This window comes from Methanobrevibacter sp. (genome assembly GCF_045114555.1).
In the GTDB taxonomy this organism is placed as follows: Archaea; Methanobacteriota; Methanobacteria; order Methanobacteriales; family Methanobacteriaceae; genus Methanobrevibacter.
Genome location: NZ_JBGUKT010000018.1, coordinates 230,686 through 273,646, shown reverse-complemented (window position 1 = coordinate 273,646; position 42,961 = coordinate 230,686). Strand labels below are relative to the sequence as shown.

45 protein-coding genes and 1 tRNA gene are annotated in these 42,961 nt (G+C 33.8%); 15 read left to right on the top strand and 31 right to left on the bottom strand.

Going from position 1 to position 42,961, the window contains the following annotated elements; translation table 11 throughout:
- The 3 genes from ACJMLB_RS04710 to ACJMLB_RS04700 form a co-directional block, all read right to left on the bottom strand.
- Positions 1-230, bottom strand: a 230-nt coding sequence (locus ACJMLB_RS04710) for a helix-turn-helix transcriptional regulator (protein ID WP_405324069.1), incomplete at its 3' end; no start/stop codon positions are given.
- Positions 231-479: 249 nt separating this feature from the next.
- Complete coding sequence (locus tag ACJMLB_RS04705) at positions 480-1,277, bottom strand: CPBP family intramembrane glutamic endopeptidase (RefSeq protein WP_405324067.1); 798 nt, start codon at positions 1,275-1,277, stop codon at positions 480-482.
- Positions 1,278-1,371: 94 nt separating this feature from the next.
- Positions 1,372-2,178, bottom strand: coding sequence for a CPBP family intramembrane glutamic endopeptidase (locus tag ACJMLB_RS04700; protein ID WP_405324065.1), 807 nt, complete (start codon positions 2,176-2,178; stop codon positions 1,372-1,374).
- 271 nt (positions 2,179-2,449) lie between these two features.
- On the opposite strand from ACJMLB_RS04700, the gene purB reads away from it, so the two are divergent.
- Both purB and ACJMLB_RS04690 read left to right on the top strand, forming a co-directional pair.
- Positions 2,450-3,799 (top strand): adenylosuccinate lyase, encoded by a 1,350-nt coding sequence (gene purB, locus ACJMLB_RS04695; RefSeq protein WP_292786409.1) that lies wholly within the window; start codon positions 2,450-2,452, stop codon positions 3,797-3,799.
- Positions 3,800-3,962: 163 nt separating this feature from the next.
- Positions 3,963-4,433 (top strand): pyridoxamine 5'-phosphate oxidase family protein, encoded by a 471-nt coding sequence (locus tag ACJMLB_RS04690; RefSeq protein WP_405324063.1) that lies wholly within the window; start codon positions 3,963-3,965, stop codon positions 4,431-4,433.
- A 5-nt stretch (positions 4,434-4,438) separates the two neighbouring features.
- Here ACJMLB_RS04690 and ACJMLB_RS04685 read toward each other — a convergent pair whose 3' ends face one another.
- A complete protein-coding gene (locus ACJMLB_RS04685) occupies positions 4,439-5,152 on the bottom strand; it encodes a ThiF family adenylyltransferase (protein ID WP_405324061.1) in 714 nt (237 codons plus the stop codon).
- 126 nt (positions 5,153-5,278) lie between these two features.
- On the opposite strand from ACJMLB_RS04685, the gene ACJMLB_RS04680 reads away from it, so the two are divergent.
- Positions 5,279-6,028 carry a TatD family hydrolase gene (locus ACJMLB_RS04680; protein WP_405324059.1) on the top strand — a complete coding sequence of 250 codons (750 nt, stop codon included), beginning with the start codon at positions 5,279-5,281 and terminating at the stop codon, positions 6,026-6,028.
- A 35-nt stretch (positions 6,029-6,063) separates the two neighbouring features.
- Here the strand turns inward: ACJMLB_RS04680 and ACJMLB_RS04675 are convergent, their stop codons facing one another.
- Positions 6,064-6,690 carry a sister chromatid cohesion protein PDS5 gene (locus ACJMLB_RS04675; RefSeq protein ID WP_405324057.1) on the bottom strand — a complete coding sequence of 209 codons (627 nt, stop codon included), beginning with the start codon at positions 6,688-6,690 and terminating at the stop codon, positions 6,064-6,066.
- Between the two features lie 247 nt (positions 6,691-6,937).
- On the opposite strand from ACJMLB_RS04675, the gene ACJMLB_RS04670 reads away from it, so the two are divergent.
- The 5 genes from ACJMLB_RS04670 (at position 6,938) to ACJMLB_RS04650 (ending at position 12,400) form a co-directional block, all read left to right on the top strand.
- A complete protein-coding gene (locus tag ACJMLB_RS04670) occupies positions 6,938-8,278 on the top strand; it encodes a GNAT family N-acetyltransferase (RefSeq protein WP_405324055.1) in 1,341 nt (446 codons plus the stop codon).
- A gap of 21 nt (positions 8,279-8,299) precedes the next feature.
- Entirely contained in the window at positions 8,300-9,037 is a 738-nt protein-coding gene (locus ACJMLB_RS04665; protein ID WP_405324054.1) for an NAD(P)H-dependent oxidoreductase, read from the top strand.
- A 95-nt stretch (positions 9,038-9,132) separates the two neighbouring features.
- Positions 9,133-10,242 carry an acyltransferase gene (locus ACJMLB_RS04660; RefSeq protein WP_405324052.1) on the top strand — a complete coding sequence of 370 codons (1,110 nt, stop codon included), beginning with the start codon at positions 9,133-9,135 and terminating at the stop codon, positions 10,240-10,242.
- Positions 10,243-10,304: 62 nt separating this feature from the next.
- On the top strand, positions 10,305-10,988 hold the full coding sequence (gene ung / locus ACJMLB_RS04655) for a uracil-DNA glycosylase (protein ID WP_405324050.1): 684 nt from the start codon (positions 10,305-10,307) through the stop codon (positions 10,986-10,988).
- Positions 10,989-11,035: 47 nt separating this feature from the next.
- Positions 11,036-12,400, top strand: a complete 1,365-nt coding sequence (locus ACJMLB_RS04650) for an MATE family efflux transporter (protein ID WP_405324048.1) — start codon at positions 11,036-11,038, stop codon at positions 12,398-12,400.
- A gap of 131 nt (positions 12,401-12,531) precedes the next feature.
- On the opposite strand, the gene trpA is transcribed toward ACJMLB_RS04650, so the two are convergent.
- The 7 genes from trpA to ACJMLB_RS04615 form a co-directional block, all read right to left on the bottom strand.
- The gene (gene trpA, locus ACJMLB_RS04645; RefSeq protein ID WP_405324046.1) at positions 12,532-13,317 is read right to left on the bottom strand and encodes a tryptophan synthase subunit alpha; all 786 of its coding nucleotides are present in this window, start codon (positions 13,315-13,317) and stop codon (positions 12,532-12,534) included.
- 18 nt (positions 13,318-13,335) lie between these two features.
- Complete coding sequence (trpB, locus tag ACJMLB_RS04640; protein WP_405324044.1) at positions 13,336-14,520, bottom strand: tryptophan synthase subunit beta; 1,185 nt, start codon at positions 14,518-14,520, stop codon at positions 13,336-13,338.
- 46 nt (positions 14,521-14,566) lie between these two features.
- The gene (locus ACJMLB_RS04635) at positions 14,567-15,208 is read right to left on the bottom strand and encodes a phosphoribosylanthranilate isomerase (protein ID WP_405324042.1); all 642 of its coding nucleotides are present in this window, start codon (positions 15,206-15,208) and stop codon (positions 14,567-14,569) included.
- Between the two features lie 14 nt (positions 15,209-15,222).
- Entirely contained in the window at positions 15,223-15,999 is a 777-nt protein-coding gene (trpC, locus tag ACJMLB_RS04630) for an indole-3-glycerol phosphate synthase TrpC (protein ID WP_405324040.1), read from the bottom strand.
- A 29-nt stretch (positions 16,000-16,028) separates the two neighbouring features.
- Positions 16,029-17,036: an anthranilate phosphoribosyltransferase gene (gene trpD / locus ACJMLB_RS04625; protein ID WP_405324038.1), complete on the bottom strand. Its 1,008-nt coding sequence runs from the start codon at positions 17,034-17,036 to the stop codon at positions 16,029-16,031.
- A gap of 97 nt (positions 17,037-17,133) precedes the next feature.
- Positions 17,134-17,703 carry an anthranilate synthase component II gene (locus ACJMLB_RS04620; RefSeq protein WP_405324036.1) on the bottom strand — a complete coding sequence of 190 codons (570 nt, stop codon included), beginning with the start codon at positions 17,701-17,703 and terminating at the stop codon, positions 17,134-17,136.
- The gene (locus ACJMLB_RS04615; RefSeq protein ID WP_405324034.1) at positions 17,700-19,343 is read right to left on the bottom strand and encodes an anthranilate synthase component I family protein; all 1,644 of its coding nucleotides are present in this window, start codon (positions 19,341-19,343) and stop codon (positions 17,700-17,702) included. Before ACJMLB_RS04615 ends, ACJMLB_RS04620 begins: the two co-directional genes overlap by 4 nt.
- Before the next feature lie 314 nt (positions 19,344-19,657).
- Here ACJMLB_RS04615 and ACJMLB_RS04610 point away from each other — a divergent pair, with 314 nt between their 5' ends.
- Positions 19,658-21,136 carry a TrkH family potassium uptake protein gene (locus tag ACJMLB_RS04610; protein ID WP_405324032.1) on the top strand — a complete coding sequence of 493 codons (1,479 nt, stop codon included), beginning with the start codon at positions 19,658-19,660 and terminating at the stop codon, positions 21,134-21,136.
- A 64-nt stretch (positions 21,137-21,200) separates the two neighbouring features.
- Positions 21,201-22,040, top strand: coding sequence for a hypothetical protein (locus ACJMLB_RS04605; protein ID WP_405324030.1), 840 nt, complete (start codon positions 21,201-21,203; stop codon positions 22,038-22,040).
- Positions 22,041-22,133: 93 nt separating this feature from the next.
- Here the strand turns inward: ACJMLB_RS04605 and ACJMLB_RS04600 are convergent, their stop codons facing one another.
- Together ACJMLB_RS04600 and ACJMLB_RS04595 are read right to left on the bottom strand one after the other, a co-directional pair.
- Positions 22,134-24,614 (bottom strand): heavy metal translocating P-type ATPase, encoded by a 2,481-nt coding sequence (locus tag ACJMLB_RS04600; protein WP_405324028.1) that lies wholly within the window; start codon positions 24,612-24,614, stop codon positions 22,134-22,136.
- A gap of 127 nt (positions 24,615-24,741) precedes the next feature.
- Complete coding sequence (locus ACJMLB_RS04595) at positions 24,742-24,954, bottom strand: heavy-metal-associated domain-containing protein (protein ID WP_298536871.1); 213 nt, start codon at positions 24,952-24,954, stop codon at positions 24,742-24,744.
- A gap of 227 nt (positions 24,955-25,181) precedes the next feature.
- Here ACJMLB_RS04595 and ACJMLB_RS04590 point away from each other — a divergent pair, with 227 nt between their 5' ends.
- On the top strand, positions 25,182-25,433 hold the full coding sequence (locus ACJMLB_RS04590) for a hypothetical protein (protein ID WP_295607311.1): 252 nt from the start codon (positions 25,182-25,184) through the stop codon (positions 25,431-25,433).
- An 89-nt stretch (positions 25,434-25,522) separates the two neighbouring features.
- On the opposite strand, the gene ACJMLB_RS04585 is transcribed toward ACJMLB_RS04590, so the two are convergent.
- Together ACJMLB_RS04585 and ACJMLB_RS04580 are read right to left on the bottom strand one after the other, a co-directional pair.
- The gene (locus tag ACJMLB_RS04585) at positions 25,523-26,761 is read right to left on the bottom strand and encodes an amidohydrolase family protein (protein WP_405324025.1); all 1,239 of its coding nucleotides are present in this window, start codon (positions 26,759-26,761) and stop codon (positions 25,523-25,525) included.
- A 107-nt stretch (positions 26,762-26,868) separates the two neighbouring features.
- Entirely contained in the window at positions 26,869-27,258 is a 390-nt protein-coding gene (locus ACJMLB_RS04580; protein ID WP_292778628.1) for a DUF126 domain-containing protein, read from the bottom strand.
- A 261-nt stretch (positions 27,259-27,519) separates the two neighbouring features.
- Here ACJMLB_RS04580 and ACJMLB_RS04575 point away from each other — a divergent pair, with 261 nt between their 5' ends.
- Genes ACJMLB_RS04575 through ACJMLB_RS04560 form a run of 4 tightly spaced genes read left to right on the top strand, consistent with a single transcriptional unit; the run spans position 27,520 to position 30,237 of the window.
- Positions 27,520-28,365, top strand: a complete 846-nt coding sequence (locus tag ACJMLB_RS04575) for a pyridoxamine kinase (RefSeq protein ID WP_295607317.1) — start codon at positions 27,520-27,522, stop codon at positions 28,363-28,365.
- 26 nt (positions 28,366-28,391) lie between these two features.
- Positions 28,392-29,606: a cytosine permease gene (locus ACJMLB_RS04570; RefSeq protein ID WP_405324023.1), complete on the top strand. Its 1,215-nt coding sequence runs from the start codon at positions 28,392-28,394 to the stop codon at positions 29,604-29,606.
- A gap of 50 nt (positions 29,607-29,656) precedes the next feature.
- Positions 29,657-29,917 carry a TMEM175 family protein gene (locus ACJMLB_RS04565; protein WP_405324021.1) on the top strand — a complete coding sequence of 87 codons (261 nt, stop codon included), beginning with the start codon at positions 29,657-29,659 and terminating at the stop codon, positions 29,915-29,917.
- Positions 29,899-30,237 carry a hypothetical protein gene (locus tag ACJMLB_RS04560; protein WP_405324019.1) on the top strand — a complete coding sequence of 113 codons (339 nt, stop codon included), beginning with the start codon at positions 29,899-29,901 and terminating at the stop codon, positions 30,235-30,237. The genes ACJMLB_RS04565 and ACJMLB_RS04560 overlap by 19 nt, the downstream gene beginning before the upstream one ends.
- A gap of 39 nt (positions 30,238-30,276) precedes the next feature.
- On the opposite strand, the gene truD is transcribed toward ACJMLB_RS04560, so the two are convergent.
- The 15 genes from truD to ACJMLB_RS04485 all read right to left on the bottom strand — a co-directional run bounded on the left by truD (position 30,277) and on the right by ACJMLB_RS04485 (position 42,728).
- The gene (gene truD / locus ACJMLB_RS04555; protein WP_405324018.1) at positions 30,277-31,635 is read right to left on the bottom strand and encodes a tRNA pseudouridine(13) synthase TruD; all 1,359 of its coding nucleotides are present in this window, start codon (positions 31,633-31,635) and stop codon (positions 30,277-30,279) included.
- Positions 31,636-31,724: 89 nt separating this feature from the next.
- A tRNA-Arg gene (locus tag ACJMLB_RS04550) sits at positions 31,725-31,798 on the bottom strand.
- Between the two features lie 140 nt (positions 31,799-31,938).
- The gene (locus ACJMLB_RS04545; protein ID WP_405324016.1) at positions 31,939-32,394 is read right to left on the bottom strand and encodes a hypothetical protein; all 456 of its coding nucleotides are present in this window, start codon (positions 32,392-32,394) and stop codon (positions 31,939-31,941) included.
- Positions 32,395-32,544: 150 nt separating this feature from the next.
- Positions 32,545-33,234, bottom strand: a complete 690-nt coding sequence (locus tag ACJMLB_RS04540; RefSeq protein WP_405324014.1) for a class I SAM-dependent methyltransferase — start codon at positions 33,232-33,234, stop codon at positions 32,545-32,547.
- Between the two features lie 251 nt (positions 33,235-33,485).
- On the bottom strand, positions 33,486-33,875 hold the full coding sequence (locus ACJMLB_RS04535; protein ID WP_405324012.1) for a hypothetical protein: 390 nt from the start codon (positions 33,873-33,875) through the stop codon (positions 33,486-33,488).
- Between the two features lie 85 nt (positions 33,876-33,960).
- Positions 33,961-34,371: a pyridoxamine 5'-phosphate oxidase family protein gene (locus ACJMLB_RS04530; protein ID WP_405324010.1), complete on the bottom strand. Its 411-nt coding sequence runs from the start codon at positions 34,369-34,371 to the stop codon at positions 33,961-33,963.
- A 91-nt stretch (positions 34,372-34,462) separates the two neighbouring features.
- Positions 34,463-35,836 (bottom strand): AIR synthase-related protein, encoded by a 1,374-nt coding sequence (locus tag ACJMLB_RS04525; RefSeq protein ID WP_295607340.1) that lies wholly within the window; start codon positions 35,834-35,836, stop codon positions 34,463-34,465.
- A 54-nt stretch (positions 35,837-35,890) separates the two neighbouring features.
- Positions 35,891-36,148 carry a 4Fe-4S dicluster domain-containing protein gene (locus ACJMLB_RS04520; RefSeq protein ID WP_295607343.1) on the bottom strand — a complete coding sequence of 86 codons (258 nt, stop codon included), beginning with the start codon at positions 36,146-36,148 and terminating at the stop codon, positions 35,891-35,893.
- A gap of 218 nt (positions 36,149-36,366) precedes the next feature.
- Positions 36,367-37,365 (bottom strand): GGGtGRT protein, encoded by a 999-nt coding sequence (locus tag ACJMLB_RS04515; protein ID WP_295607346.1) that lies wholly within the window; start codon positions 37,363-37,365, stop codon positions 36,367-36,369.
- A gap of 11 nt (positions 37,366-37,376) precedes the next feature.
- A complete protein-coding gene (locus ACJMLB_RS04510) occupies positions 37,377-38,069 on the bottom strand; it encodes an iron-sulfur cluster assembly scaffold protein (protein WP_405324007.1) in 693 nt (230 codons plus the stop codon).
- 207 nt (positions 38,070-38,276) lie between these two features.
- Entirely contained in the window at positions 38,277-38,897 is a 621-nt protein-coding gene (locus tag ACJMLB_RS04505; RefSeq protein WP_405324005.1) for a cytochrome c biogenesis CcdA family protein, read from the bottom strand.
- Between the two features lie 24 nt (positions 38,898-38,921).
- On the bottom strand, positions 38,922-39,536 hold the full coding sequence (locus tag ACJMLB_RS04500) for a thioredoxin family protein (RefSeq protein ID WP_405324003.1): 615 nt from the start codon (positions 39,534-39,536) through the stop codon (positions 38,922-38,924).
- 158 nt (positions 39,537-39,694) lie between these two features.
- Complete coding sequence (gene hisH, locus ACJMLB_RS04495) at positions 39,695-40,288, bottom strand: imidazole glycerol phosphate synthase subunit HisH (protein ID WP_405324001.1); 594 nt, start codon at positions 40,286-40,288, stop codon at positions 39,695-39,697.
- A gap of 136 nt (positions 40,289-40,424) precedes the next feature.
- Positions 40,425-41,528 (bottom strand): Ni-sirohydrochlorin a,c-diamide reductive cyclase catalytic subunit, encoded by a 1,104-nt coding sequence (gene cfbD, locus ACJMLB_RS04490; RefSeq protein WP_405324084.1) that lies wholly within the window; start codon positions 41,526-41,528, stop codon positions 40,425-40,427.
- A gap of 12 nt (positions 41,529-41,540) precedes the next feature.
- Positions 41,541-42,728 carry a redox-regulated ATPase YchF gene (locus ACJMLB_RS04485; protein WP_405289579.1) on the bottom strand — a complete coding sequence of 396 codons (1,188 nt, stop codon included), beginning with the start codon at positions 42,726-42,728 and terminating at the stop codon, positions 41,541-41,543.
- Positions 42,729-42,961: the final 233 nt, after the last annotated feature.

The following is a 42,961-nucleotide window of genomic DNA, read 5'->3' as shown; positions in this document are numbered from 1 at the left end:
TCATCATCACTAAATTTAAAAATATCCTCTATGCTTAAATAGGAATCCTTATCTTCACCATAAGTGGCTTCATTCAAGATTCTTGTTATTTTATATGCTAAAAGCAAAGAGGGATTATACCGTCCGTTTTCTAAGGCATTGATTGTTTGACGAGTAACTCCAACAGACTCAGCTAAATCCTGTTGACTCAACTTAATCTCCTGCCTTAAATATCTTATAATTGTTTTCATATGATCACTTAAACAATATCTGATTAATATAGAAATATAAACATGTAACAAATACATTCCAAATGTAATAAATAAATTCCAAATGTAAAAATTATTTTACATTCCTATATGTAAAAATTATATTACATCCTATATAAATGTTTCTAAAAAATAGCTTAAAAAAATAGCTTAAATTAAAGATTTTAAAAAAAGTTAAAGAATAAAATTGAAAGTTAAAAAAAGATAAAAGATAAAAAACATTGAAAAGCCCTAAGCCCTTAATCGCTTAGTCTCTTCAAAGATGTAAACCAATATTAAAAGTCCTGAAACTATAGAAAGCAACAATGTGATTGGAGCAAGCGGCATTTGAAATAGGAAAGCATCTGCATTACCAACTTCAAGAAGTACAGCCACCAGATTATTTAAAAAGTGAATTGACATTGTCATGAGAATATTATCTGTTTTCAAATAAATAATGCACATACAGATTCCAAATAAAAATGCACTGGTTATTCCACCGAATTCATGACCAATAGCAAAGATAAATGAAGATATGATCATAGCAGCCACTATGCCAGTTCTGATTTTCAATCTATTGAATAAAACTCCTCTAAATAGCAATTCTTCAATAATTGGAGCAAGTATGATTGAAGTAATCACTTCCAAAACTAAAGATGATGTGTCATAATAAGTTGGAGTGAAATCCATCAATGGCTCCATATCCGGATATGCTGAACCAAAAAGTATGTCTAAATTTGCAAAGAATGCCACTATCAGGAATACAAATAAAAGATTTATTAGGAATATATAGAATATCTCTCTACGATTATCCCTTTCAAAAAGCTTTGAAAAGTCATCACTTAAACCATGAGTGCCTTTTAAAGCCCAAATGAAGAACAAAAGAACAAAAACGAAAAGAGGCATGATTATTAAATCACCCTCTCCCAATGTAGGGAAAATTACAACGAGAACCACGTTTAAGACAAATCCGATAACAATAGCTAAAACTACTTCCCTTAACCTAATTGTTCTAAGCCTTACATTAAAGTCAGTCACACTAAAGTCCATTATATTCACCTGAAAATTGAAAAATCATTAAATAAATGATTTTAATATTAAAATTCCATGCTTAATAAATTTTTTCAATAAATTTAAATAATATTTATTTCAGCTTAATGGCGAAATAAATAATGTAAACTGGAATAAATATTAAGGACGCTAAGAGCATCAAACCCATTAATGAACCAAAATCATCCCCTAAAAGCAAATATTGCAGTGGAGTATATGCAATGAGATATGATAAAAGGTTATAGAATGAATGCACAACCATATTCAACAATAAATTGTCTGTCCTTGAATATAAAATGCATAGAGTCATTCCCATAATGCAAGTATAGATTACATGTGAAATATGATCAGGATAATTCAAGTGACATAATCCAAAAATGACTGATGAGACAATTAATCCAAAGACAAAACCTTTTCTGATTTTCAATCTGTTGAATAAAACTCCCCTAAAGAACAATTCTTCAGAAATTGGTGCGATGATAATTGCTGAAAACATCTCAATGAGGAAAATCAAAGGATTGCTTGAACCATTCACCACATCCAATAAAGGCAAGGAAATTGAATTCACCATATTGAAAATGGAATCCAAAGAGAAAAACATGCTCTGAATGAAAATCGCAACAAACATGTTTGAAATTGCTAAAATCAAGACCCTTAGAATACTGCTGGCTTTAAACAGGTCATTTACATCCTTATTGAAACCTGTTGTACCATATGTGGCAATCAAAAAGAATACCATCATAAAGCAGAAGAAAAGAATGTATTCCAATTCTGGAGAAGAAATATTGAAATATCCCTCAACAAATCCTGTCAAGAAAAAAGAAATGATAACTGCAATGATAAGTTCCCAAAGTCTAATGGTTCGAAGCCTTACATTGAAATCTTTTACACTGAAATCCATACATATCACCCAATAAAGAAAAAAAATTATTTTAAAAAAATTATTTTTAATAATAATCTTAAATTATTAAAATTCAATTATAATTTTCTAAATAATAATTTATTATGCTAATTAATAAATCTTTATAAATTAATTGAAAAATCATATTGAAATCAATAAAATATATTTAATCAAAAATTCAAAAATAGATATGTATTCTAAAAATATAATATTTAATACGTTGAAAAAATTATATTTAATCAAAATTATCTACAATCAAAGGAGAGTTTAAATGGCAATACATCCAATAGAATTTAGATATGGAACTCCAGAAATGAAAAGAATCTGGGAACAAGAAAACAAGCAGCAAAGAATGTTAGATATTGAATCTGCATTGGCTCAAGCTGAAGGAGAGCTTGGTATCATACCAAAGGAATTTGCAGATGAAATCAAGGCAAAAGCAAATACCAAATTTGTTACCGTAGAACGTGTAAGTGAAATTGAAGCTGAAACCAAACACGATATCGCTTCCCTTTCAAAAGGATTAAGTGAAGTATGTGAAGGAGAAGCAGGAGAATATGTTCATTTTGGAGCAACCTCCAATGATATTGTAGACAGTTCAAACTCATTGCTCTTAAAGGATTCAATTGAAGTATTGGAAGAGAAAATCGAAAGATTAACTAAAATCATCCTCAAATTAGCTGAAGAGAACAAGATGAAAGTCTGCATTGGCCGTACCCATGGCCAACATGCACTTCCAACCACTTATGGTATGAAATTCGCAATCTGGGCAGATGAATTGCACAGGCAATATGACAGATTATTGCATGCAAAGGAAAATGTCTGTCTTGGTATGATGGACGGTGCTGTAGGAACCACTGCAGCTCTTGGAACCCAAGGTTGGGAAGTTCACAAGAAAGTATCTGAAATTCTTGGATTAAAACCTGCTCCAATCACTAACCAAGTATTGCAAAGGGACAACCATGTGGAATTTGTAGCAACCCTTGCAAACATAGCAACTACCTTAAGCAAAATAGCTCTTGAGGTTAGAAACTTACAAAGAACTGAAATTCAAGAGTTAGGAGAATTCTTCGACCCTGAAAAGCAAGTTGGAAGCAGTACCATGCCACATAAGATGAACCCAATCACTGCTGAAAGAATCTGTGGTGTTGCAAGAATCGTAAAATCCTATGTAAATGCAGCTATGGAAAACAACCCACTCTGGCACGAAAGGGACTTGACTAACTCTTCCTGTGAAAGAATCATGTTCCCTGAAGCTTGTATTCTAACTGATTACATTCTCAACTTAACAATCAAGTTAATGAACAATCTCATCTTCTATGATGAAAACATTGAAAGAAACCTTAATTTCACTAATGGATTGATCATGGCAGAAAGATTGATGGCAGAACTTACCAGAGCAGGAATGGGTAAGCAAACCGCTTATGGAGTAGCAAGAAAGAACGCTATCAAAGCAAACAAGGAAAAATTGCTACTTGCAGACCTAATCCTTGAAGATCCTGATGCAAGCCAATTCCTAACAAAAGAAGATGTTGAAAGAATCATGGATCCTCATACCTACATTGGTTCTGCACCAATAATCGTTGATGAGATTATAGAATCATCTAAAGACTGGTTTTAATTAACCAGTTACTTTTTTTCTTTTTTAATTTTACAATTTTACTTATTTTTTTTCTATTTTTCTATTTTTCTAGTTCCTATTTTTTACTATTTCTAAATATTTTATTTTAAAAAAAATATTCTTTTAATTAACTATTTTTATAAGTAAATCTAAACTATTAAATATGTTTAGAGAAATGAGAAGAAAGAAACAGGCATTAAGTGAAGAGGAATGCATAGAAATTTTAATTAACGAACCTCGTGGTGTCTTAGCAGTGCTTGGAGATGACGATTATCCTTATGCTGTACCATTAAGTCATGTTTATGTAGATGGAAAGATATACTTCCATGGAACTGCAATGGAAAGCCATAAAAGAGATGCAATCGAAAAGCATGATAAGGTTTCTTATTGCGTAATAGACAAAGGAGTAAAATCAGACAGCTGGTGGTACACATTCAAAAGCTTGATTGTCTTTGGAAAAATGAGAACAATCAAGGACAAAGATACAAAAATAGAAAAATTGACTCATTTAGGAAACAAGTTCTTCCCAAGTGAAGAAGAGACCAAATCAGAAATAGACAGGCTTTTGGATGTAACAGAACTGTATGAAATCACAATAGAGCATATGAGCGGAAAGATAGTTGAGGAAAAATAATTAAATCATCTTATGGCAATATCCTTTATTACCTCACCAGCAATCATCAATCCTGCAACAGGAGGCATGAAGGAAACACTGCCCTTGACCTTATGCTTCTTTCCATTCTGGTTTATTTCACAATCATTTGTGTTTATAGGATGCTCCTTTGAATACAGGACCTTTAATTTCTTTATATTTCTCTTTTTTAAATCTTTTTTCATTATTCTGGCAAGTGGACAATATGAGGTCTTATAAATATCATCTATTTCAAAACTTGTAGGATCCAGCTTGTTTCCAGTACCCATACATGACATTATTGGCACCCCAATTTCCTTGGATTTGCATATGATTGCAATCTTTGCCATTATAGTGTCCACACAATCAACAACATATGACAAGTCCTCTGTAATGATGTCTGATTTTGAATCAGCTAGGTAGAATTCATTATGAATTTCAATATTGGCTTCAGGATTGATATCCAAGATTCTCTCTTTCATGACATCAACCTTGTTTCTGCCGATTGTTTTAGTTGTGGCGATTAGCTGCCTATTGATATTGCTCTCATCAACCTTATCGAAATCCACCAAAACAAAATTGCCTATTCCACTTCTTGCAAGTCCTTCACAAACAAAGGAACCAACACCACCAAGCCCAAAAACAGCAACTTTGGCATTCTTTAGTTTTTCCATTCCCTCATTTCCAATTAACATTTCTGTTCTTGAAAACTTCTCATCCATCTATGCTCACCAAAAATTTAATTTAATTCAATTGATTATATAATAATTGAGGTTAAAAGAATAAAAACTTAATGCAATAATTTTCTAATCAATAGAAAAAAAATAAATCGCTATGTGAGGAATTTAATGATTATCGATACACATTGCCATATCTACAATAGTGAAATGGAAAATGCAGAGGAAATAATAAAAGAAGCTCTTAAAGAGGATATTATCATAATATTGAATGGGACTGATCCTAAAAGCAATGCAGAAGTATTGAAATTGTCCCAAAGCTATGAAAATGTCTATGCTGCTATAGGATACTTTTACACTTTTGCAGATGAAATTAGAGATGAAGACATTTTGCTATTGGATAATCAGCTGGAAAATGATAAGGTAATTGCAGTAGGGGAAATAGGATTAGATTACTACAAAGGAAAAGAAAATAGGGATAAGCAAATTGAACTCTTTGAAAAGATGCTTAGCTTGGCTGAAAAACACGAGCTTCCTGTGATAGTCCATTCCAGAAAGGCAATGCAAGATACCTACGATATAATAAAAGAACATAAGGCAGTTGGGTCTATGCATTCCTATCAAGGTTCAGCTGAGATAGCAAGAGAATTCATTAAACTAGGTTTCTATATGGGAATAGGGGGAACTGTAACCCACAACAACAATAAGAAAACAAGAAAGATGCTAAATGAGATTGGGATTGAACATATCCTCTTAGAAACCGATTCTCCTTACTTGCCTCCAGAAGAAAAAAGAGGGGAAATGAATACACCACTGAACATAAAATACATCATTAAAAAAATAGCTGAAGAATTGAATATTGAAGAGTCTGAAGTTATTGAAATAACTGCAGAAAATACTAAAAGATTGTTTAAGATATGAAGAAATAATTTCAATACTCATGCATGCCCTAAAACTCATTGTTCCAATGCCTTTTTTGTAATTCTGATTGCACCAGCACTGTGAATGCGAACAATGCGGTTTTCATCATTCTCTGCAAAATATTCCAGCTTTTTCAAGTAAGGTCCTACACAATTCGGTCTTGTTTTTCCAATCACCCTAAACATTTCAGGTGCTTCTATCCTAACTTTATCTTCAGAATCTGAAATCATTTCAAAAAAGATATCCAGTTTATCGCAGAATAAGTCTGGCGCATTTGTAGCGATATTCTCACAAGCCCAAATGAATGCATGCCTCACATTAGAGGATTCATCATCTTTCATTTTCATCAATTTATCCATATGAACAATTACTAAATCCTTATCTGCCCTACCTATCCTTCCAATCGCATTAGCAGATCTTTCTCTCAATTTAGAATCATCATCCTCTAAGTAACTAGCAATGTCATTAACATGAGATTCTATTTCTCTTGGATACTTCAAACCCATTTCGCCAAGAAGCCATAATGCCTTTGCTTTTACAGCACCAGAATAACCATCATTCAACTTAAGTGCAACATCATTGATATTTGCTTTCCAGTTACCCTTATCATTTGTTAATTCTCTTAATTCATTTAGTATTTCATTATCTGTATTATTTGACATTTTATTATTTTCCTTATTTTGACTAATAATTTTGACTAATAAAATTCTTTAAAAGAAGATATTTAAAAATATCTATTTTCAAAATATTTAAAAAAATGTAATATCTAAAAATTAGTATCTAAAAAATATACTAACAATCGTTAGTTTTATATATCAATTCCAATATAATAAAATTGAATTCAACTAACAAGTGTTAGTTTATAATAATTTTATTTTTAAAACTATTAAATGATTTAAACTGATAAAAATGGCTAAAAAGAATACAAAAGAAAAGATATTTGATGTTTCCATAGAACTATTCTCCCAATATGGATATGATGGAGTTTCCATACGCCAAATAGCTAAGGAAGTTGGAATAAAGGAAAGCTCCATTTATAATCACTATCAAAGCAAGGAATCAATATTAGAATCCATATTAAGCTATTACATTAACGAAATGCTAAAGGAAGAGGCTCCTGTAATGCAACCTAAGGAAAATCTGAATATGGATTTTGACCATTTCTATAAGGAAGGAAGCAATAGATTCATCTCAAAGCTCTCTGAAGAGAAGATGATGAAAATTACAAGGATATTCCTTGTTGAATCCTATCATAACGAAAAGATAAAGAAATTTGTAAAGGAAGCAATTATAGGATATGCAATCAATGGCTGGGAAGACCTCTTTAATCTAATGAAAGAAATGAATTTCATCAAGAAGGACGCTGACATAAAGCAGCTCGCAGAATCATTCTATTACTATGGATTGTTCCTATTGTATGAACATTTCATAATAAACTATCCTGAAGATGATGAGAAATTCCTAATTGATTTCGAAAGAAGAACAACAAATCATATGAAGATTCTCTTTAATTCTGTCAAGATAGGTGATGAGTATAATGGCAAGGATTGTGATTTAGAAAATAGGGAAAATGATGAATCCTACAATGAAACAATCAGATTGGAAGAGGAAAAGGACTATCTAAAAGTTGAAAATCTTGTAAGGGATGCATTTTGGAACGTTTATCGCCCAGGAGCTTATGAGCATTACATAGTCCATAACTTAAGAAATGACTCCAGTTTCATTAAGGACTTGGCATACATAATAGAGAAAAATGATAAAATCATAGGCCATATAAACTATTCAAATGGAAGCTTGAATATTTATAGGAAAAATAGATATGGAGTAGACATTAAAGTCAGTGAAGGAAGAAAAAAGGCAACTGTCCTTGGGCCAATAGCTATAGATTCCAAATATCAAAGTCATGGCTATGGTTCCAAATTAATAAGACATACTTTAAATCTCGCAGAAGAAATGGGCATACCATTTGTTTTTGTAATAGGAGATGAGAATTACTACAGCAGATTTGGTTTTGAAAGTGCATCAAAATACAATATTTACCTTGAAGGAACAGACACTGAAGATGAAAATCCATTTTTCATGATAAGGATATTAAATGGCAATGAGAATATTATCAAAAATCTGGATTTTGATAAGGGAATATTCTACAATCCGAAAGTCTTTGATGTTGATGAAAAGAATGTGGATGAATTTGATAAAAACTTTGAATATAAAGAAAAAAAGGTCCTTGAAGGACAATTAGACATATAAATTATTTTAATAGGTGTAACAATGAAATACGTTATAATCAATGGATCTCCAAGAAAGAAAAATACATGGAGCATGGTAAAGCAAGCTAAAAGCAATTTAGGAGAAGATGCAGAATTTGAAGAAATTCAATTGATGAAAGCCAAACTGCCAATGTGCAATGGCTGCTTTAAATGCTTTATGGAAGGTGAAGACCATTGCCCTCATAATGAGATTGTGCAAGCAATTATAGAGAAGATCAAATGGGCAGATGGACTTATAATAACAAGCCCAGTTTATGCAATGAATGTTACAGGACTCCTTAAGAACTTCTTCGACCATACAGCTTATCTATACCATAGGCCAGAATTCTTTGACAAGAAAGCATTGATCGTTGTATCTACAGCAGGAGCAGGTCAAAAGGATGTTGCAAAATACATCGATGAAAACTTAAGGCATTGGGGATTCAATAAAAACTATAAGATAACATATGCCTGTGGAGGAAAGGATGACATCAATAGGGACAAAATAAACAAGGTCTCTCAAAAGTTCCATAAGGATGTATGCTCCAAGAAACTCCACTCCCCAAAGATTATGGATATAATATTCTACAATGTATGGAGAGCCATGGCATTAACCGAAGACCCGATAGAAGCTGATGCGAAATACTGGGAAAGCACCGGCTTGGTAAATTATGATTTCGCTCCAAATGTAAACTTGGGAATATTGAAGAAGGCCGTTGCAAAAATAATGTTTTCCATACTTAAAAAAGTGATGAAATAAAATGCTCTAAATTAAAAGGCAAGTATCATACTAGAAAATTATTAAAGTCTTTAAAAATATAAAGATTATTGAAAAAAATAATTCTTGGTAATCCTATGAATCAATCTAAAAACACTGTTTTGTCTAAAACCCCATCTAAAAGAATATTCTATTACGATGTACTTAGAGCATTGGCAATAATTGGAATTGTATTTTGCCATGTATCAGTCTCATACGTATCAAGGGATATAAATAGTCCTAATCTTTATATTTCCGTATTCTTTGACTGTTTTAGAGATTTTTCAATCCCTATATTTGTAATGCTTAGTGGAGCCTTGCTCTTAGGTAAAAAAGACACTTTAATAAAATTTTTTAAAAAGAGATTATCAAGATTATTCATACCTTTCCTGTTTTGGGTATTGATTTATATAATGTTTACAAGCATAATGAGCCATGGATTTAACCTTGATAATGCACTTAAGATATTCTTTGGAACAGCAGGAACATTAGGAGTTCATTTCTGGTTCGTTTGGATGATTATAATAGCTTATGTTGGAATATTCCTAATAAATAAAGTGATGCAAATAAATGTCAACATCAATGATTTCAATAAGAAATTCATCACAATTTTGGCAATACTTTCTCTAATTTACATTGGATTGAGTCATTACCACATAATCAATCCATACACTCCAAAATTAACCTATTACATTTCTTTCCTGGCTTATATAATAATTGGCTACTTCTTGGCAAAATGTGACTTTTTGGAAAAAAGAATAGATAAGAAATACCTTATAGCAATCACAGCATTTCTCTTTGTTGGATCTTACCTTTGGTACATATTCTGTTTTGTAGTTCCAAGGTCTCATTTAGTGCATCAATTCGTTAGATTAAGCTATTTCAATCTATTGATACTATTCATGTCTGCAAATGCATTTTTGCTATTTAAATACCTATCCAAGACCAAATCATTCATTGATATGGAAAATAATAGATTAGGAAATGCATTTACAACAATAAGCAATTACAGTTATGGAATTTATCTTATTCATTACTTGGTCTTATATTGCATAAAAATCAATTTAATAAAATTCATCAATTTCACTCAAGGCAGTTCCTTGATTTGGATACCTGTTTTAGTGATTATTACAACAGCAATCAGCTTAGCAATTCTATCAATTATAGACAAGATTCCTTATTTGGATAAGGTAACTGGAAAGAAATAACTATCTTAAAATAAGGAATTTAATAAGAAATAATAAAAACTTAAAATTAAATAAGTGATTTTATGATTGGAAACAGTTGGGATAATGTTTTAGAAGAGGAATTTAAAAAGGAATACTTCCTAAAAATAAAAGAATTTGTAGAAGCAGAATACAAAACTAAAACAATCTATCCGCCAAAAGAGGAAATATTCAATGCATTTAAGCTATGTCCAATAGACAATGTAAAGGTGGTAATCTTAGGTCAAGACCCTTATCATGAAGAAGGACAGGCACATGGGCTTGCATTCTCAACACCCGAAGGCCATCCAATCCCAAGGTCTCTGAAAAATATCTTCAAGGAAATAGAATCCGAATACGGCTATCCGATTCCAGATTCAGGATGCCTTGAATCCTGGGCTAAGCAAGGAGTATTCCTACTCAATACTGTACTCACCGTTGAAGAGGGTAATGCAAATTCACACAGCAAATGCGGATGGCAGACCTTTACAGACAATGTGATTCAAATACTCAACAATCAAGATCAAGCTATTGCATTTCTATTGTGGGGAAAACAGGCAGAACTCAAAAAGGAATTGATTACAAATCCTAATCATTTAGTGCTTACATCATCTCATCCAAGCCCATTCTCTGCAAGAAGAGGATTCTTTGGATGCAATCATTTCAAATTAGCTAATGAATTCCTCAAGGAAAACAGTTTAGAGGAGATTGATTGGCAGATTAAGCCGAAACAACAAAAACTGATTTAAATAATTAGAAATAAATAAAAGAATAATTATTATAAATGTGGATTAATATGGCAAATAAAAATGTAGAGTTAATGAGAGGAGCACCGGAAATAGCAGTTAAAAAGCTTGCTATTCCTATCATGATATCAATGCTTCTAACAGCATCATACAATATCATAGATGGTATTTGGGTAGCAGGGCTTGGACAGGCTGCAATAGCTGGAATCGGTTTTGTAACACCTATTTTCATGATATTGAATGGTGTAAGCGTAGGTCTTGGAAGTGGTGCTACAAGCAGCATTAGTCGTTTTGTAGGGGCCAAAAACCATGAAGGCGCTAACAAATCTGCAGCACATGCTCTTTTGATATTTTTAGTTGCATCAATCCTTCTTACTGTAATCCTATTATCTGTTCAGGAACCTTTGCTTAGGATTTATGGAGCAAGCGGCCAAAACCTTGCTGAAGGGATTAAATATGGAACTCCTCTATTTTTAGGTCTTATTGCATTCATGTTCGGTAACGGAGGAAGCGGTATCCTTCGTGGTGAAGGAGATATGAAAAGAGCAATGTATGCAATGATTGTCTCTGTAACCCTTAATGCCATTCTTGATCCTCTTTTCATTTATGTATTAGGTTTAGGTTCTGCAGGAGCATCCCTTGCAACAATTGTCAGTGCTCTTGGATCTGCATCAGTAATCCTATACTGGATACTCATCAAAAAGAACACCTATGTGAATGTCAACTTAAAAGAGTTTAAATTCGATTCCAAAATAGCTAAAGACATCTTGAAAGTAGGTATACCCGCATCAATGGACATGTTCATGATGTCCCTTGCTGTAAGCTTATATCTGGTGTTCATCTCAACAATTGGGGGAGAATACGGTATTGCATCATTCACTTCAGGCCAAAGATTATACCTATTTGCAATAATGCCCCTTACAGCTATTGGTAGTGCAGTAGCTGCAGTTTCAGGAAGTGCATATGGTGCTAAAAATGGTGATTACCTATCAAGAGCCCACTTATATGGAGTTAAATTTGGAATAGCATTTGGAACTGCTGTAACAATAATATTGATTGCATTTGCACCACAGCTTGCAACATTGTTTGCATACACAAAAGAAACAGCTGCTTTGGTTCCAGAGATTACAAGATTCTTAAGAATAGCCAGCCTTTGCCTACCGCTAACTGGAGCAGGAATGACTTCAAGTTTCCTCTATCAAGGAATGGGTAAGGGAACCATAAGCTTGATGTGGACAATCATCAGAGAGGTTATCTTTACTGTTACCGCAACATACACCTTAGGAATAGTATTAGGATGGGGTCTTGTTGGTATTTGGACAGGTCTTGCAACAGGAAGAATCCTTGCAAGTATTTTAAACTTCGCCTTTGCAAGATTCACAATCAAGAAAGTGAGAGAGGAATTTGGCACTTGATCATCACACAATAAATTAACTGCAAACAAAAGAAAAAAATTATTAAATTTTAAAAAAATAAGATAAAAAAACTAAAAAATAAGAATAAAAAATTGAAAGAAAATAAGTATAAAAAATATTAAAGAAAGATGTTAGGAAATTGCATCTTTCATTGATTTAACATAGTTTTGGAGAGGCTCTTTTGCATTTTCTCCATACTCTGCAATAATGTTAACAATTGCACTTCCTACAATAACACCATCAGCCACTTTTGCAATATTTTCTGCTTGTTCCGGAGTATTGATACCAAATCCAACTGCAGCCGGAACGTCAGTAACTTCCTTAATATCATCTAAAATGGATTTTAAGTCAGTTCTAATCTCATTTCTCATTCCAGTGACTCCTAATGATGAAACAACGTAAATAAAACCGCTTGCTTCCCTTGCAATCATTTGAATACGTTCTTTTGAAGTAGGTGCAATCAAGCTGATTATATCAATGCCATACTTTTGAGTCACTTCAAGAATCTCATCCTTTTCATCATAGGGAAGGTCTGGTGAAATGATTCCACAGACATTCAATTCCTGACATCTCTTGAAGAACTTGTCATAGCCATAGTAAAATACTGGATTAATATATGTCAAGAACACCAATGGAACATCTGACTTTTCCCTAATTTGCCTGATTGCCTCAAAAACATCATCAGTATTTGTATTGTTTGAAAGCGCTCTTATATTTGCCTCCTGAATGACAGGCCCCTCAGCTACAGGATCTGAAAAGGGAATTCCTATCTCAACCAAGTCACATCCGGCCTCTTCCATAGCCAATACATATTCTACAGTCTTTTCAATTGTAGGGTCTCCTGCAGTCAAGAATCCTATGAAAGCCTTTCCATCCTTGAATGCATCAGCAATCTTTATATCTTTCTTATCACTCATTTTTAAACCTCCCTACAATTATTCGTATAATTCAACTCCTTTATAGCGAGCAATAGCTGCTACATCCTTATCTCCACGGCCAGATACATTGATTACAATTATATCATCCTTATCCATATCCCCTGCAATTCTCATGGCATGGGCTATTGCATGAGATGATTCAATAGCTGGAATGATTCCTTCCATCCTTGACAAGTATTCAAATGCCTCAACTGCCTCATCATCGGTAGCACTTACATATTCTGCCCTTCCAATATCATGCAAATATGCATGTTCAGGACCGATTCCTGGATAATCAAGTCCTGCAGAGATTGAGTAAACTGGAGAAATCTGACCATAATTTCCTTGACAGAAATAGGATTTCATACCATGGAAAATTCCAAGTTCTCCTTTAGCGATTGTTGCTGCATGGAATTCAGTATCAATTCCCTTTCCTGCAGCTTCCACTCCTACGAGCTTTACATCTTCATCTTCCAAGAAATTGTAGAATGCTCCCATAGCATTGCTTCCACCACCAACACAAGCTATAACCATATCTGGCAATTTTCCTTCAAGCTCCAAGATTTGCTCCTTAATTTCCTCACTGATTACCGCTTGGAAATCCCTTACGATTGTTGGAAATGGGTGTGGGCCCATTGTTGAACCAATTACATAATGAGTGTCATCAACTCTTGAAATCCATTCTCTGAATGCATCATTCACTGCATCCTTAAGCACTTTTGAACCGGTTGTTACGGTATGAACTTTAGCTCCGAGAAGTTCCATTCTAAATACATTCAATGCTTGACGCTTGGTGTCCTCTTCACCCATGAAAACTTCACATTCCATTCCAAGAAGTGCAGCTGCAGTAGCTGTAGCAACTCCATGCTGACCTGCACCGGTTTCTGCAATGACTCTGGTCTTTCCCATCTTTTTAGCAAGGAGACATTGGCCAAGCACATTGTTTATTTTGTGAGCACCAGTATGGTTCAAGTCTTCACGCTTAAGATAAATCTTAGCTCCTCCAATGTCCTCTGTCATTCTCTTTGCATAGTACAATAAGGAAGGCCTTCCTGCATATTCCTTCAATAGAGTGTTCAATTCCTCTACAAATTCAGGATCTTCCTTAAAATGATTATATTGTTCTTCTAAGTTCAGGAGTTCATTCATCAATGTTTCAGACATGTATTGTCCACCATGAACTCCAAATCTTCCTCTACTCATGTTTTATCCCCAATTTAAAAATTCAAATATTTATTAGTAATTAGTATTATCTATAATTTTCCATAATTTCAATGATTTCCTCGATTTTCTCTTCATCCTTAAATCCATCCGTTTCAACAGAACTGCTTAAGTCAACTGCAAACGGATTGAATTCCTCAATAGCTAAAGCCAAATTTTCACTGTTCAGCCCTCCAGCTAAAAAAATGGAATTCTTAAAGAATTCGCTCTCTTTATCTATTAGACTCCAGTCAAATGTTTTGCCAGACCCTTTTCCACTGTCTAAAATAAAGTAGTCAGATGCTGAATCTCGCCACTTCAATAGCTCATCATTATAATCAGCACCCTCTTTTATTTCAATTGCATTTATAACAGGTATTTGTTTTCCAGTTTCTTCAATTGATTTATCTTTTAGATTCCTTATATACTTTTCATCTTCATCTCCATGAAGTTGAGCCATTTCGATTATTCCATCCTTGAATAAGTCAACAATAAGCTCCATATGCTCATTTACAAAAACCCCTACAGGAACAATCGCATCACTCAAAAGCTCTGACAATTCCTTAGCCTGTTCATAGGATACCTTACGTGGACTATCTGCAAAAACAAATCCGATGTAATCTGGCTTATACCTATTTGCCATTTCTATATCTTCAGACCTTCTCATTCCACAAATCTTAAGCCTAACCATTTTCCAACTCCAAATTAAGCGTTCTTCAACTCCAAAATCATAGCTTTTTTATCATCACTTTTCATTAAGGTTTCACCAATCAAAACTGCATCAACATTGTTTTCCTTTAATCTTCTAACATCTTCAGCGGTTTTTATTCCACTTTCAGAAATAAATAATATATCATCACTAACTAATCTGCGTAACTTAACGCTATTATTGATATCAACTGTAAAGTCCGCTAAATTTCTATTGTTCACTCCAATTATCTCTGCACCAGCATCAATTGCAGTTCTGATTTCATTTGCATCATGAGTTTCAACAATGGCTGAAAGGCCCAACTCATGAGCCAAATCCAAATATCTCTTCAATTGAACATCATCCAATATTGAAACTATCAAAAGAATAGCGGAAGCACCTAATGATTTAGCTTCATAAATCATATACTCATCTATTGTAAAGTCCTTCCTTAAAAGTGGAATCTGGACATTTTCAGAAATTTCATACAGAAAATCGTTAGATCCTTTGAAAAAATATGGCTCTGTCAAAACGGATATTGCAGAAGCTCCTGCTCTCTCATATTCCTTTGCTATTCCAATATAATCAAAATCCTCTGCAATAAGTCCTTTTGAAGGTGAAGCCTTTTTGACTTCAGCAATAATTGCAATTTCAGGATCTTTCAAAGCTTCTTTGAAAGGAAAATCGTCTTTGATATCCAGTTTTGACACTTCTTCTTTCAATTGAACTAAAGACATATTCCTCTTTGCTTCAACTAATCTCTCTTCAGTCTTTGCAACAATCTTTTCCAGCATATTAATCATCTATTAGTAAGCTAAGGTATTTATCTATTTGTAACTTCAATGAATCTTTCAAGCTGATTCAATGCCTTGCCTGAGTCAATTACCTCTTCAGCTAACTTGATTCCATCTTCCAATGAATCCACTTTCCCTGCAACATACAATCCTGCAGCTGAATTTAAAAGGACTGCATTTCTTCTTGGACCTCTTTCTCCGTTCAACACAGCTAATGTGATTTCTGCATTTTCCTTTGCATCGCCACCAACAAGGTCTTCCTTAGATGAAATGGTCATGCCGAAGTCCTCTGGAGAAAGCTCATATGTCCTTGTCTTGCCATCTTTAAGCTCACATACTGCAGTCTTGTCACTTGCTGAAATCTCATCCATCACATCCATTCCATAGACAACCATTGCAGATTTAACCCCTAAATTTTTCAAAACATCTGTAAGAGGCTCCAAAAGTTCCCTTTCATACACCCCTAACACTTCCATTGAAGCACCTGCAGGACTTGTCAATGGTCCTAAAATATTGAATATTGTCCTGATTGAAAGTTCTTTACGCACTCCTGCAACATATTTCATTGAGAGATGATAGTTTTGCGCAAATAGGAAACACAAGTTTATTTCCTTTAGGCAGCTTAAGCTTTTCTCAGGACTTATATTAATATTGACACCCAATGCCTCCAACACATCTGCTGCCCCACATTTGCTTGAAGCAGATCTGTTTCCATGCTTTGCCACTGGAACACCTGCAGCTGAAATTACAATAGACGAGGTAGTGGAAATATTGAATGTATTTGAACCATCTCCTCCAGTTCCAACAATTTCCAAGACTTCCTCATCATTCAATAACCTTACACAGTGAGCCCTCATAGCTTCAGCAGATGCTGTGATTTCATCAATGGTTTCACCTTTCATTGACATTGCTGTTAAGTATGCGCTCATTTGAACTTCACTTGCCTTTCCGCTCATGATCTCATCCATTGTATCATAAGCTTCCTCATAAGTTAAATCCTCATGTTTATATACCTTTAAAATTGCTTCTTTAATCATAAAAATCCCTTTTCTTGCTTTTTAAAAATTCTAATGTCTTCAATTAATCAGTTTTACTATTCTTTATTTAAAATAATATTTGTTAAACAATCAATCACTATACCTTATTTAAAAAATTCTCTATAATTGTTAATCCATCTGGTGTCAATATTGATTCTGGGTGAAATTGTAGCCCATAAACATCAAATTCCTTATGCTTTACAGCCATGACTTCACCATCCTCCTCTGATTTGGATATGATTTTCAATGAATCTGGAAGGGTATCCTCCAACAGGCTTAAGGAATGATATCTTCCAACGCTTATCTCATTTGGCAACCCTACAAAAATGGAATCGGAATCTAAGGAAATTCTTGAAGATTTTCCATGCATCAGTCTTTTTGCATAGGAAACCTTAGCTCCAAATGCTGTGCAGATTGCCTGATGGCCTAAACAGACCCCCAAGATTGGAATTTCACTGTGTAATTCCTTAACTATATCTATGCAGATCCCTGCATTTTCACATCTTCCAGGACCTGGAGACAATATGATTGCTTCAGGATTCAAAGCCCTTATTTCATCAATGCTAATTTTGTCATTCCTAAAAACCATTATATCCGGATTGACTTCACCAATCAATTGGAATAGATTATATGAAAAGCTGTCATAATTGTCTATAAGCAGAATCATTCAATCCCCCCATTTGCCATTCTTAAAGCATCCATAACTGCCCTTGCCTTATTATTGCATTCTACAAATTCATTCTCAGGAACACTGTCTGCAACAATGCCTGCACCAACTCTTATGAAAACCTTTTTGTCCCTTGCAAAGGCAATCCTGATTGCAATGCAAGTGTCTAGATTGCCTGTCAAATCGATGTATCCAATAGCTCCACCATAGATTCCTCTCTTATTGTCTTCAAGCTCATTGATAATCTCACAAGCCCTTATCTTTGGGGCTCCGGATAATGTGCCCGCAGGAAGGATTGAATCAATTGTAGATAAGTAGTCATAATTCTCTCTTAGAATTCCTTCAACAGTTGATCCTATATGCATCACATGGGAGAACCTTACAATATCCATATATCGATTTACCTTAACAGATCCAATTTCACTTATTTTACCAATGTCATTTCTTCCGAGGTCAACCAGCATATTATGTTCAGCCAATTCCTTTTCATCAGCAAGCAAGTCCTCTTCCAATAATCTGTCCTCTTCATCTGTTTTTCCTCTTGGCCTTGTTCCTGCAAGAGGGAAAGTGTAGACCTGATTGTCAACAAGCTTTACAAGGGTTTCAGGACTTGCACCTGCAATCTCTATGTCATCACTTGAGAAATAGAACATATAAGGAGATGGGTTTGTAGTTCTTAACACCCTATAAACATCAAATAGGCTTCCTTCAATATCCGCTTCAATCCTATTTGACAGAACAACTTGGAATATGTCTCCTTCTGTAATGTAATCCTTTGCCTTTTCCACCATCTCGCAGTATTCATCTTTTGAAAACAAGTATCTGAAATCTGATTTGAGTTCAATAGGCAAATGCTTGGTAATTTCCTTTTTAATCTTATCTATCTCTTCCAAGGAATCTATTTCCTTCATTTCTTGGCTAGCTTCCAATGTCTTCTTATTGGTTAAATGATGATTGAAATCATCGTCAAGCAAATCCACAATATTATCTGCCTTAATGATATCCACTATGTCCAAAATGGATTTGCATGCTTCAGCATAGTTTTCTTCAATGGAACTTTGACTTTCATTTATTTCCATATTCACAATGACAATAATCTTTTGCTTAAAATTGTCAAATGCAATTACCTTATCAAAAAGCATCAAATCAACATCCTTGAATGCATCCTGATTCTGTGCATCCAAGATAAGTGAAGGTTCACTGTATTTAATGTAATCATAAGAGAAATAGCCTACAAGCCCTCCTGAAAAAGGAGGCATCCCTTCAATCTTTGGGGATTTGTTCTCTTCCACAATTTCTCTTATATACTCTCCAGGATTATCAGTTTTGACTTTAAAGCATTTCTCTTCATCATCTTCTATTCCACAATCACTGAAACTTGACTTGCCTTTAATGGAGAGATTGCCGTCTTGACAGGTAATTTCAAGAATAGGATTGAAACCTAAGAAACTGTATCTTCCCCAATTTTTAGAATCCTCTACACTTTCAAGCATGTAGCAATGATTGCTTAAGATCCTAAGTCTTCTTAAAACTTCAATGGAAGTTTTTGTATCTGAAAATATCTCGTAGCTGATTGGAATCCTTTTATATGAAGGGTCCTTAGCTATTTCTTTTGCTTCTTCAATATTAGGGAAAAACACTTTTAATCTCCTTTATACTATTATATATTTTAATAATGTATACTTTATTATGTGTAATGTACTATTTAAATCTTTGTTGTATAAAAATGTACATTATTTTAATATCTTGAAAATGAGTGAATCAATAAAAAAATTTAAATAATCTTTTAATATAATTATAAACATTATTCAATATACTTTTAAAAAGATAAATCTTTTTAAAAATAATTGATTTAATTTTTAATTCATTTATTTTATAATATGATAAAAAAGCAAATTAAGGAATGAATTCATTAAAAATCCAGTCCAAATCCATTAATTATTAAGGTGGAATTATGAGGATAAATTACTTATCACGACAAGATATAAAAATCATCTTGCATTATCTTGGATATATTATGGTGGGAATAGGTGCAATATTGATGCTACCAATATTCATCGACCTTTACTACCTTGAACATTCATACATTATTGGCTTGATTCCACCAGCGCTATCAATTGGATTAGGTTTTTTATTTGCTGAAAAGTTTAAGCAGTACGATAAGCTTAAATTCAAGCATGGAATGTTCATATCAAGTGTCGCTTGGCTATGGGCAGGATTTGTAGGCGCCATCATAATGATGCTGATGTTGGACATTTCATTTATAGACGCTTTTTTTGAAAACGTTTCCGCATGGACTGGAAGTGGATTGACCATGTTCAATGATGTGGAAGTGTTGCCAAAATCAATACTATTTTTAAGAAGCCTTGAACAGTGGATCGGAGGATTAGGAGTAGTAATTATTTTCATTAGCCTTCTCATCAAACCTGGAACTTCCGCTTTCAAATTGTATAAATCAGAGGCAAGAGACGATAAGATCAGGCCAAACATTAAGAATACTCTTAGAAAAACAATTGAGATATACCTTATTTACACATTATTCGGTATCATACTATACATTTTAGCGGGACTCCCTCTTTTTGACTCCGTAAATCTTACATTTACCACCATTTCCACTGGAGGAATGTCAATAAAGAATGCGAATGTGGGATTCTATAACAGCAATCTTGTCTATTTGATCACAATGATCCTAATGCTATTGGGAGCTACAAGTTTTGCAGTCCATTATAAGATAGTCAAGACAAAGGGAAAATCCATAATAAAAGATATACAATTCCAAGCAATCATTTTAAGCATCATAATCAGCGGAATATTAATTGCTGCAATAACTCACATGGCTCCAATGAATGTAATATTCCATATAGTCTCAGCAGTGACAACAACAGGTGCAAATATTGCAAGTTCCAGTGAATTGGCTTCCTGGGCCCCTGCTTCATTGATTATCATAATGGTATTGATGGTGATGGGCGGTTCTTCCGGATCAACTGTAGGTGCTGTAAAGATAATTAGGGTAATTACATTCCTTAGAGGCATAAACCTTACCGTTACAAATGTAATTGCTCCTAAAAGGGTCGTGAATACAAAAATAGCCAACAGAACATTTACTCAAAGTGAAATAAAAGAAGCTTCATCCTATATATCAGTTTATCTGATGTTTTTGATTGTATCATGGATAATTATGACTTTCTATACAAATGATCCAATCAATTCATTGTTTGATGTGACATCTACAATAGGTAACGTTGGATTAAGCACAGGCATGATAAATGGAAGCTTAGCTACACTCCCAAAAATAATGCTAATATTCCTAATGTGGATAGGAAGATTGGAAATCATCCCTATTTTACTTACAATACAATTAGGATTCAGAACATTTGACCAAAGCTTAAAATTAGCTAAAAGAAAGTTCAGAAGAATAATTAACTTAAGATAATACATAAGTTAATTACTCATAAAATCATAATTATTAGTATTGAGAAGTTAAGTGGGGAAAATTAATGGTTAGTGAAACACAACTCGCATACATGGCTATACAAATAATATACATAATTTTAGGAATTGCATTTTTCTTTGGACTTTATTTAGTGAGTTCATATATACTCAAATATCTCAAGAGAAATAGGCATAAGAGATTATTGAACTCAACAGAATATTTGCCTAAAGAAGAGACTCAAACATTGAAACAAGTCTTTTATCTCATCATCATAACACTTTGTTTTGTAGATATCCTTTATTCCTTAGTGTTTTGGTCATCAGATGACTTTTACAGGCATTTTATTTTCTATGATGTCCTTGTATCATTGATATGCTGTTTGGCAATTAAAAAAGATACCCTAACAGAAAAAATAATCATGATATTCTTAATCCCCCTATCTTCATTGCTACACTCTACCCTTGATGACCCTGCAATATTATTAGTGATATTATTAGCTGTCCACTTTATAGGATTGGCTTATGTAATTAAAGTCTATTATGGCAAATTCATTCATTTCACTGAATCAAATGGATTGGGAATAAGTATCTTATTGTTATTTGGACTTGTATTTGTAAGTTTTATTTTTACCTCCTTTGCAGAAGGAAAAAATTTATTAGACTCATTGGTAATGGTTTCAAATGCATTCACAAGTAATGGTTATGCTGTATTAGGAGACACCCCTATAGGTAAATTGAATAGCCTATTCCTTGTTTGGGGAGGATATATCCTATCAGGAGTAGGTACTGCAACATTAACCACAGCACTTCTCTCAAGACACTTCAATAAGAGATTTGAAGAATTGGAAGAGCTAATCAAAAACAATAACGATGAAAATGCTGATGATTTAAAAAAAGATGATTAATAAAAAATAAGAATAATAAAAATAAGATTAAAAAATAGAAAATAAAATTCCATCCATTTAATTAAAAGTTCGATTAATTAAACAATGAAATAACTAAGCAACTTGTTTTTTAATTGGTGGCACATAACGTTTAAGCAATAGTGACAAACTAATTACTGTAACTGAACTTAATGCCATAGCTAGACCTGCCCATTCTGGACGGAAAACTATGCCCCAAATAGGATAAAGTATACCTGCAGCTACAGGAACAAGTATCATATTATATGCAAATGCCCAGAATAGGTTTTCCTTGATTCTTGTCATGACCTTTTTAGAGAACTGTATTGAAGCCACCACATTTTCAAGATCTCCTTCCATAATGACAATATCCCCGCTTTCCATAGCAATGTCTGTACCATTGCCCATAGCTACACCAACATCCGCTTGGGATAATGCGGGAGCATCATTGATTCCATCTCCAACAAACAAGACTCTTTTTCCTTCTTTTTGAAGTTCTTGCACCTTATCGAGCTTGTCATTAGGGAGCACATTTGCCATTATATTGTCAATTCCAACTGCATTTGCCACAGTAGAAGCGGTTTTTTCATTGTCTCCTGTAAGCATATAGGTTTCAATGCCCATCTTATGCAAGTGATTAATAGCTGATTTGGAACTACCTTTAATCTTATCCATTAAAGTGATGATTCCCTTGACTTCACCATTTACTGCCATTACAATTGTTGTTTTTGCATCAGAAACAAAATCATTGAACTTATTCAAGACTTCTTCGCTAACTTCCACTCCTTCAGATTCCATAAGCTTAAGGTTTCCTGCAAGAACTGGGGAATTAATACCATCAATGGATACATTTGCCTTTAAACCTTTGCCTGTAACATTTTCAAAGCCATCGACATCCAATAATTGAAGGTCTTCTTTTCCGTCATTTGCCAATTTGATATTTTCTGCTTTGAACCTATTTAATATGGATTTAGCTATTGGGTGGTTTGAATTGTTTTCAACACTTGACAATATTTGAAGGAATTTGTTTTCATCCATGTCAAAGCTTTCAATGTCTGCCACTTCAGGTTTTCCTTCAGTGATTGTACCTGTCTTGTCAAATACACATACATCAACATCCTTAGAGCTTTCCAATGTTTCCCCATTTTTAATTAGTATGCCGTATTCAGCTGCCCTTCCAACACCTACAGTAACTGCTGTTGGAGTAGCGAGACCCAATGAACATGGACATGCCACAACAAGTACAGATATGAGACATGTGAGTGCAAACAGCAAGCCTGAACCTGCAACAAAGTACCATAACAGGAATACAATGATAGCTATTGTCAAAATAACCGGTATGAACCATGTGACTATCTTATTTGCAAGCCTTTGCACAGGAGGTTTAGACCCTTGTGCCTTTTCCACAAGTTGAATGATTTGAGATAAAACTGTTTCTGAACCAATCTTTTGCGCTTCAATCTTTAAGGCCCCATCCTGATTGATTGTTCCTGAAAAAACATCAATCCCTGCTTTTTTAAGCTTAGGAACAGGCTCCCCTGTAATCATAGCCTCATCAACATAGCTTTCACCATCAACTACAATGGAGTCTGCTGGAATCTTTTCACCAGGCTTAACAAGCAAGATGTCACCGATATTGATATCTTCAATATCTATCTCCTTTTCAACTGGATTTCCTTCTGCATCAACAGTTAATAAAGTAGCTGTTTTTGGTTGTAAACCAATAAGCTCTTTGATTGAAGAGGAGGTTTTTCTTTTAGCCCTTGCTTCAAGATAACGACCTATTGTCAAGAAGGAAGGTAACATCACTGCAGATTCATAAAACATGAAACTTGAATCGAGAACAATGCCAAAAGTACCCAATACACTTGATACAAATGCTACGAGAATACCCATTGAATACATTACATCCATATCCAAGTTTTTATGCTTAAGGGAATTCCATCCTGCCTTTAAAATTGGATAGCTTACATAACAAAATGGGAAAATAGCTATAATCAATGAAAGTTGACCCATAGTGAGTGGAGGAAGCATTATATGGAAGTGCATTATAGCCATTAAGATTGCTGCAAATACAAGACCTACGATGATCCTATATAATTTGCCTTTTAGATCCTTTTGGTATCTTTCCTCTTCATCCATCACATCAAGTTCACCATCAAGGCCAAGATATTCAAATCCTAACATTTCAATGGTCTTTTGAATCTCCTTGAGATTAAGCATATCCCTATAGTACTTTATGGTGACTTTTTGATTGGACAAGTTGGCATTTGCCTCTACAACACCATCTACACGTGGAAGGAACCTCTCAACATTGTTTACACATGATGCACAATGCATTCCATCAATCTGAATGACAACTTCCTCTTTTGGAACTGTAAATCCCACAGATTCGACGGTTTTATCGATTACATCAGGAGAAATCTTGTCATTCAAAACCATATGTGCCTTGTTGGTATTTAAATCCACATTGATGGATTCCACTTCATCAAGCTTTCCCAGTGATTTTTCAACAAGCAATGAGCAGGATGAACAGTGCATGCCATCCACTGGAATATCCAATTCTTTTTGAGCCATATTACTCCTCCCAATTAATCATCTAAAAAAATTAGTTTTTGAAATTAATAAAATTATAAATAAATTATCTGAATATGAACGAAAAAAAATAATGAAAATAAAAAAATAGTTTAAAAAACCATTTAAATTATTCTACATCAAATCCTGCTTCCTTAACAGCACCTGCTAAGTCAACATCAGATACTTTTTCACTATCGTATTCAACTTCCACTTTATTAGCGTCTAAATCTACAACAGCAGATTCTACACCATCCAAATCCATCATGCAAAGTTCAACTGCTTTTGCACATGAAGGACAGTGCATTCCGACGACTTTTACTTCTTTTTTATCGATTGCCATATTTTCACCTTTAAATTCTTAATATATAATCTATTATTGTTTTATATAATTATATATATCGAAACATAATATAAAGTTTTGGTATGCCTAAATATCTTATAAATAGTATTTTAAACAATATTCAAGAATTTATAAATAAATTGAAAACAATTCATAAAAATAGAAAAATACCATCATATTAAAAAAATAGTATGGTATTAAATATAAATAATTACATATATTTTATCATGCCTAACGCAGATCTTATTCAAGAACTTATGAAGCAAGCTAACTTGACAGAAGACCAAGGAAATATCGTTAGCGATATTTTTGCACAAAACTTCACCGCAGGTGGTGGAGCGGAAGACGTGATAGTTAACTTGATTGCTGAGAAACTAGGAGTAGATAAAGCAAGAGCTAAAGACATTTACGCTATCGGTGTGACTGTTCTTACTACTACTGGTATCTTGGACAAAATTAAAGGAATTTTTAAGAGATAATAATTTTATTATCTCTTATTTTTTTAAAAAAATAAGTTATTTTTCTGATTTTAACTTCATCCCTATTTAAAAAACTCTTTTTAAGCTGCTTAAAAAATAGGATTATGCTTTAGGATTTCTCCATCTTGAATTACAGTCAAAATATTATCATTATTTTCTAAAGACTCAATTTTATCAATTGGATTCTCTTTTACAATAATCATATCAGCTATTTTACCTACTTCAATGGAACCTAAGTCATTTTCCTGATTGAAGAATCTTGCACCTTCAATGGTACCTGCTTGAATAGCTTCAAGAGGACTTAATCCTACATCAACAAGGTATTTCAACTCACCGAGGTTTCTTCCATGGTTTATTACACCGCAGTCAGAACCCATTAGGAAACTCACTCCCTCTTCATAAGCTGTAGCGATGTTTTCCTTTTGTATTTTAACAACTTCTTTAAGTTTTTTTACCTTGTCATCTGCAAAATTATCCCAAACAGGGAAACCTTCCTTAATTAGTGTGTGATGAACAACCAGTGTTGGAGTTAGATACATCCTCTTTTTGGCAAGTAGCTGTGAAGTCTTCTTATCAATGAAAGTACCATGTTCAATGGATTTCACCCCTGCCTTTGCACATCTTTCAATTCCTTCCAAACTGTGACAATGAGCCACCACTTTCAAGTTATGATTTTCTGCCTCATCAACAATTGCTTTAAGCTCTTTCTTATTGAATTGTGCAATGTCTGGAGAAGTGTATGGGGACAGAATGCCTCCGCTTGCCATGATTTTAATGAAATCTGCACGTGCCCTTATGACTTCACGGGTTTTTCTTAAAACACCTTCCACTCCATCACAAGTTCCTACTGGAAAACCAGGATATCCAATTTCCATATCAAATCCTGAATTCAGATAATGGTCAAAATGTCCTCCTGTAATGGCTAAAGGCTTTATTGAAATATTCAATCTTGGAGCTGGAAAAATCTTCCTTTCCTGTGCCATTTTTACTCCAATGTCTGCAAGTCCTGTGTCACGTACAGTGGTTACTCCTGCATCAATTGTTGCCTTCATATTGGAAACTGCATTGTAAAAGTAATATGCAAGAGGATTTTTCATTATATCCTCTTTATGAAATCCATTTGCCATGATATGAGCATGTGAGTCTATAAAACCTGGCAAAAGATAGTTATCTTCCCCATCTATTACAATATGGTCTTTGTAAAGGGAAGATTCCTCTGTATGCAATGACTTAATTCGGCCATTTTCGATTAAAACATGACGCTCTTCAAGAGCTTCCTCACTAAAAGGATTTATAATGTTTACATTTTTAATATAAATAGAAGACATCTTTTCATCTCTAATAAATCAATATAAAATAATCAATAAAAATAATCCAACTAATTATCTGTGCAAAATAAATTAAAAAAATAAATAAATTAAATAAATTAAATTAATTATAATAAAGTTATTTTACCGTTATCACTGTCTACTTCAACCATTTGTCCATTTACCAATTCTTCAACGCTTGATGGAGAATCAACCATTGGAATGTCAGACATGATTGCACCAGTTGCTATAATCGGTTCAGCTTTTAGGCAAATAATTGCTTTAGGAGCTGTGTTGTTTTTCATCATCTGGAATATTACATAAGATCCAACAGTTGAACCTTTTCCGCCAGGAATGAAAAGGACTTTATCCTTAATGGATTCTCCTTTGAGTTCATGATTTGGGTCAATGACTACACCAGTTTCAGGGTCAACCCCACCTAAAAAACTGATAGCCTCACTAGATACAATTAATTCCCCTTCTGCTTTTCCTTTAGAAATATTTCTGCATTCAATCATAAAATCACATATGAAAATAAATAATTATTTAAAAATTAACATTAATCATAATTAGTTTATTAATTCTATTATAAAAATTTTTAAAATTCAGGTATTGTATCTTTTTGTACCCTATAACAAATATTTATATACTCTAATGTATATAACAATTGTTATAAATTATTATTTGAGAATTAACTAAGTTAATTACGAAAATTATTATATACTAAAAATAAAATACTAATTAACTGTAATTATTAAAATGAGATGAGGTTTGAAAAAATGAGTAAAACAACAAAAATTTTAACTATTCAAGATATTTCATGCTATGGGCAGTGCTCAATAACTGTTGCACTTCCTGTAATTTCTGCTTTTGGAATAGAAACTGCAGTTCTTCCTTCTGCTGTTCTATCTACACACACTTCAGGTTTCACAGACTTCACTGTGAGAGACTTGACTGAAGACCTTCCTGAAATTAGAAAACATTGGGAAAAGGAAGGAATATCCTTTGATGCAATTTATACTGGTTTTATTGCATCACAAGAACAATTGGATTACATTAAAGACATTATAGACTCAAGATTAAATGACAATGGACTGGTCTTCGTTGACCCTGCTATGGCAGACCATGGAGAATTCTACAATGGATTTGACCAGAAATTCGCAGATGCAATGGGAGAGCTTTGTAAATTAGGAGATTACATTCTCCCTAACACAACTGAAGCTTGTTATATACTTCACAAACCTTGGAAAGAAACATTTTCAAAAGAGGAAATGCTTGAAATGGCTAAAGAACTAGCACAATTCACTAAAAGATATGTTATCCTAAAAGGATACGAAAATGATAATGATGAAATGGGAATGATTGTTTTAGACAAACAGGAAAATACCATTGATATGGTGTATAATGACAAGGTAAATTATGTTTCTCATGGTACAGGCGATGTCTTTGCTTCATCATTTGTAGGATCTGTAATGTTAGGAAAATCCCCTTCATCTGCAGCAAAAGTGGCTGGAGAATTTACTAAAAAGGCAATTGAAAAAACAATTGGGGATAAGACTCATACCTATGGAGTTAAATTTGAACAAGCAATTCCAGAACTGTATGATCTATTAAAAACAATTTAAATTAACTAATTTTAAAGTGGAATACTATGGAAAATCGTACTGGCCTTTTTTCAAATGGAGTTATCTGGTTTGGGGTTGCAGTCTCTGTTTCAGAAATAGAAGCAGGGATACAACTTGCTTCTTCATCTCCAATTGATTCCATTTGGCTTCCATTGGTGCTTGGACACATTATAGGTGGGATATTGCTATTTTTTACCGGCTTAGTCGGTGCACGTCTACGAGTGAATGCAATGGAGACAATCAAATCCACTTTTGGAAGTTTTGGATCCAAATTCTTTTCCTCATTGAATGTGATGCAGCTTATAGCATGGGTAGCTGTGCTGAATGCTCAAGGTGCAGCGGCAATGATGGGTTTGAATTTACCTATATCCTTCACTCTAACATGCATAATCCTCTCTCTAATCATTGCAATATGGGTTTATGTTGGACTTTACCATTTATCAAAAGTAACCACTGTAATGATGGTGGTGCTTACAATATTGCTGGCAATCCTATCCTTTAAGCTATTGGGAGGAGACATTTCAAATGCATTGCCTATTGCATCAATCACAAGTGCAAAATCCACAGCACTGAGCTTTTGGAACATTTTTGAAATATCTATAGCTATGCCAATCTCATGGCTCCCTGTAATTTCAGACTATACTAAGGATGTTGAAAATCCGATAAATGGAACTATGATTTCTGCAGTTGCATACACTATAGCAAGCCTTTGGATGTACATTTTAGGTATGCAAATTGTTGGAATAGGAACAACAAGCATTGCACAATCAATACTTATGGCAGGTCTTGGAGCTACAGGAGTGATTATCCTAGTGCTTTCAACTGTAACATCCAACTTTGTAGCAGCAAATTCAGCAGGAGAATCTGCAAAAGCTATCGTCAATAAGATAAATCCAAGAATAGCTGGAGTTGTAGTGAGCATATTAAGTTGTGTACTTGCCATTTCAGGAATCATGGACCATTACATTGGATTTTTATATCTTATCGCATCAGTGTTCGCACCTATGGCTGCAGTGCTTTTGGTTTCATTCTTCATTTCAAAAGAAGAGACTGGAAACGCAAGGACTTGGTACTGGAATATGTTTGCATGGTTTGCAGGTTTTATCGTGTATCAATTGACTGTGGGACTTGATTCAATTCCATTAGGTCCAACATTACTTGCCATAATCGTATCAGCTGCACTGGCTTATATTGGTGTTTTGGTGAAAAATAGGTCTCAGCCAAATTTAATTGAAAGCTAAAACCAGCAGATTACAAATATATAAATAGTTATAATAAAAAAATTATAATTATGGCTGAAGAAAATTTTATGGAAACAGGTAGGCTCGAAGCCTTTTATGATGCAATCATTGCAATTATTGTAACTGTACTCGTTTTGGAATTGCCACAACCGGCAACTGCATCCCTTGCATCAATTTGGGCTTTGAAAACCTCTTATTTTGCATATTTAATAAGTTTTTTAGTATGTGCTAACCTTTGGCAATACCATCATTTAATCTACAATCATGTTGATAGAATCAATACTAAAATCATTTGGAAAACATCTTATTGATGTTTGTATTCTCATTGATTCCTTATTTGACAATCTTCGTTGCAAATCATCCAAATGAGCTTATTCCACAAGTATTATACGGTCTTGATTTTATTATCGTTGACATGATTTTATATTATATGGCAAAATCCTTGCTTGAAATAAATCAGGAAAACGAAGAATACTTAAAAAGAGCATTGAATATCAGAGAAGCATTGTACATTCCATTTGCAATATTCATTGTTGGATTCATTATAGCACTACTTGGATATCCTATTGCAATCATTATCTGTTGCTTGATTACAATTATTAGGTCATTATATTCCTCTTTGAAAGCATGAATAAAAAAAAATAGTTTTGCTCTCAAATCATGTAGTGAATTAATAAACATCCTTTTTCATTACTTCCCTTAATACTGCAGTTGCATAGGAACCCTTGTCAATGGAAAACTCGCACATTACACCATCTTCCACAGCTTTAGCACTTGCATCCCATACCTGAAATCTCATAGCTCTTCTTAAACCATGGCTTCCTAAACGAGGCATTTTAGGAACTTCAAAATCAGCTTTTGTCAATCCATAACTGTCCAATATAGCCTCTTCCATCTTACCTACTTCTCCACCAGCAAATGGAACTTTTGTACCATACAATGGACAGGTCTGGTTTATTTCAAAGGAAGACACCATTTCCTGAAACTCTTCATTGGTCTTGTCTCGAACTATCCTTTCTTCCTTATCTATAACGATATCTCCTTCAATGTATTTGTCCATTCCCATAGCTACCCTTTCACTTACTGCAGCATTGAATAAGAATGATTGGTAAGCATGAACAAACATTCTTTGAAGTGGCTTTGGAAGTGCATGAATTGCATTCTTATAAGCCTTATCTGACAATTCCACTTGAGATTTGTCTACTTCTTCCAGTTCGATTCCTTCCTTTTCAGCAATCTTTCTAATAGCTCTTTTTTCTTCCTTGATGAGGACCTTAAGCATCATCTTTTCATAACGCATTCCAGGATGCATCAATTCCAATGACTTTTCCCATTCTCCATCATCGTAAGCTTGACGAGCTGCTCTAGCTTCTTCACCTTCTTCTAGGGAAGGATTGCCAATATATCTTCTAACTGCTTCCTTCAAGTCATTTTGAATGAGAGCCTCTCCAACCAAATGAGTGTTGGTTCTTGGCTTACCGAATCTTTGCCAACCGAAATAATTAGGAACACCTGTTTTCTCAAGGGTCTTTAAAATGGCATCTGCTCTTTTACCTGCATCTTCAATAGCCAATCTTCTTTCTTCAGCTTCTTCGGAGTCCATTCCATCAATATCTTTTACCAGGATTCTAAATTTGTTGCCTTTTAATTGGCCCATTCTTAGCTTTTTCCTTCCTCTAACTACCTTTAGGAATTCAGTGTTATGAATGGTTCCTTCCAATGCCTTGACTTGATTGAACTGCTCTTCAGAATCCATATTTGCTATGCAGATCCATTGGCGAGTAATGGCTTTCTTGTCCTTCATTCCTGCAAAACCCATTCTTTTTCTGTCAATATGAAGGTCTCTTGCAATGTCAAGCAAAACATCAAGCGTTGTTCTTCCTAATTTTTCAATCCAAATGTAAATGTTTGGACCTTCTCCATCTGGAATAACTTCAGGGATTTCCTCTACATAAAAGTCTTCCCATCTGTTTCTTATTGTTCCACCGATACCTTCTTCCTTTGTTACATAAGTATTTGCATTAAGCATAGCCATTCCTCGAAAATAAAAATAATAATCCAAATTAATGATTTATTAATTCCTTAAAAAAGTTAAAATCAGTTATTAAATATAAAAAATGCCCTGGCCGGGATTTGAACCCGGGGAATGGGATCCGCAGTCCCACGTGTTATCCAAGCTACACCACCAGGGCAGGAACAAATGAAAAATAGTTTAAATATGAAAAAGATTAATTCTCTTAACCTTTTAACTTATTATAATATGTTAATTCAAATATATAAATCTTAGGTAGAAGAAATTAAAGATTTGATAGAATTAAATTGATTGAATTGCTCAAAAGACATACAACTTATAGGAATAGTTTCCATAGTTCCTAATAGCTACATTTACTCTGTCTGAACTGGAATAATCTCCATTTGAAGATAAGATATCCCCATTCAACTGATTGGTTTCAACAAAGGAATAATGATACCTATCATCAAAATAAACCATAAAGAACTCATCCAAAATAGCTTTAACTTCCCTTTTTGAAGCAATTGAATTATTGTTTTCAGACAAGATATAAGTTATTCTCTCTAGGACAGCGTAATCCCTTCCATCCACTTTTGATGACATGATTTCCATAATGTCTTGGCTTGTCTTGAAATCATTGCTTTCTTCACTTAAAGAAGGAACTTCAATATCACTCATCATATTGAAAGCCATCAATACCATTAAAAGTATGAAAATGGAAAGCATTGCATCTGCTAAAGATACAAATCCCTTATTGTCTATGATTAAATTAAACATAAGATCACATAAATTATTGTAAAATTATATTTGATTTAATCTTATAAAAAGCTTTTTAAAGCATTTAAATGACTTTAATATTGATTTAAGATTGAAATATTGATTTAAATTAAAAAATAATAATTAAATTGAAAAATAAGAATAAAAGAATTATTTTATAGCGGTTATAGTCATCCATTGAACGAATCGGTCTGAAAGTGAAAAGTGATCATAATCATCACCAATTGTAATCTCCTTTCCATCATATTTGATTGTCTCTTTTTTGGATTTCCCATCCCTTAAAAAAGTTTTTATATCTTTATAATCATTATTTCCTAAAAATTGGCACAAATCAGTATCAGTATAAGCTGTCATGTTCATCAATCCTTCACATAATCTCATAAAGAATCCTGCACCATTTGTTTCACAGCCAATTAAAAACATTCCCCCTGGTTTAAGAACTCTTTTAACTTCACCAAATGATTTTTCAATATCTGGCCAGAAATAGACAGTTTCAAAAGCAGTTACAATGTCAAAGGTATTGTCTTCAAAAGGCAATCTTTGAACATTGCCCTCTAAAACTTCTACACGGCCTTGGATAATCATATCTTTATTTACCTCACGAGAAAGATTTACGCTTTCAATACTATAATCCACCCCATAAACCTTCTTAGCAGTTTGAGCCATACGATTAATGTTCATCCCCCCACCACAGCCTACATCCAATATAATGTCATCGGGAGAGATATCTAAATGTTTCAATCCCCATAGAGAAACGGGTGTGTGTTCCTTATTCATTGATTTCAGCTGAATATTACCTAATTTGCCTTGTGGATTTCCCATATTTTTAAAAAAGCCCATATTTACACCTATAAATTATAATTTCTTAGTTTAGATTTCTTAGTTTAGATTTCTTATTTTGGTATAGAAAATTTAACATCTAATTAAATATTTTAAATAATAGAATATAAAAGTTTTGGTATACCTAAATATATTTGTGAATAAATATCTTATGAAAGTTTAATAAAAATAGAATAATGAACATTTCACATGCAAAATAAAAAAAATAGGGGATATTTAGTTCTTAAGCTAAAGTTTTAAAAAAGTGATTTTTAATCAGAAGAAAATCTCAATCCTTCTGATTCCATTAACTTGACATTTTTCTGAACTTCAGTCCTATACCATTGCCTTAGTTCCAACTCTTCCTTATCCAATGAGTCGGTGCTAAGGGTATCGAAGAATTTAATATTTCTCTCCATAATGCTTAAGTTATTAAGCCTGTTCGGAGGCACTTTGAAAGGGTCTTCTTTATACAAAAGAATGATATAGATTACCATAGAGCAGGAAGCATAATAAGAATCAGGATAATGATCAACAAATTTATCTACAATTGATTTCATATTTTCCAAATTTTTAGCTTCATATTCCAATTTAAAGTCTTTAGCTAAATCCAATTCATCATGTTTTTTAAAAATTCCCTTAAAATTTTGAAACAAACTCATAAATACACGCCTTTACTTAAAAAATATTAAAAATAGATAAAATAAAGAAAATAGAAAAATAAAAAAATAAAAAAGTTAATTTAAATTAGAAATTATAGGATTCGTTGATTTTACCGGTTACATCACGGATTTCTGCAGTAGCTTCTTCCAAGTGGAAAATAGCTAACTTAAAACCGGTTTCATCATTATAGATTCCTTGCAAGAATTCATTTCCTGCAACTATGGCATCTGCCATATCATAGGTTTCTTCAAATACAGCTTTTCCATAGTATCTTAGGAAATCGGTCTCTACAAGAGCTACAATTTCTACATAGGGGTTTGCTTCCATTTGTTTGTAGACATCCTTATGATTTCCTACTCCAAAGTAAAGCTTACCATCTTTTAGAAGATGAAAACCTAAAGGTCTGTTTTTTGGTTTGTCTCCATCAACAGTTGCTAAGAAAAATACTCCCGCTTCATTCATGAATTCATCTATTCTTTCCGCACCTTCTGCCATTTATATCACCTGTTTAATTTTAAAGAATAAAAATCTATAAAATAAAAAAATTAATAAAAAAATAATTAAAAACTTTATCTTTAGAAATAAATTATTTATTGTTTGATAAAATATAATCAATAACTCTTTCTTTTTTCTTAATGGAATTATCCGCTGCCTTTTGAACCTTTTCCTTCATGATTTCAAAGTCTTCAGGGGTTGTATCTCCAACCAATTTCTTGATTTTGGTATATGCAGCTTCTCTAAATAGTGGAACCAAAGTTTCTTCTGTTCCATCTTCCTTAAGGAGTATAGGGGAACCCTTATTGTTTACCTCACCGATTTCAGTAATGTAAACACCAACATCAGAAACAACCTTTTTAACATCTTCAGCAATTTCTGGAGGAACAACAAGCATTAGAGAGTCTGTGGAAACACCAAGAGGATCAATATCCAAATCTTCAAGCATATTCAATACATTTGGCGCTACAGTTGACTTGATCTTGTCATGGTAGAACTCCAATCCTACACCAGTTGTTTCACAAATCTCATGAGCATCTCCTCTAAGACCTCCATTGGTCACATCAGTCATTGCATGAACGTCCTTAACGAGATCTGCTGCAAACAATGCCTTGGATGCCTTTACAAAACTGATGTTCATTGTATCCCATACAACATCAAAGTAACCGTTATAGAGTGCAGTTGTAGTGATTGTTCCACCACCGGCACCTTCAGTCATAAGAATGATATCTCCTTCAGTTGCTCCTTTTCTTGCAGTTGGAGGGTACTGTGAAACTCCTACACTTCCAACACAACTGACTAACCTATCACCAAGGACCATATCTCCACCTACACGTAGAGTACTTCCAGCTACAAGAGGAACATCAATGAGCTCAGATACTGCACATACACCTGCAGTATAGTCAAATAATTTGCCTATATCCCCATCATCAGCCAAGTGAAGATCGCTTAGAATAGCTACTGGATCTGCTCCCATTACACAGACATCCCTTAAAGTAGCTCTTGTTACATGGAAACCACCTAAAAATGGATATTCACTGAGTCTTGAGTGAATTCCATCAACTGCAGTGGTTATATAAACATCATCTCCAGGAGCAGGAACCTTAACCACTCCTCCATCATCTTGAGCATTTGGATCCACTACAGATTGGACATTTGTACTTTTGACAATCTGTGCAATCTTTCTGTGTACAAAGAAGTCTCCTGCACCACGGGAACCTACACCCATCTTTCCCATGCCAACATTTGCCTTTGGCACAGTGATGATGTCCTTTAGAAATTCATCTTCAGTATTGTTAAGCTCCATTGTGGTCTTGACTTCATCAATGACACTTTCAGCCATCAATAATGAATGTTCATCTGAAATGTCCTTAAATTCTCTTATTCTTTCTGCAAGGATAGACTTAAGCTCCTCTTCATCTTCACCTTTAGTAAGTCTTCCTCTTACAAAACCTTCTATATCCATGTTTACACCATTTAGATAAAATATTAATTAACAATTTAAAAAATATGATTAAAATTATGATTTGAAATTAACGAAATTTATACATTCATTCGGACAAGCTGCAACGCATACCTTACAGTCTCTGCAAATGTAATCCTCTTTAAGTGATGATTTCCCATCCATAATAACAAAACTGTTGTTTGGACAGACTGAAACGCATCTTTGGCAAGCTTTACAGTTTTCTCTATTGATTTCAATATGAGATTCTGCTAAATCTTTTTCCTTCTTTTTTTCTTCAACATTATCTTTCTTAAAAAATGAAAATAATCCCATGAACTTACTTTATTAAAACAAATTAATAAGTTTTTATCAATTAAGTTAAAAAAAATGCAAAAAGAAGAAAATAAAATATTGAGATAAAAAAAGGGGGAGAATAAGAAAGAAATGAAATTTAAGATAAAAAAGACACCCAGATAAAGAAAAAAGTAAAATAAATGTGAAATAAAAAAAAAGAAAAAATAATAAAAATAATAGTTTAAATATCACTTAAACTATTTTAAAGCCTCTTCTACAGCCACTGCAACTGCTACAGTTGCACCGACCATAGGGTTATTTCCCATACCAATTAATCCCATCATTTCCACGTGAGCAGGTACGGAACTTGAACCCGCAAATTGAGCATCAGAATGCATTCTTCCTAAAGTGTCAGTCATACCATAGGAAGCAGGACCTGCTGCCATATTGTCTGGGTGCAAGGTTCTACCGGTTCCTCCACCAGAAGCGACTGAGAAATATTTCTTGCCTTCAAGGAAACATTCCTTCTTATAGGTTCCAGCTACTGGGTGTTGGAATCTTGTAGGGTTAGTTGAGTTACCTGTGATTGAGACATCAACACCTTCAAGGTGCATGATGGCTACACCTTCCCTTACATCGTCAGCCCCATAACATCTGACTTTAGCTCTTTCACCATCGGAATAAGCCTTTTCTCTAACCACTTTAACTTCACCGGTGAAGTAGTCGAATTCAGTTTGAACATAAGTGAATCCGTTGATTCTTGAGATGATTAAAGCTGCATCTTTTCCTAAACCATTTAATATAACTCTTAAAGGCTCTTTTCTAACCTTGTTTGCAGAGTTTGCAATACCGATTGCACCTTCTGCTGCAGCAAAACTTTCGTGACCAGCAAGGAATGCAAAACATTCAGTTTCATCACTTAAAAGCATTGAAGCGAGATTTCCGTGACCTAATCCCACTTTTCTATCATCAGCTACACTTCCTGGAATACAGAATGCCTGTAATGCTTCACCGATTGCAGTTGCAGCATCACTTGCCTTTTTGCAATCCTTTTTGATTGCAATTGCTGCACCTAAAGTGTATGCCCAACAAGCGTTTTCAAAACAAATAGGTTGAACAGACTTTACAATATCATATGGATTGAATCCCTTTTCATTACAGATAGATTTAGCTTCTTCAAGGTCTTTAATGCCGTATCTTTCAAGTACAGGAACAATTTGATCTATTCTTCTTTCATAACTTTCAAATAAACTCATTATTATTCCTCCTATTCCTTCCTTGGGTCAATCTTTTTAACAGCATCTTCAAATCTGCCGTATTGACCGCTTGCCTTTTCAATAGCTTCCATTGGATCTACACCATCTTTGATTAAGTCAAGCATTACACCCATATTGATGTATTTGTATCCAATGATCTCATCATCCTCATCAAGACCGATTTCAGTGATATAACCTTCAGTAAGTTCCAAATATCTTGGTCCTTTCACTTTAGTTGAATAAATTGTACCAACTTGAGATCTGTGACCTTTACCTAAGTCTTCAAGGCCAGCTCCAATAGGAAGGCCCCCTTCTGAAAATGCAGATTGGGTTCTACCATAAACAATTTGCAAGAATAATTCACGCATAGCTGTGTTGATTGCATCACATACAAGGTCTGTATTCAATGCTTCAAGTATTGTCTTTCCAACAAGAATTTCACCAGCCATAGCTGCGGAATGAGTCATACCGGAGCATCCGAGAGTTTCAACCAATGCCTCTTCGATGATTCCTTCCTTAACATTTAAGGTTAATTTGCAGCATCCTTGTTGAGGTGCACACCATCCGATACCGTGAGTGAGTCCGGAAATGTCACTTATTTCCTTGGATTTTACCCATTGGCCTTCTTCAGGAATTGGTGCAGGACCATGGTCTGCTCCCTTATGAACAGGACACATATTTTCAATTTCTTTTGAGTAAATCATTTCAATCTCCACTTAAAATCTTAGAATTATGTTAAAATTATTTAATTATTAAAATTATTTAAAAATGATAAAAAAATTTAATAATTTTATAATCTTTATGTAATTATATTTGTTTTATTAATTATATAAGATTTGATTTTTAAGTTTAAAATTAAATAAATAAAGAGTAAAAAGAGAGAAAAAATAAAAATAGAAAAAAGTAAAAAATTATAAAAATACTTGTATTGAAGTATAGAACAAGTAAAATGCTCCAATAATAATCAAAATCGCAAATATTTTAGGGATATGACTTGTCTTTGAAATCAATTTCTCCAAATCTATTCTTGAAATCGCTAAACATAATGCCAAGAGAGTCAAAGCAAATCCTAAAACATAAATAAGTATATTTACAACTGCATATAATGGACTATTTGAACTTACAAGCAATGTTATAAGAGAAATAAGGTATGCACTATAGCAATCTGCCCAAGCGATTGAAGTCAAGAATCCTAAAATAAATGAATTGACTATGCCTCCACCACTTCTAGCACCAATCGACTTAAAGGACAAGTTATAATCAAAATACATCAATATTCCCATAATCAATAAGACAACTGCAGCAATGACCCTTACATAAATGATATACCTATAGAGAATAGCTGTAAAGAACCCTGTTAAAAAGATGATTATTGTGAAAATGCTAAATAATCCAAAGATAAAAGACAATATTTCCGCTTTTGATTTGGTCTTTAAGCTAAATCCCACAATTATCGGTATAGTGGGTATGATGCAAGGAGATAATATTGAAATCACTCCTGTGAAAAATGAAATAATCGGCATTATCTCCATCTTAAAAACTCCCATTAAACACTATTAGTTTCCACTGATCTCTTTCAAGTGAGGCAAATATTCCTCTGGAGTTTCATACCCATCAATTCTGCCTAGTTCATTTCCATCTTCATCTAAAATAACAGTTGTAGGAGTTCCATAAATATTTAATTGAGATGTTAACTCTGGACTTTCACTTGTTTGTGTAATCAATATAATGTAATTATCATTTATTTCCTTTTGAACCGCAGAATCTGATAAGGTATCCTCCTTTAGATAATCACAATAGATGCATGCTGCTCCATCAAATACAATCATTACATTCCTATTATGTGCCTTAGCGTCCTTGAATGCTTGCTTCAAATCATTGCAGAAATACAATCCATCAATGTAAGATCCTTCATAATATTTTGAATCATAATTCATCTTATCCGCTTTACTGCCTTTATCTGCATTCTTGGAATTTTCTTCAGTTTTATTGGAATCAACTAAACAAACACCATTTTCACAGTTGGATGAGTCTGCATCTACACTTGAATCGGAAGTAGGTATAAGACTTACTGAATCATCAAAAGAGCTAGGTGCATCTACAACCATAACAATTCCACATACTAAAAATAGAGCTAAAATTAGAATAATTAAGAATTTAAATTTTCCCATAATATCTCCCCCAAGGATAATATGTATAGGGTTATTTAAATAATTTACTAAAAAATTTAAAAAATTAAAAAGAGTTCTTAACTAATAATAAAAAAATGAAAAAATATGAAAAAATATGAGAAAATAGGATTATTTAAAAAAAGAAAGTAGAATAATTATTATTCTAAACTAACAAAGTTCTTAAGTATCTTCAATCCTGGAACTCCACTTTTTTCTGGGTGGAATTGGGTTGCAAATACATTATCATTTGATACTGCAGCAGTTAAATCAATGCCATAATCAACAACAGCAGACAAATTGCTCTCATCATCAAGCACCGCATGATATGAGTGTACAAAATAAAAGTCCTTGCCATCTACACCATCTAAGATAGGGCATTCTTTAACTTGCTTTAATTGATTCCATCCCATATGAGGAATCTTTCTTCCTTCTGGAATCTTAGCGACATGCCCTTTGAAAATGTCAAGCCCTTTTACGCCTGGAGATTCTTCACTTGAGGATAAAAGCACTTGAAGACCTAAGCAAATACCTAAAAATGGCTTTCCATCATCGATATGCTCGAAAATCACATCTTTAAAAGGCTCGATGTTTTCCATAGCTGTTCCAAAAGCACCTACCCCTGGAAGAACAAGATGTTTAGCATTTGCAATCTCAGTTGGATCGCTTGTGATGATGGCTTCAACACCGATCTTCTTAAAACTATTGGAAATGCTTCTGAGATTTCCACTTTTATAATCAATTATTGTAATCATAAAATTACCTGCAAAATTTGAAATTTAATCAATTTTTAAGTTAAATTTATTAAACTATTTTTTGAAAAAATTATTCCATTATTTAAATTAAAATAACGATTAATTAAAATGATAGTTAATTAAATAAATATTAATTTTATTCAAGCTCCCATTCAATAACTGAACGTATCATCATACCAAAGTCTGAATCCACAATCTCATCTACACCTAATGTCTTAGAATGAGCATCTAATTCAGCAATGACATGTGAGTACCCTAATTCATTAAGCGGTTGAACAAGTCTTGGACCATCTGTAACAGCAATGGTTTCACAGTCGAGCTCTTCAACATACAATGCATGTGGAACACCTGCAACAATCACAAGGTCCGGCTTGATTTCCTTAAGATATTCCTCTGCCTTTCTTGGAGTGATTGGATATTCATCTAAACCACCAGTAATGCATTCAATATCAATACCAGTTTCGCTTAATTCTTTGGTAATATTTACTGCATGCTGTCTGATTCTTGGAAGACCAATATTTTCATCCAAATTAGCAATGAAATGAAGATTTTCTATATCCTTATTAGATTCTGCTCCCTCAACAAGTGGGGAGAAATCGCAATTTAGAATGTCTGCAAAGAGATAGGAGGTTTCCTTTTTGGCATTCAATACAAATGCTACCTTTTTACCTTCTTGAATCGCTTTAACAATAATCTTTGCTACCTTTTCCTTGCTATCTCCAAAATTAGGCTTGATGTATTTTCCTTGTGCCATTCCACGAGTCTTTTCAACATGTGTTGCAAGCCTTAGCATTTCATTTTGACGATCAGCTTCCTCTTGAGGAATTACGCCATATTCCACAGCAGCGTTAAGCACTGCAATAGCTCCTTCGGTATTGTCTCCTTCACCGAAACCACCGTGTGATTCCACTGGCAAGATAACACAATCAAGGCCAAGGTTTTCAATTGGCTCTTTTAAGTCTTCACCAATGATCATACTTGCACAAGTTCCTACAATACCCATTAATTTTGGATTGAATGTATCATAAGCCTCTTGCAAGGTTTCCTGAAGCTTTTCGCCTGCACCTAAGATAAAATCATTTTCAGCCATAGCTGTTGTAACAACTCTAACACCATCACTTTCAAGGAGCCTTCCTGTTCTAAAGCAACAGCCATGTGGCCCATGCATAACAATTACATCTGCATTTAAATCTCTTAAAGTGTATAAAGAAGCTGCTATTGGACTTGGACGTGGATGCATCATTTTATCACCTTAGTGTGTCACAATCTTAATGATATCTCTATCTTGGAGTTCGTAATCACTTGCAATTCTCATGCTTTTTCTTGCATCTACTGCATGCATGAACTTATCACCGATATCTGTGTGAATGATATATGCAAATTCACGAGGAGTTGAACCTTTAGGAACCAAGAAAGCATCTGGGAGCACATTTCCTTTTTGATCTGTAAGCTTATGCTCATCTCCTACTGGATAGACAACAATCATGTCTAAAAGATCAAAGACTGCAGTGTTCAATGCCTCTTGAATGCCTGTGCTTCCATAAACATCAAGGATATTGGTTTGAATGTATTCCAATGCCTTGATTTGGTTAGCGTTTAATTTGTCCTTTTCAAGGATTTCAAAACTGCTGTCTCCAGAAATGTATGAAATCAATCCTGCTCTTGTAGCATTCATAAGTGCAAGTTCAGATTCAGCAGATGTTGGGATTACACGAGGATACTTCTCTTGCATTCTTTCAATGTTTTCACGCGCTCCAGGCAAATCTGCCTTATTTGCAATTACAAGGGAAGGTTTTGCAATATTCAAGAGATTGCGTACAAATTCAATCAAGTCTTCATCTTCCCATTTGCCGTAATTAGGATTTACAGTTCTTAAAGCTTCAATCACATCTTCAATTAAAATACCAGTACCAGATAATTGCTCAAAAATGACTTTGGAAAAGTCCAAGTGTTCAGCTTCAACCTTACGGATAAGTCTTACCCAATTCTTGCTAACGATTCCATACATCCACATGACGATTTCATGCTCTAAAAACTCAATGTCTTCCAATGGGTCATGTGAACCTGGATCAACTGGGTTTCCTTCGGCATCTGTAGAACCTGAAGCGTCAATCACATGAATGAATACTTTAGCTTGCATCAAGTCATCCAAGAACTTGTTTCCGAGTCCTTTACCTTCGTGAGCTCCTGGAACAAGCCCTGCCACATCAATCAATTCTATTGGAATCAATCTTGTCCCATCAATGCATTGGGAGTTGTGTGGGTTGCAAGTGACATTCATTTCCTTACATGGGCATTCACTGATAACATGAGCAACAGCCTTGTTAGCATCTATGGTTGTAAATGGATAATTAGCCATTTCCACTTGAGATGCAGTAGCTGAATTAAAAAATGAGGATTTTCCTACATTCGGTTTACCTGTAACTGCAATTTGAAGCATAATATCATTCCTAATTATTATAAAATGTAAATCTAATTAATTTTTATTTGATTTTTGTAATTTTTAAAAGATTAAAATTAGTTTATTTGTTTTTTAAATAAACTTATATTATTATAATACTTTATTATATCTATTTTACAAAGTATAAAAAATTATTTAAAAAATAGCATATGAATTTTAAAATTTGAAAAAATAGTAGAATAAAATTGAAAAAAATAAAAAAAGAAAATAGC

Coding starts and splice junctions, on each gene's coding strand:
- ACJMLB_RS04705 (WP_405324067.1), bottom strand. CDS start 1,277: ATGGACTTTAGTGTGACTGACTTTAATGTAAGGCTTAGAACAATTAGG.
- ACJMLB_RS04700 (WP_405324065.1), bottom strand. CDS start 2,178: ATGGATTTCAGTGTAAAAGATTTCAATGTAAGGCTTCGAACCATTAGA.
- purB (WP_292786409.1), top strand. CDS start 2,450: ATGGCAATACATCCAATAGAATTTAGATATGGAACTCCAGAAATGAAA.
- ACJMLB_RS04690 (WP_405324063.1), top strand. CDS start 3,963: ATGTTTAGAGAAATGAGAAGAAAGAAACAGGCATTAAGTGAAGAGGAA.
- ACJMLB_RS04685 (WP_405324061.1), bottom strand. CDS start 5,152: ATGGATGAGAAGTTTTCAAGAACAGAAATGTTAATTGGAAATGAGGGA.
- ACJMLB_RS04680 (WP_405324059.1), top strand. CDS start 5,279: ATGATTATCGATACACATTGCCATATCTACAATAGTGAAATGGAAAAT.
- ACJMLB_RS04675 (WP_405324057.1), bottom strand. CDS start 6,690: ATGTCAAATAATACAGATAATGAAATACTAAATGAATTAAGAGAATTA.
- ACJMLB_RS04670 (WP_405324055.1), top strand. CDS start 6,938: ATGGCTAAAAAGAATACAAAAGAAAAGATATTTGATGTTTCCATAGAA.
- ACJMLB_RS04665 (WP_405324054.1), top strand. CDS start 8,300: ATGAAATACGTTATAATCAATGGATCTCCAAGAAAGAAAAATACATGG.
- ACJMLB_RS04660 (WP_405324052.1), top strand. CDS start 9,133: ATGAATCAATCTAAAAACACTGTTTTGTCTAAAACCCCATCTAAAAGA.
- ung (WP_405324050.1), top strand. CDS start 10,305: ATGATTGGAAACAGTTGGGATAATGTTTTAGAAGAGGAATTTAAAAAG.
- ACJMLB_RS04650 (WP_405324048.1), top strand. CDS start 11,036: ATGGCAAATAAAAATGTAGAGTTAATGAGAGGAGCACCGGAAATAGCA.
- trpA (WP_405324046.1), bottom strand. CDS start 13,317: ATGAGTGATAAGAAAGATATAAAGATTGCTGATGCATTCAAGGATGGA.
- trpB (WP_405324044.1), bottom strand. CDS start 14,520: ATGAGTAGAGGAAGATTTGGAGTTCATGGTGGACAATACATGTCTGAA.
- ACJMLB_RS04635 (WP_405324042.1), bottom strand. CDS start 15,208: ATGGTTAGGCTTAAGATTTGTGGAATGAGAAGGTCTGAAGATATAGAA.
- trpC (WP_405324040.1), bottom strand. CDS start 15,999: ATGCTGGAAAAGATTGTTGCAAAGACTGAAGAGAGATTAGTTGAAGCA.
- trpD (WP_405324038.1), bottom strand. CDS start 17,036: ATGATTAAAGAAGCAATTTTAAAGGTATATAAACATGAGGATTTAACT.
- ACJMLB_RS04620 (WP_405324036.1), bottom strand. CDS start 17,703: ATGATTCTGCTTATAGACAATTATGACAGCTTTTCATATAATCTATTC.
- ACJMLB_RS04610 (WP_405324032.1), top strand. CDS start 19,658: ATGAGGATAAATTACTTATCACGACAAGATATAAAAATCATCTTGCAT.
- ACJMLB_RS04605 (WP_405324030.1), top strand. CDS start 21,201: ATGGTTAGTGAAACACAACTCGCATACATGGCTATACAAATAATATAC.
- ACJMLB_RS04600 (WP_405324028.1), bottom strand. CDS start 24,614: ATGGCTCAAAAAGAATTGGATATTCCAGTGGATGGCATGCACTGTTCA.
- ACJMLB_RS04595 (WP_298536871.1), bottom strand. CDS start 24,954: ATGGCAATCGATAAAAAAGAAGTAAAAGTCGTCGGAATGCACTGTCCT.
- ACJMLB_RS04590 (WP_295607311.1), top strand. CDS start 25,182: ATGCCTAACGCAGATCTTATTCAAGAACTTATGAAGCAAGCTAACTTG.
- ACJMLB_RS04585 (WP_405324025.1), bottom strand. CDS start 26,761: ATGTCTTCTATTTATATTAAAAATGTAAACATTATAAATCCTTTTAGT.
- ACJMLB_RS04580 (WP_292778628.1), bottom strand. CDS start 27,258: ATGATTGAATGCAGAAATATTTCTAAAGGAAAAGCAGAAGGGGAATTA.
- ACJMLB_RS04575 (WP_295607317.1), top strand. CDS start 27,520: ATGAGTAAAACAACAAAAATTTTAACTATTCAAGATATTTCATGCTAT.
- ACJMLB_RS04570 (WP_405324023.1), top strand. CDS start 28,392: ATGGAAAATCGTACTGGCCTTTTTTCAAATGGAGTTATCTGGTTTGGG.
- ACJMLB_RS04565 (WP_405324021.1), top strand. CDS start 29,657: ATGGCTGAAGAAAATTTTATGGAAACAGGTAGGCTCGAAGCCTTTTAT.
- truD (WP_405324018.1), bottom strand. CDS start 31,635: ATGCTTAATGCAAATACTTATGTAACAAAGGAAGAAGGTATCGGTGGA.
- ACJMLB_RS04545 (WP_405324016.1), bottom strand. CDS start 32,394: ATGTTTAATTTAATCATAGACAATAAGGGATTTGTATCTTTAGCAGAT.
- ACJMLB_RS04540 (WP_405324014.1), bottom strand. CDS start 33,234: ATGGGCTTTTTTAAAAATATGGGAAATCCACAAGGCAAATTAGGTAAT.
- ACJMLB_RS04535 (WP_405324012.1), bottom strand. CDS start 33,875: ATGAGTTTGTTTCAAAATTTTAAGGGAATTTTTAAAAAACATGATGAA.
- ACJMLB_RS04530 (WP_405324010.1), bottom strand. CDS start 34,371: ATGGCAGAAGGTGCGGAAAGAATAGATGAATTCATGAATGAAGCGGGA.
- ACJMLB_RS04525 (WP_295607340.1), bottom strand. CDS start 35,836: ATGGATATAGAAGGTTTTGTAAGAGGAAGACTTACTAAAGGTGAAGAT.
- ACJMLB_RS04520 (WP_295607343.1), bottom strand. CDS start 36,148: ATGGGATTATTTTCATTTTTTAAGAAAGATAATGTTGAAGAAAAAAAG.
- ACJMLB_RS04515 (WP_295607346.1), bottom strand. CDS start 37,365: ATGAGTTTATTTGAAAGTTATGAAAGAAGAATAGATCAAATTGTTCCT.
- ACJMLB_RS04510 (WP_405324007.1), bottom strand. CDS start 38,069: ATGATTTACTCAAAAGAAATTGAAAATATGTGTCCTGTTCATAAGGGA.
- ACJMLB_RS04505 (WP_405324005.1), bottom strand. CDS start 38,897: ATGGAGATAATGCCGATTATTTCATTTTTCACAGGAGTGATTTCAATA.
- ACJMLB_RS04500 (WP_405324003.1), bottom strand. CDS start 39,536: ATGGGAAAATTTAAATTCTTAATTATTCTAATTTTAGCTCTATTTTTA.
- hisH (WP_405324001.1), bottom strand. CDS start 40,288: ATGATTACAATAATTGATTATAAAAGTGGAAATCTCAGAAGCATTTCC.
- cfbD (WP_405324084.1), bottom strand. CDS start 41,528: ATGCATCCACGTCCAAGTCCAATAGCAGCTTCTTTATACACTTTAAGA.
- ACJMLB_RS04485 (WP_405289579.1), bottom strand. CDS start 42,728: ATGCTTCAAATTGCAGTTACAGGTAAACCGAATGTAGGAAAATCCTCA.